Origin of the sequence: Streptococcus vicugnae (assembly GCF_016461705.1) — a bacterium.
Taxonomy (GTDB): domain Bacteria; phylum Bacillota; class Bacilli; order Lactobacillales; family Streptococcaceae; genus Streptococcus; species Streptococcus vicugnae.
In genome coordinates, this window is sequence record NZ_JAEMHW010000007.1 from 1 (window position 1) to 53,103 (window position 53,103).

General features: G+C 35.6%; 48 protein-coding genes. 36 read left to right on the top strand and 12 right to left on the bottom strand.

Annotated features, from left to right (window positions below; genetic code table 11):
• The coding region (locus JG537_RS08880) for a class C sortase (RefSeq protein WP_199545002.1) at nucleotides 1–548 on the top strand (548 nt) is incomplete at its 5' end.
• Between the two features lie 289 nt (nucleotides 549–837).
• Here JG537_RS08880 and treR read toward each other — a convergent pair.
• Nucleotides 838–1,551: a trehalose operon repressor gene (gene treR, locus JG537_RS08885; protein ID WP_199545004.1), complete on the bottom strand. Its 714-nt coding sequence runs from the start codon at nucleotides 1,549–1,551 to the stop codon at nucleotides 838–840.
• Nucleotides 1,552–1,746: 195 nt separating this feature from the next.
• Between treR and treP the strand changes: the two genes are divergently transcribed.
• A complete protein-coding gene (treP, locus tag JG537_RS08890) occupies nucleotides 1,747–3,723 on the top strand; it encodes a PTS system trehalose-specific EIIBC component (protein WP_199545011.1) in 1,977 nt (658 codons plus the stop codon).
• Between the two features lie 11 nt (nucleotides 3,724–3,734).
• The gene (treC, locus tag JG537_RS08895) at nucleotides 3,735–5,387 is read left to right on the top strand and encodes an alpha,alpha-phosphotrehalase (RefSeq protein ID WP_199545013.1); all 1,653 of its coding nucleotides are present in this window, start codon (nucleotides 3,735–3,737) and stop codon (nucleotides 5,385–5,387) included.
• Here the strand turns inward: treC and JG537_RS08900 are convergent.
• From JG537_RS08900 to JG537_RS08925, 6 genes are all read right to left on the bottom strand, one after another.
• Nucleotides 5,361–5,687: a hypothetical protein gene (locus tag JG537_RS08900; protein WP_199545015.1), complete on the bottom strand. Its 327-nt coding sequence runs from the start codon at nucleotides 5,685–5,687 to the stop codon at nucleotides 5,361–5,363. The genes treC and JG537_RS08900 overlap by 27 nt on opposite strands.
• A gap of 230 nt (nucleotides 5,688–5,917) precedes the next feature.
• Nucleotides 5,918–7,183, bottom strand: coding sequence for a tyrosine-type recombinase/integrase (locus tag JG537_RS08905; protein ID WP_199545017.1), 1,266 nt, complete (start codon nucleotides 7,181–7,183; stop codon nucleotides 5,918–5,920).
• A gap of 92 nt (nucleotides 7,184–7,275) precedes the next feature.
• Complete coding sequence (locus tag JG537_RS08910) at nucleotides 7,276–7,536, bottom strand: MerR family transcriptional regulator (RefSeq protein WP_199545019.1); 261 nt, start codon at nucleotides 7,534–7,536, stop codon at nucleotides 7,276–7,278.
• A gap of 69 nt (nucleotides 7,537–7,605) precedes the next feature.
• Nucleotides 7,606–8,640 (bottom strand): replication initiation factor domain-containing protein, encoded by a 1,035-nt coding sequence (locus tag JG537_RS08915; RefSeq protein WP_199545021.1) that lies wholly within the window; start codon nucleotides 8,638–8,640, stop codon nucleotides 7,606–7,608.
• Between the two features lie 4 nt (nucleotides 8,641–8,644).
• Nucleotides 8,645–9,058, bottom strand: a complete 414-nt coding sequence (locus JG537_RS08920) for a hypothetical protein (RefSeq protein WP_199545023.1) — start codon at nucleotides 9,056–9,058, stop codon at nucleotides 8,645–8,647.
• 286 nt (nucleotides 9,059–9,344) lie between these two features.
• Nucleotides 9,345–9,788, bottom strand: a complete 444-nt coding sequence (locus JG537_RS08925; RefSeq protein WP_199545025.1) for a hypothetical protein — start codon at nucleotides 9,786–9,788, stop codon at nucleotides 9,345–9,347.
• Nucleotides 9,789–9,970: 182 nt separating this feature from the next.
• On the opposite strand from JG537_RS08925, the gene JG537_RS08930 reads away from it, so the two are divergent.
• The 6 genes from JG537_RS08930 (at nucleotide 9,971) to JG537_RS08955 (ending at nucleotide 17,041) form a co-directional block, all read left to right on the top strand.
• Nucleotides 9,971–10,891, top strand: a complete 921-nt coding sequence (locus JG537_RS08930) for a helix-turn-helix domain-containing protein (protein ID WP_199545027.1) — start codon at nucleotides 9,971–9,973, stop codon at nucleotides 10,889–10,891.
• A gap of 38 nt (nucleotides 10,892–10,929) precedes the next feature.
• Nucleotides 10,930–12,435 (top strand): glycosyltransferase family 39 protein, encoded by a 1,506-nt coding sequence (locus tag JG537_RS08935; protein WP_199545029.1) that lies wholly within the window; start codon nucleotides 10,930–10,932, stop codon nucleotides 12,433–12,435.
• A 317-nt stretch (nucleotides 12,436–12,752) separates the two neighbouring features.
• Nucleotides 12,753–14,030, top strand: a complete 1,278-nt coding sequence (locus tag JG537_RS08940; RefSeq protein WP_199545031.1) for a hypothetical protein — start codon at nucleotides 12,753–12,755, stop codon at nucleotides 14,028–14,030.
• Between the two features lie 10 nt (nucleotides 14,031–14,040).
• Nucleotides 14,041–14,631, top strand: a complete 591-nt coding sequence (locus JG537_RS08945; protein ID WP_199545033.1) for a hypothetical protein — start codon at nucleotides 14,041–14,043, stop codon at nucleotides 14,629–14,631.
• A 30-nt stretch (nucleotides 14,632–14,661) separates the two neighbouring features.
• Nucleotides 14,662–16,788 (top strand): peptidase domain-containing ABC transporter, encoded by a 2,127-nt coding sequence (locus JG537_RS08950; RefSeq protein ID WP_199545035.1) that lies wholly within the window; start codon nucleotides 14,662–14,664, stop codon nucleotides 16,786–16,788.
• A gap of 70 nt (nucleotides 16,789–16,858) precedes the next feature.
• Complete coding sequence (locus tag JG537_RS08955) at nucleotides 16,859–17,041, top strand: hypothetical protein (protein WP_199545037.1); 183 nt, start codon at nucleotides 16,859–16,861, stop codon at nucleotides 17,039–17,041.
• Nucleotides 17,042–17,340: 299 nt separating this feature from the next.
• Here JG537_RS08955 and rpmG read toward each other — a convergent pair whose 3' ends face one another.
• Both rpmG and rpmF read right to left on the bottom strand, forming a co-directional pair.
• Nucleotides 17,341–17,490: a 50S ribosomal protein L33 gene (rpmG, locus tag JG537_RS08960; RefSeq protein WP_002262412.1), complete on the bottom strand. Its 150-nt coding sequence runs from the start codon at nucleotides 17,488–17,490 to the stop codon at nucleotides 17,341–17,343.
• Nucleotides 17,491–17,506: 16 nt separating this feature from the next.
• On the bottom strand, nucleotides 17,507–17,683 hold the full coding sequence (gene rpmF / locus JG537_RS08965; RefSeq protein ID WP_003066947.1) for a 50S ribosomal protein L32: 177 nt from the start codon (nucleotides 17,681–17,683) through the stop codon (nucleotides 17,507–17,509).
• A 289-nt stretch (nucleotides 17,684–17,972) separates the two neighbouring features.
• Here rpmF and hisS point away from each other — a divergent pair, with 289 nt between their 5' ends.
• The 5 genes from hisS (at nucleotide 17,973) to JG537_RS08990 (ending at nucleotide 24,524) form a co-directional block, all read left to right on the top strand.
• A complete protein-coding gene (gene hisS / locus JG537_RS08970) occupies nucleotides 17,973–19,250 on the top strand; it encodes a histidine--tRNA ligase (RefSeq protein WP_199545039.1) in 1,278 nt (425 codons plus the stop codon).
• Nucleotides 19,251–19,405: 155 nt separating this feature from the next.
• On the top strand, nucleotides 19,406–21,154 hold the full coding sequence (gene aspS, locus JG537_RS08975; RefSeq protein ID WP_199545040.1) for an aspartate--tRNA ligase: 1,749 nt from the start codon (nucleotides 19,406–19,408) through the stop codon (nucleotides 21,152–21,154).
• On the top strand, nucleotides 21,147–22,085 hold the full coding sequence (locus JG537_RS08980; protein WP_199545041.1) for a YitT family protein: 939 nt from the start codon (nucleotides 21,147–21,149) through the stop codon (nucleotides 22,083–22,085). Before aspS ends, JG537_RS08980 begins: the two co-directional genes overlap by 8 nt.
• Nucleotides 22,086–22,132: 47 nt before the next feature.
• Nucleotides 22,133–22,999, top strand: a complete 867-nt coding sequence (locus JG537_RS08985; RefSeq protein ID WP_199545042.1) for a YitT family protein — start codon at nucleotides 22,133–22,135, stop codon at nucleotides 22,997–22,999.
• Between the two features lie 103 nt (nucleotides 23,000–23,102).
• The gene (locus JG537_RS08990) at nucleotides 23,103–24,524 is read left to right on the top strand and encodes a carboxylesterase family protein (RefSeq protein ID WP_199545043.1); all 1,422 of its coding nucleotides are present in this window, start codon (nucleotides 23,103–23,105) and stop codon (nucleotides 24,522–24,524) included.
• Between the two features lie 29 nt (nucleotides 24,525–24,553).
• Here the strand turns inward: JG537_RS08990 and JG537_RS08995 are convergent, their stop codons facing one another.
• Together JG537_RS08995 and argS are read right to left on the bottom strand one after the other, a co-directional pair.
• Nucleotides 24,554–24,847: a bacteriocin immunity protein gene (locus JG537_RS08995; RefSeq protein WP_132869075.1), complete on the bottom strand. Its 294-nt coding sequence runs from the start codon at nucleotides 24,845–24,847 to the stop codon at nucleotides 24,554–24,556.
• A gap of 111 nt (nucleotides 24,848–24,958) precedes the next feature.
• Complete coding sequence (gene argS, locus JG537_RS09000) at nucleotides 24,959–26,650, bottom strand: arginine--tRNA ligase (RefSeq protein WP_199545044.1); 1,692 nt, start codon at nucleotides 26,648–26,650, stop codon at nucleotides 24,959–24,961.
• Nucleotides 26,651–26,839: 189 nt separating this feature from the next.
• Between argS and argR the strand changes: the two genes are divergently transcribed.
• The 18 genes from argR (at nucleotide 26,840) to nrdG (ending at nucleotide 44,812) form a co-directional block, all read left to right on the top strand.
• Nucleotides 26,840–27,277, top strand: a complete 438-nt coding sequence (argR, locus tag JG537_RS09005; RefSeq protein ID WP_199545046.1) for an arginine repressor — start codon at nucleotides 26,840–26,842, stop codon at nucleotides 27,275–27,277.
• The gene (locus JG537_RS09010) at nucleotides 27,274–27,627 is read left to right on the top strand and encodes a YlbF family regulator (protein WP_199545058.1); all 354 of its coding nucleotides are present in this window, start codon (nucleotides 27,274–27,276) and stop codon (nucleotides 27,625–27,627) included. Before argR ends, JG537_RS09010 begins: the two co-directional genes overlap by 4 nt.
• Nucleotides 27,614–30,190, top strand: coding sequence for a DNA mismatch repair protein MutS (mutS, locus tag JG537_RS09015; protein WP_199545060.1), 2,577 nt, complete (start codon nucleotides 27,614–27,616; stop codon nucleotides 30,188–30,190). The genes JG537_RS09010 and mutS overlap by 14 nt, the downstream gene beginning before the upstream one ends.
• Nucleotides 30,191–30,310: 120 nt before the next feature.
• Nucleotides 30,311–32,254 (top strand): DNA mismatch repair endonuclease MutL, encoded by a 1,944-nt coding sequence (mutL, locus tag JG537_RS09020; RefSeq protein ID WP_199545062.1) that lies wholly within the window; start codon nucleotides 30,311–30,313, stop codon nucleotides 32,252–32,254.
• 1 nt (nucleotide 32,255) lies between these two features.
• On the top strand, nucleotides 32,256–32,849 hold the full coding sequence (gene ruvA, locus JG537_RS09025) for a Holliday junction branch migration protein RuvA (protein ID WP_074482326.1): 594 nt from the start codon (nucleotides 32,256–32,258) through the stop codon (nucleotides 32,847–32,849).
• Between the two features lie 29 nt (nucleotides 32,850–32,878).
• The gene (locus JG537_RS09030) at nucleotides 32,879–33,430 is read left to right on the top strand and encodes a DNA-3-methyladenine glycosylase I (RefSeq protein WP_165941978.1); all 552 of its coding nucleotides are present in this window, start codon (nucleotides 32,879–32,881) and stop codon (nucleotides 33,428–33,430) included.
• 182 nt (nucleotides 33,431–33,612) lie between these two features.
• Entirely contained in the window at nucleotides 33,613–34,815 is a 1,203-nt protein-coding gene (locus JG537_RS09035; protein WP_281402515.1) for an MFS transporter, read from the top strand.
• A 97-nt stretch (nucleotides 34,816–34,912) separates the two neighbouring features.
• Entirely contained in the window at nucleotides 34,913–36,172 is a 1,260-nt protein-coding gene (locus JG537_RS09040) for a competence/damage-inducible protein A (RefSeq protein ID WP_199545066.1), read from the top strand.
• A 49-nt stretch (nucleotides 36,173–36,221) separates the two neighbouring features.
• On the top strand, nucleotides 36,222–37,376 hold the full coding sequence (gene recA / locus JG537_RS09045) for a recombinase RecA (RefSeq protein ID WP_074482330.1): 1,155 nt from the start codon (nucleotides 36,222–36,224) through the stop codon (nucleotides 37,374–37,376).
• Nucleotides 37,377–37,535: 159 nt separating this feature from the next.
• On the top strand, nucleotides 37,536–37,934 hold the full coding sequence (gene spx / locus JG537_RS09050; RefSeq protein WP_004233512.1) for a transcriptional regulator Spx: 399 nt from the start codon (nucleotides 37,536–37,538) through the stop codon (nucleotides 37,932–37,934).
• Between the two features lie 238 nt (nucleotides 37,935–38,172).
• Nucleotides 38,173–38,442, top strand: a complete 270-nt coding sequence (locus JG537_RS09055; protein WP_003066890.1) for an IreB family regulatory phosphoprotein — start codon at nucleotides 38,173–38,175, stop codon at nucleotides 38,440–38,442.
• The gene (gene ruvX, locus JG537_RS09060) at nucleotides 38,439–38,858 is read left to right on the top strand and encodes a Holliday junction resolvase RuvX (protein ID WP_132869863.1); all 420 of its coding nucleotides are present in this window, start codon (nucleotides 38,439–38,441) and stop codon (nucleotides 38,856–38,858) included. Before JG537_RS09055 ends, ruvX begins: the two co-directional genes overlap by 4 nt.
• Before the next feature lie 32 nt (nucleotides 38,859–38,890).
• On the top strand, nucleotides 38,891–39,208 hold the full coding sequence (locus tag JG537_RS09065) for a DUF1292 domain-containing protein (protein WP_199545068.1): 318 nt from the start codon (nucleotides 38,891–38,893) through the stop codon (nucleotides 39,206–39,208).
• A 295-nt stretch (nucleotides 39,209–39,503) separates the two neighbouring features.
• A complete protein-coding gene (locus tag JG537_RS09070; protein ID WP_199545070.1) occupies nucleotides 39,504–41,078 on the top strand; it encodes a glycosyltransferase family protein in 1,575 nt (524 codons plus the stop codon).
• Between the two features lie 100 nt (nucleotides 41,079–41,178).
• Entirely contained in the window at nucleotides 41,179–43,404 is a 2,226-nt protein-coding gene (gene nrdD, locus JG537_RS09075) for an anaerobic ribonucleoside-triphosphate reductase (RefSeq protein WP_199545071.1), read from the top strand.
• A gap of 99 nt (nucleotides 43,405–43,503) precedes the next feature.
• Nucleotides 43,504–43,650: a hypothetical protein gene (locus tag JG537_RS09080; RefSeq protein WP_165941999.1), complete on the top strand. Its 147-nt coding sequence runs from the start codon at nucleotides 43,504–43,506 to the stop codon at nucleotides 43,648–43,650.
• An 11-nt stretch (nucleotides 43,651–43,661) separates the two neighbouring features.
• Nucleotides 43,662–44,165: a GNAT family N-acetyltransferase gene (locus tag JG537_RS09085; RefSeq protein WP_132869759.1), complete on the top strand. Its 504-nt coding sequence runs from the start codon at nucleotides 43,662–43,664 to the stop codon at nucleotides 44,163–44,165.
• Between the two features lie 32 nt (nucleotides 44,166–44,197).
• Nucleotides 44,198–44,812 (top strand): anaerobic ribonucleoside-triphosphate reductase activating protein, encoded by a 615-nt coding sequence (gene nrdG, locus JG537_RS09090; protein WP_199545073.1) that lies wholly within the window; start codon nucleotides 44,198–44,200, stop codon nucleotides 44,810–44,812.
• 674 nt (nucleotides 44,813–45,486) lie between these two features.
• On the opposite strand, the gene JG537_RS09095 is transcribed toward nrdG, so the two are convergent.
• The gene (locus JG537_RS09095) at nucleotides 45,487–46,098 is read right to left on the bottom strand and encodes a TetR/AcrR family transcriptional regulator (RefSeq protein WP_199545075.1); all 612 of its coding nucleotides are present in this window, start codon (nucleotides 46,096–46,098) and stop codon (nucleotides 45,487–45,489) included.
• 409 nt (nucleotides 46,099–46,507) lie between these two features.
• Here JG537_RS09095 and JG537_RS09100 point away from each other — a divergent pair, with 409 nt between their 5' ends.
• From JG537_RS09100 to JG537_RS09115, 4 genes are all read left to right on the top strand, one after another.
• The gene (locus tag JG537_RS09100; RefSeq protein WP_132869591.1) at nucleotides 46,508–46,786 is read left to right on the top strand and encodes a DNA repair protein; all 279 of its coding nucleotides are present in this window, start codon (nucleotides 46,508–46,510) and stop codon (nucleotides 46,784–46,786) included.
• A gap of 18 nt (nucleotides 46,787–46,804) precedes the next feature.
• On the top strand, nucleotides 46,805–47,419 hold the full coding sequence (gene lepB, locus JG537_RS09105) for a signal peptidase I (protein ID WP_132869592.1): 615 nt from the start codon (nucleotides 46,805–46,807) through the stop codon (nucleotides 47,417–47,419).
• Nucleotides 47,420–47,453: 34 nt separating this feature from the next.
• A complete protein-coding gene (locus JG537_RS09110; protein WP_199545083.1) occupies nucleotides 47,454–51,920 on the top strand; it encodes a SpaA isopeptide-forming pilin-related protein in 4,467 nt (1,488 codons plus the stop codon).
• Between the two features lie 112 nt (nucleotides 51,921–52,032).
• Nucleotides 52,033–53,103 (top strand): isopeptide-forming domain-containing fimbrial protein (locus tag JG537_RS09115; RefSeq protein WP_199545090.1); only part of this gene is annotated, 1,071 nt, incomplete at its 3' end.

A 53,103-nucleotide genomic window follows, 5' to 3' on the forward strand; every position in this document is an offset into this window, starting at 1 on the left:
TTGATGTGACTGGTACGGGGATTATGGCTTATGTTGAAATTCCTAAGTTGAATACGACTTTGCCGATTTACCATGGTACGGACGATAGTGTCTTGCAGGTGGCTATTGGGCATATCCCAGGGACATCACTTCCTGTGGGTGGTAAGGGAACGCACGCTGTGATTTCAGGTCACCGTGGCTTGCCGTCTGCAAAGTTGTTTACGGATATTGACCGCTTGGTTGAGGGCGATACGTTTATCATTCAGGTTTTGGACGAGACCTTGACTTATGAAGTGGACCAAATTTTGACGGTAACGCCAGATGACGTGTCGGCGTTAGCAGTCGACCCCAATCAAGACTATGTGACTTTGGTGACTTGTACGCCGTATGGAGTCAATACTCACCGCCTTTTGGTACGCGGTCATCGTATCGCTAATCAGGAAAATGCTGCGCGTGTGACATCTGAAGCCAGTCAGGTGAAACCATTGATGGTTGCGCCATTCCTTGGAATATTTATTTTAATCGTGCTTTTATTGGTAGTAAATGTTTACCGCAGATTACGACATTAATGCAAAATCAGCTGGACATTTTGTGTCCAGCTGCTTTTTTGGTTGAAGAAAATTTTTGATGTTTGCTTTAATTTCCTTGCTTTTCAATTTTTAGCTCAAACTGTTTGAACGGCGGTAGGTACCGTTTTTGTGCTTGCTTTGCTCGCAAGTATTTCTGAAATTGAACAGCAACAGTCATTATTATTTCCTTAGTTATTGTGGGTGGTAGGGCTGACAGTTCGGCAGGAAATCCAAGGCATTTCAAAGTTTTTAAGATGTGGGAGAGACTGCGTTTTTCTAGTTGAAAAGGTTACTGTGGGTTTCGGGTTGCGAAGTCAACGAAGCGGAATTTTTCGAGTTTGTGTCTGCTTTCGGTGAATTGGAATTGGTGTTTGTTGGCGAGGTAAACTTTTGATTTGACAGAGACGACATGGTGCTCAGCACCGATGTCAAGGAGTAGTTTATCACGGTCATTGAGTTGGTCAATGGTGATTTCTTTTTGGGCATAAGCAATAATCAAGTGAAGTTGTTTTTCAAGATAGTAATAAATAGATTGCTCAGCTATTTCTCGTGTCATATCTGGCACGATTTTTTTATCTAGGTAATCAATATCAAGGACAGAAGCTGTGCCATCAACTACTCGTTGACGAATCACGCGCCAAACTAAACTATTCTTTTTAAAACCAGTCAGCGCAGCTAATTTTTCATCGACAATCAGTTTGTCAATTGAAATGACATTGGTTTTAGAATCAATGCCGTAATTATCGACGAGTTCTTTATAACTGGTCAATTGAGAAACTGGAAAATCAATGGTTTCATGTTTGATAACCTGTGAACCAGAGCCATGTATTTTTTGAATGAGGCCTGCTTCGGCTAACAATTTCAAGGCTTTTCGAATAGTATCGCGGCTCATTTGATAAGTTTGAGTGAGTTCGTTTTCAGTAGGGAGGAAATCTCCAGCCTGATAAACACCTGATGTAATATCTTGTTCAATTTTTTTAAAAACTTGTTCGTATTTTTTCATGATATTTTTTGAAAATCTCTGTAATTTTTAAAGTTGTTTTTAAAATACCATACAACTTGAGAAAATTCAAGAAAATTTAGGGGGATTTTATACAAACAACTTGCCTACAAAATAGAAACCGATTACAATGTTTGGTGTAAATAAAGCTAGCGACTATTTATAGATTAACGAAGGAGTCGGTTTAACCGAAGACATATGGGAAAATTTGAAAAAGATGCCCGTGAAATGCTTGAAGCTATTGGCGGGAAAGAAAATATTGCAGCAGTAACTCACTGTGCAACGCGGATGCGTTTTGTATTAAATGATGACAGTAAAGCAGATATTAAGCGTCTGGAAGCTATTCCTGCTGTTAAAGGAACATTTACAAATGCAGGACAGTTCCAAGCTATCATCGGAAACGATGTTCCTATCTTTTACAATGATTTCACAGCGATTTCTGGCATTGAAGGTGTATCAAAAGAAGCTGCTAAATCAGCTGCGCAGAAGAATCAGAATTGGCTTCAACGTGCTTTGTCAATGCTGGCTGAAATTTTTACTCCAATTATTCCAGCCATTATCGTTGGTGGTTTGATTCTTGGATTTCGTAACATCTTAGAGGGTGTGGAATGGTCAGCTTTGAATGGGAAAACTATTGTTGAAGTTTCTCAATTTTGGGCTGGAGTGAATTCCTTCTTATGGTTGCCGGGTGAGGCAATCTTCCATTACTTGCCAGTTGGAATTGTTTGGTCAGTGACACGTAAAATGGGAACTAGTCAAATTCTGGGGATTGTTCTGGGAATTTGTTTGGTTTCACCAAATCAATTACTAAATGCTTATAGCGTAGCAAGTACTTCAGCAGCTGACATTGCAGCTGACTGGACTTGGGATTTTGGTTATTTTGCTGTTCAAAAGATTGGTTACCAAGCTCAAGTTATTCCAGCGCTCTTAGCTGGTTTATCTCTGGCTTACTTAGAACGTTTCTGGCGTAAACACATTCCAGAAGTGATTTCAATGATTTTTGTACCATTTCTGTCGTTGATTCCGGCTTTGATTCTAGCACACACAGTTCTTGGTCCAATTGGGTGGACAATTGGTAAAGGAATCTCAGCAGTTGTTCTTGCTGGTTTGACAGGTCCAGTAAAATGGCTTTTCGGAGCAATCTTTGGTGCACTTTATGCCCCACTGGTTATCACAGGATTGCATCACATGACCAATGCGATTGATACACAATTGATCGCTGATGCTGGTGGTACTGGCTTATGGCCGATGATTGCTTTGTCAAATATCGCTCAAGGTTCAGCCGTTTTAGCTTTCTACATTATGAATCGACATGATGAGCGTGAGGCACAAATTTCGTTGCCAGCGGCTATCTCAGCTTATCTAGGGGTTACAGAACCAGCTCTTTTTGGGATTAACTTGAAGTACGTTTACCCATTTGTAGCTGGAATGATTGGTTCAGGTCTTGCAGGTCTTTTCTGTACAAGCTTTAATATTACAGCTAATGCAATTGGTATTGGAGGGCTTCCAGGAATCCTTTCTATTCAAGCAAAATATATGGGTCTCTTTGCCATCAATATGTTGATTGCCATCGCTGTACCATTTGCCTTGACTTTTATGTTCCGCAAAATTGGTTTCTTAACAAAAGCAGAAGATGATGCTAAAAAAGGAGATCAGTCACAAGTACAAGCAGTAGTTGAAGCTAAGAAGGATGCTGAAGCACCTGCTGGTACGGTTGTCGCTATTCAAAGTCCCCTTCTTGGGCATGCTAAAAATTTGAGCCAAGCCCCTGACCCTGTTTTTGCACAAGGAGTTATGGGACAAGGACTTGTGATTGAACCAGTCGAAGGTGAGTTAGTGGCACCGGTTGATGGTGTTGTATCAGCAATTTTTCCAACAAAACATGCCATCGGTTTAATCTCACAAGAAGGCGTAGAATTATTGATGCATATTGGAATGGACACAGTAAATCTTGACGGTAAAGGCTTTACAGCTCATGTCAAGCAAGGTGATAAAGTGAGTGTTGGTGATGCCTTGATTAGCTTTGATATTGAGATGATTAAGGCTGCCGGATATTCGGTTGACACTCCTGTCATTGTAACCAATCAAAATGATTTCCAAACAGATATGACAAGACAATTACCATGTGACATTAAACGTGGCGAAACTATTTTTACAGCTAGCAAATTGTCCTAAAGGAGTAAAAAGTGACATTTGATAAAAGAAAAGTTGTTTATCAGATTTATCCAAAATCTTATAAAGACACAACTGGAAATGGTGTTGGTGATTTACGAGGTATTATTGAAAAATTACCCTATTTGGAAGAATTAGGTGTTGATATCATCTGGCTCAACCCCTTCTACCCAAGTCCTCAACGTGATAATGGATATGATATCTCGGATTACACAGCTATCAACCCTTTATTTGGAAGTATGGCTGATTTTGAAGAATTGGTTCAAGCAGCTAAGGAGCATGGTATCGAGTTGATGCTTGATATGGTTTTAAATCACTGTTCAACCGAGCATGAGTGGTTCCAAAAAGCCTTAGCGGGCGATAAGTATTATCAAGATTTCTTTATTTTACGTGATCAGCCAACGAACTGGGTGTCAAAATTTGGCGGAAATGCTTGGGCGCCATTTGGAGATACGGGAAAATATTATTTACACCTTTTTGATATCAGTCAAGCTGATTTGAATTGGCGTAATCCACATGTTCGTAAAGAGTTATTCAAAGTAGTTAACTTCTGGCGTTCTAAGGGAGTTAAGGGATTTCGTTTTGATGTGATTAATTTAATCGGAAAAGACGAAGAACTCAAGGATAATGATGCCTTTGATGGCAAACCCGAATACACAGATCGTCCGATTGCTCATGACTATCTTAAAGAGTTAAATCAAGCAACATATGGTCAAGATGAAGATGGCATGACAGTTGGTGAGATGAGTTTCACAGACATTCCAAATTGCATTCAGTACAGCCATCCAGACAGTCATGAGTTGGATATGGTTTTCAATTTTCATCATCTTAAAGTTGATTATGAAAACGGCCAAAAATGGACCCTAAAACCCTTTGATTTTGAGGAATTAAAACACCTCTTTCATACTTGGGGTCAAGAGATGAGTGAGGCAAATGGCTGGTCAGCTCTCTTTTGGAACAATCACGACCAACCACGCGCCCTTAATCGCTTTGTGGATATCAAAAAATTCCGCAAGGAAGGAGCAACTATGCTTGCAGCAGCCATTCATTTATCGCGTGGCACACCATACATCTACATGGGTGAGGAAATTGGCATGCTTGACCCTGATTATGACACGATGTCTGATTATGTTGATGTTGAATCTTTGAATGCCTATCAAGAACTGCTAACATCAGGTAAGACAGAAGCGGAAGCCTTTGCCATTATTCAAGCAAAATCACGTGATAACAGTCGAATCCCAATGCAATGGAATGGCTCAGAAAATGCCGGCTTTTCAAAGGGGACACCATGGTTAAAAGTCGGTAAAACTTACCGTGAAATTAATGTTGAAAATGAAAAAAGCGGACCAATCTTCACTTTCTATCAACAATTGATTAGACTGCGAAAAGCCATGCCAATCATTGCTGAAGGAAGTTATCAGTCAGCTTATCAAGATCATCCTAATGTTTATGCTTTTGAACGTCATTTGGGTGATGAGGGATTATTAGTTTTAAATAACTTTTTTGCTAAAGAGATTGATATTGATTTGCCAGAATCTTACCAATCTGGGAAAATTCTGCTTAGTAATTACCCAGAAATGGCACTCTCAGAAAAAATCACTTTAAAACCTTATCAAACTCTAGCGATTTATCAAGAAAAATCAGATAGCAAAGATAATTGCCAGTAAACTAGCGATAATGATGATAATAGCAAGAGCGATAATAAATTTGCCTGCTACACTTTTAGGATTGATGGATGCACCAAGTGTTCTTAAGCGCGTGATGTCATCTGTGTTGGAAATTTTTTCACACTCATACCGATACCCAGCAATAATCATACCAAGAATAGTAAGGCAAATACCACATAAGATGATTTTTAGACCAAAAGGTGATAAAACTTTCCTGAGTACCGCAACAATCAGAAAGAGAAAAATAAATAACACTAAAAAAATGAGAACAGGTCCTCTTTTATTCTGATTTGTTTTCATAAAACCTCTCCAAAACAATCTTTTTCCTCATTGTAGCACTTTTTAGTTTAGACAGTAGAAAAAAACACTTTAGCAAAATGCTAAAGTGTTTTCTGTATTCAATTATTTTACTTCAGTAAAGATAAAGCAATCTATTTTTAACCCTAGAATAAATGTTGATGTATCAATATTTATAGAGATATTTACCTTTCGGATAAAGGAAAGGCAGAGAAAAAGGTAGAGATTATATATCAACTTGTTAACTCTGCTATTTTGTTTAAATATAAATCAACAGCTTCATATTTTTTATGAGGGGCAAGTTCTGCATATAAGTCCATAGTTGTCGAAATTGATTTATGTCCCATTCTTTCTTGTAGCTCTTTCCAATTCGCCCCTGCATTGAGCATAAGCGAAGCATGAGTGTGACGAAATAAGTGAAAGCCATAATCCGGTAAACCTAGTTCAGTTAGGCGTTTTTTTAATGTGGCTCGTTCATTTCTATCACACATATAATTTCCATAGATTGTGGGAAAAATCAAATCTGATTTTGGAAGCCCATGTTGCTCAAAATAAGTATTCATTTCATCATGAAATTCTTTTAGGTGCATTAAAGTTGGAAGTGGCACAGGAGTTCTACGATAACCAGAATCTGTTTTTGGAGTCATTTTACAAATAACTTTTCCCTTTATTCCTAATTTTTTATTAGCATTTTTCCATATTAATGTTTTAGAGACGATAATGTCATTTGTACTAAAGTCTAAATCCTGTATATCAAGAGCTAGAAGTTCATTAATACGTAGAGCAGAAGCTAATAATGTATCGCAAATAATTATAAAACGTCGATTAGCTCTCGTATTAGGTAAGGTTTTAAGATAGTTTATCCATTTAGTTAGTTCTTTATCATGTAGAACCATGATACGTTTTTTATTCGCCTTAGGCTTTGGTGGAATAGTGATGGTTTTTGCTGGATTTGTAGTTAATCCAAAATGTGTTATTCCAAAATCAAAAATATCACTTAGTTTATGGATAATTGCACCATATTCTTTGGAGCTTCCTTTTGGTGCGCGCTTGTTTCCTTTAGCGATAGATTGCTGTGACTTTATAGCAAGTTCATTTACCCACAATTGAATATCAGTAGATTCAATTTTATCAGGTTTATAGTCGCCAAATTGTGGATTGATATAAGTATCAATATAACCTTTTACACGGTTAACTGTATTTTGAGATGATACCCAAGTTTGAAAGTTACTAAACCAAATATCAACTAGGTCACTAAAACGATTAATTACTACGACTTTTTGCTTAGTATTAGCATTTTTTTCAAAATTAAGTTTAGCTTGGAGTAACTTTCTATCAAGTGCTTTTAAAGTCTTGGCAGTAATAGTAGTTGTAACTTGCTTTCCAGTTTTATTATCTATTCCTAAATAAGCACCTTTAAGTGAGTAGGAAATGTCACCATTATTTTTTATCTTTTTAATAATTTTTTTGTTGTGATGTTCAATTATTTCAGTTTTCATAATAGCCCTTTCGTATCGGATAATCACGAATGAGGCTAAAAATAGACTTTCTCCCTTTCCTTTTAGGATAAGTCTATTTTAGCATATTTTAATTAATGAGTTAAGAATTGTAAAACACTACTTAATTGATAGTAAACTGTCCGAGTTCCTTCAATGGGAGGTTCTAAACGTTGTAAGCCTTTATTCTCCCATGTTTTAAGAGTGTTAGGCGAAATATGCAATTGTTTTAATAGCTCTTTTTGAGTGATAATGTCTAATTTTGGAGAGTTGCTATTATATTGTGTTGTAACTTCTAGAAGTACATTTAATAGTTCTTCAATTTTCTGTAATTTTACTAGTTCTAATCCACTCAACTGTGATTATCCTTTCTCTTTTTATAGTTTCATGTTATAATATTAGTAGTTATTTTTATGTAAGGCGATTTACTTTTCGGGTAAGTCGTCTTTTTTAATCCCCCAATTATCAGAATTATGCTGTTCACGGATATACTGTTCAATCTCCTTTTCGTCCAGTTCTGATATTTTCTCCATGCCTATTTTTAATAAGTTTTGGATAAACGTTTCAGCTTTCTCTTGGCTATAAGCTTCATATTTGGCGATATAAAGTTTAGCTAATGTTTTTGAGACTTGCTTTTCTGTCCAAACCTCTGACTGTTTTAAGGTCGGTTTATCCCTTTTGATACTCAAAATAGTTTTTTTCTCTGTTTGAACATACTCTTGCCACCACTTAACATTTTTTCTTCGGCGCTTATTCTTATCTTTAGCATTAGGGGTCACAAAGCGATAATGTCCATTAATAGCCTCAAAGTAAATGGCAACTAAGGGCTTTCTTGACTGAATTTGAGTTGCTATAATATTAGCTTTTTCTTGCCAACATCTTAGTTCAGCTCTAATCCATGTTTCTTTATCTGTGATAATTTTCCCTTTACCAATTTGTTCCATAAGTTTATTGTAAACACACCATTGTTGATTTCCGCGAGCCCCAATAACAACAGTTTCACCGACACGTTCTCCCGTCTCTAATTCACCTTTTTCATAATAATCATAATGTCGTGCTCTAGTTACACATAATTTTCGACGACAATAATCATAAATGGTAGGAATAGATAAGCTATCATCATAAATATCATTAGCAATATCAATTCTGGTGAAATTTACTTGATACTGGTATAACCGATTGACTAAGGTAACCCAATTATTTTCATTGCCATTGAGGAATTCTTCATATTGTCGGCAACCTTGACCTTTTAGCTCTACATAAACCCCCATATTGCTTAGCTTTTGATTAAAATAAACCTTAATTTCAGAGCAGGCATAATGAAATTGGTATTTATTATGCCCCCAAGGAAGAAGAGCGAAGTTTTCAAGGGGCATTAATAAAATATCTTTTAATACTTTCTCTGGTGAAGTTTCTTTAACCGTGACAGCGAAATAATCAATTTTTACGCTATTTTGCATGCTATTATCCAAGAACTTTAAGGTCATCTGTGACTAATTTCACTCCAGACCAACTACTTCTTGACATGTTCCATAGCAATCGAACTTGTGGGTTAATGAGTTCAACGGTTTTATCTAATAAACCGTCATTTTCAGCTAATTTTGTCATTTTATCTAAATTGTCATAAATTTCAAGTGTCACCGCTTTTAAGTCTTCAATGGCAATGTTCATCTCTTTTAGAACTTTTACTTTGTCTGCATCTTGCACGTTACAAACAATCTTAGTGATTTCATCACTTTTGACTTTTTCACCATTAACTTCATAATACTTATAGACTATACGAGCATTAAGAATAACGACTTTTTTAGGAAGGTTAAACTGGGCTTTATCCAAGTTCAATTCTCCAATTTTAAACGTCGTATCTGTTAAATTTAACATAGAATGTCTCCTTTTTATTCTTAAAATAATTATAGTGTTTTTTTAAAACGTACATAGAATTGGTATTAATTCTTACGCCCTCAAAGGTTTTTAGCAATTAGTTCTACTAATTGCCTTCAACCCCCAATGTATCAAGGGTTTAACCCTACTTTCGTGTACGTTTGTACCCCCTATTAGTAATTGGGGTACTAATGTAGGGGAAGTTTCGCCCGTCCAAGCACGACACGCCATTATGGGCTACCGTGTTTCCCCACACTCGCCCATGGCGTTATGCTTCTAACCGTGCTCACTTCCCAAACAACTTTTTCTTCCTTGATTTCTCCAAATCTTCAATCTGTTCACTTAACTGTTCCATACGAATAGCTAATGCTTGTTCCTGTTGTGTTAAGTCGGTTACTCTTTGACTTAATTTCTTTAGTTGAAACGTTAAGCGATTAATTTTTTGGCTAATGGATAAAGGGGAAGCTCTACTTGGGGCATAAGCTTTTAGGATTGCCTTATCAAGTCCAAGCCTTCCTTTGGTATCTGCAATTTGTTGGAGCTTTTCAATATCGTCAGCGGTAAAGAGGAAAACTTTGCTATAAGAACGTTTTCCTGTTCGTATCCTATCTTCTTGAAAGGTATGTCCTGTTAACTGTTCAATCTTTAAACGCCATTTTTTCAGTGTAGAGACTGAATTCAAACCAGAGACCCGTTCAATCGTTTGGGCATAATTATAAGAATTTGCCATTTTTCTCCTTTCTCAGCCTTTGATATACGATATTATATACGTTTGATATAAAATTTTTTTGAGTTCTTAACTCGTTATTATCATATACTATTTCATATACGATGTCAAGCATTTCCCTCAAAAAAATATACGAAATTATAACCTTTTGTGATATAATTAAGAAAAAAGTCAAGGAGAAAACGATGTTTGAGGTATTGAAGCCTGATAAAAAAGCAGTAGGTATGCGGTTAAGGCAGGTTAAAGATGACCTAGGACTCTCTTTTTCGGAATTTGGTCGACGACTAGATTTAAAGAAACCCACTATCAATGCCTACGTTAGGGGAGATAACTTAGCCCCTTTAGAAGTTTTGGAAAAAGTCTCTAGACTGTATGGAAAGCCAGTTGATTGGTTTTATTATGGCGAGCTTACTGATTATATTGCTAGTTATATTGAGAAAATCGGATATGGTATCTTTTTAAAAGAGCACCCCAATCTTCCTCAACAAATCGAAGAAGAGCTTTTTAGATTGAAAAATAATCCTAAACGAGTTATTAAAGAACAAGGTGGCTTAATCAGAGAGAGGATAGAGATAAGTTGGAAAAGTGAAACAGGTTATCCAGATGAAGGTTACCTTGAGAATGTTTTTTTTGATTTTTTTGAAAAGCTTAGTAGACAGGATATAAAACAGAGGGCAGAAGATTATTTAGCTACTCATACCAACTTTTCAGAAGCACAGCTAATGGAAGCCGTAAATTATGTAACCAATACTATCTATACAACATATCAATTAGTGAGAGATTTAAAGGACTTGACTAGTGAAACTATCGCTAGTGAGGTTCAGAATATTAGCGAGGAGCTTATCAAAAGAGATGTTCCAGCTGGTAGCAGCCCAGTTCATTATGATGACAGCTTTCTTTTGGGAAAGTTAATTAATATCTTGGAGGATAGTCAGGAAACACGGCAACTATTATCTAATCTGTCACTTGAATTAACCAACATGCCTTTTTCACAATTTCATTATGGCTATGAGTTAGTTGATGCTATGCAGTCTTTACGCCCAAAGTTGATTGAATTATATAATCAAACAAATTATGATGATTGGATTAACTGGGCTGAAAAGTGATATATTTGAAAGGAATTTTGAAGGAGGGAGAGAGAATTATGAATAGACTACGTGATTTATTTTTTTATAGCATTACAAGAATTAATTATGTCATTTTTATATTTGCTATTTTAATTTCAATTGGATTTTTTGGGTGGTTTTCATTAATTGGGCTATCAATTTCAGGAGTGATATTTTTCTTTTTTAGGAAAAAAATATTATCTTGGTTAGAATGGACTTATATAAAGATTATTCATAAAAAAAAAGCTATTGTATTATTAGCTATCATTTTCCAATTAGTTGTTTTAATATCAGCTAAACTTCTAATACGACGTGATGCAGCAGTAGTATTTACAGGTGCTTTTCACTATATTTCAGAAAGTTCAATTGCTGAGTACCTAACTAGGAATCCAAATAATCTTTCTCTCTTTTTATATGAAAGACTATTTTTTAATATATTTGGTGCTAATGGGCTTTGGATTATGATGTTTTTGAATATGATTTACATTAACACTTCTGCTTGTATTAGTTATCATTTTACTAAAAAATATTTTAATCAAGAAGTAGCCAACCTCTGTTTTTTATTTTACATGGTGTTGATTATGTTTTCTCCTCTCTTTTTAACTATGTATACAGATGTTTTATCTTTACCACTCCTATCAATTCAAGTTGGTTTAGCTCTCTCCTTACTTAAGGTTGATAATTTTTATGAAGTGATTAGAAAAATGAGTTTTTTAGGAATAATAACAGGAATAGCTTATTTTTTTCGCCCGACTAGCTTAATCTTAATAATTGCATTTATGATATGTCTATTTTTTCATAAAAGATTTAAAAAAATGTTTTTATCAATTTTAGTTTTCATACTCTCCTTTGGAGTGATTTTTTCAGGTGGGAATTTTATTAAAAAGAATCAAACAGAAGTTCAACTGGTAGAAGGTGAAGGGTTAGCAAAAACAGCTTTAGTATTTGTTGATTTAGGTTTAACTTTTACAGGGACGGATCAGGAGGATATGAAAGATGGATTGCTTCAATATATTGATGAAAGTGAGCATGATAACTATAACAATGGCATGTTTGCCACTGAAAATGTCATTAAAGATATTAAGAGACGTATAGCTAATTATAACATCTTTACATTTAGTGCGCATATTTTAGTAAAACTTGGAGCAACGGTTATGGACGGTAGCTTGGGGTGGACATATTTTGAGGATCTTCAAAAGGAAAAAACGCCCTATATTTCCCCGCTATACGATAAAATAAAAGATAATAAATTTCTAACAATAGTTCGTCACACAGTCATTACAAAAGATACACCAAATTATCAAATAATATTTACTATTGAGCAACTCACATGGCTTGTATTATTATGTGGTCTAGTCTTAAGTATAAAAAAAACAGATAAGAAAGCAATTGAAATAAATTTTTTACATTTAACGATTTTTGGAGGCTTGCTCTTCTTAATGATTTTTGAAGGAGGGAAAACACGTTATCTTATTCAATTCTTACCACAGATAATTTTATTAGCAAGCTTAGGGTGGCATAGTAAAAGTATTGGTATAAAATAAAAAGAGTAAAAGTGAGCTGCCCCAAAAGTTAGACATAAAATCTAACGATTGGGGTGTTTTTTTATGAAACTAAGTTATGAAAATAAACTAAAGATATTGTATGCGTTTTTATTCAATGATAAAATATATAGTATAAAGAAATTGGGAGGCAAGGAGATATGAACCTTAGAGTCAAATTTATAAAGTCACATAAAATGATATTATTTTATCAGTTCCTAATTAGCTTGCTAATATTTACTGGTATATTTTTTACGTTAAATATATTAGTTGGATTAAGCTTATTTTATTTTAATGGACCTAGTTCATTAAGAGATGTAGTGAGTTTAGAAGTTAACTTAGGTGAAATAGAGTCTGATAGTACCCCTGATACTTATAATATAAGTGATGTAAATTTAGTAAAGAAATCTGTATTAAATGAGCTGAGTAAAAATAAAGATTTTGTAGAAAAGGCAGATATTTTTTTATCCGAAGAGTTGTATACTCCTTCAATTCAAAGTGTAGATTTAATAAATACTCCAAACATAGGTGTTTTCAATATAAGAGGGACAAGTAATAATTATCTATTTGATGAGTATCTGGGAAGCATAAATGTTTATAAAGGAATCTCACCTAATGCAGAAGAGTTTTATGATACTCCAAATGCTGCAATAGTTAGTAGATACGTAGCTGAAAAAAATCATTTTCATATTGGAGATCATATTGAACTAGTTGCTTATACTGATATAGGATCCTCATCAGAAAAAACATTTTCTTATAATATAGAAATAGTGGGCTTATATGATTTTTATCCAAGTGAAACTCTGACTTCTTTAATAGCTAATGAGTATCAAGAGGACGACCATGAACATGAGGAAAAACTGAAATTTTATGATTCTCTTTTAGAAAATAAAGCACAAATTTTAAATTATAGATTCAATGTAATATATATGTCTAATGATTCGGTTTTAGATTATATCTATTCATATTCTGAAAACTCTGATATTTTATCAGATACTCCTGTTTATCAAGCTACATTCAAACTTCATAATTCAAATTTAGATACGCAGTTTTCTAAATTTGCTAATAAAAAACTACCTAAATATTTTAAAATAGAGTCCATGAGTAGTGAATTTCAAAAACATTTTTTTCCTGTTAAGTATACTATCACTTTACTAGGGGGTGTAATATTTATTTTGGTTATGTTGTTAGTTTTTTCTTATAAATTACCTCTTAAACTTGGAAATATACGAAAAGAGATATTATTTTTAGTTAGTCATGGATTGCGACACAATCAACTTCTCATAGAAATTAATAAAATAATGATACCCACAAATATAATAAGTTTATTAGTTGGACTTATTGCTGGTACTTATGGTGTAAAATTTATTTCTAATGAAAATATTGAGAGTATTTTAAATATTTTTTCTGATGAATTTGAGGGTACTGGTACTAATTTGGAATATCTAAATATAGATTTAATTCCTACAACCCCTAATTTTGAAATCTATTTAGGTTATAGTAGTCAATACATTATCATTTCAATAATTTTAGTCACTATTATTGCAATAATAACTATTTTATCATTACAACGCTATGTGAAAAAGTTAATCGGATAAAGGAGAGAATATGCTAAGATTTAATAATGTGCCTTTAGGAGAAAAACGTATTGTTAATTTTTCGTATACATTTGAAAATGGAGCTATGTACATTGTTTATTCAAATGAGGTTGACTTACTAATATCATTATCCGAATCTCTATCTTTTTATAATAATCTTGATTATGGCGAAATTATTTTTTCAGAAACAGGTATAAATAAGTTTAGAGAAAACAACTGGAAGGAAATAATTACAAACATTGATGATTCACAAAACCCATTTTCCTTTTTAACGCCTATGGACTACTTTAGAATCTTTTTTGAAGATACTAAAGAGTGTTTAGAAGTATTACTTTCATTAGGCTTTGATGTGGATAAAGTAAACCTCAATATAAATGATTTACAGGAAGTTGAAAAAAAGCAACTTCAACTTGTTGAGGCTTATACTAGAAAGACGGAAATAATCTTATTAGATAGATTTTTAGATAATGTCTCAGGAGAAGAGCAGAATATATTACTCCTTAACATTAAGACACTATTTCAGTTCACCAAAAGTATAGTAATTATCATTTCTGGAAGTGATGAGTGGAATCTATCTGGGTTTACGGTAGTAAATATTTAAAGATGTTTTATTATATGAGGAGATAAGCTTATGAGATTTAAAGGTACTTTACAATATAATCCTGAGGATTGTGGGGCTGCTTGTCTAGTATCTATTTTAAAGTATTATGAAGTAAATATACCTATAAGTCAAATTAGGAATGAATTATCTTATGGGAAAGAGGGAGCAAGTTTATTAGGAATAGTAAATGTAGCCGAAAAATATGGATTACAAGCAACTTCATATTATGCTAATTATGATGAACTTGTTACAGGAGTGATGAATTCGGAAGTAATATACCCTTTTATAGCGCATTTTGAATTAAGTAATGGGGATGGTCATTATGTTGTGGTTCTGAAAATGGATAAACTAAAAGTAAAAATATTTGATCCAGCAGAGGGATTTAAGAAGATATCTATTAATCAATTTCACCAACTATGGACTGGATATATTGTTAACTTTGAATCTATGGAAGGTCTCTCTAGGATAAATTTTTCTGAAAGTGACTATAAGCTTCTAAAATTCTTTTTGAAAAATAATAAAGTATATTTTCTTAAAATATTTTTATTATCAATATTAGCCACTATAATATCCTATGCTGGCGCAATATTTACAAGATATGTTGTTGATAGTTATATTCTAAATTCAGGTTATTCTTCAAGTAATTTTAATATAATTTTCTTGAGATTAGGCTTTTTAGTTTCTCTTTTTATATTTTTATATTTTCTTCAAGTAATATTTAATTTTGAGAAAGGAAAAACAGTAGCATTATTAGCTAAGAAATTTAATATTGAACTCTCTAAAAAATTTTATAAGAAAATATTAACTGTACCAGATAGTATATTAAATAGAATTGAGAGGGGTGAAATACTGTCTAGATTTCAAAGTATTTTAGAACTACAACAAGTATTCCTAGGTTCAGTATTTATAATAATGATTAATTCTTTTATTTCTATTATTGGAGGAATAGTACTTTTTAGTATAAGCAAAGAGTTGTTTGCTTTGGTGATAGTGATGTTAATTTTATATGGAGGCGTTATTACATATTTTCTTCCTAAAATAAGAGTATTAAACAAAAAGTTTTATACAGAATACTCCAAAGAATTAACTGATTTTTCACAATCATTAAATGGAGTATCTAGTATTAAGAGTACAAATTCAGAAAGTTGGTTTAAACAAAAATTCGAATTTTCTGTGAGAGGAACTGCTGACTCTCAATATAAATTAGGAAAAATGGGATATTTTATAGATTCTATAACAACGTTTATTGAGTTAGTTGGTATGTTATTAATATTGGTTACAGGAGCAGTCTTAGTAAAAAATAATCATTTTACAATGGGAACATTAATTGAGTTTCAGACAATGATGACATTTTTTATTGAGCCTTTTAGAGAGCTTGTATTATTACAAGATGATATTCAAAATTTTAAAATTACATTTAGTAGACTGAATGACATAGTTTTAGAAATACAAGAAAGTACATTATATAGAAATCGCTCATCTATAAAGATAAAAAAATATGATATTGAACTCTTGGATATTTCTTACTCAACAGGATTTACTAAACCAATTATAGAGAATATTAACTTAAAGATAAAACAAGGTGAACATGTAGGCATAGTCGGAAAAAGTGGTAGTGGAAAATCAACACTTTTAAAACTTATAGCAACTATAAATACTCCAACGAGCGGAGAAATATTAATCGGAGGTTATAATTATAGTTATCTATCTTTAGAAGACATCAGGTCAAATATATCATATGTAGAGCAAGAACCTCACCTTTTTTCTGGCAGCGTAATGGATAATTTAACATTAGGTAGGGATTATTTAATTGATAATGAATTCCTTTTTGAAGTGTGTGAAGCCTGTGGGATTTTTAATATAAATGGCTTGGGTCATAGTGTATTTCAACTAATTTTAATGGAGAGCGCAAAAAATTTATCAGGAGGTCAAAAGCAACAAATTGCTTTAGCTAGAGCTATATTACAAAGACCTAAAATTTTAATTTTAGATGAGGCGACAGGTAATATTGATAGCTACACAGAGCATAAAATTCACGATTACTTCAATGAACATTGTCAAGAGATGACAATAATAAGTGTATCACATAGTGATACTTTAAAGGATTATTCTCAAAAGATTTTTCAAATTCATGACAGAAAATTAAAAAAATTATAAGATTATTATTGTAATCGCTTGCATCGTATGATATAATTAATCTGTAGAAATTAGAAGGAGGAAAAGTATCATGAAAAAGCTTCAAAAAGATGAAATGATGCAAGTGCATGGTGGCGCTGGTTGGTTTTGGAGATGTGGAAAATGTAAATATAAGAGTGCATGGCATGCGCTAAAGTCAACGGCTCAAGCTAATGCTGATGCCCACACTTCTATTTATGGTAGTTCACATAAAACGGCGGTTTACTACGGTTAGATTGCCCTACCAAGTTTATTTTCTTAACTCACTCTTTCCTAGAGTGAGTTTTTTTATGTTATATTTTCTAGAGCGAGTTAGGGAAAGTAGTAGTTTCTTATCGGAAGTTATAAAGCTTTTGAAGTGAAAAAAACCACCCATAATTAAGGGGTGGCTAATTATCCGATTCAATTTTCTTCCTAAAAGGTAGAGAAAAAGGTAGAGATTCAATTGATTTTTAATGCAATATACTGAAATTCAAAAAATTAATAATCACATAAAATCAAGGTTTTAAACGTCAACTGACGTGTATTGAATGTCTATTTTACTTCAGTAAAGATTACGTGTTTACGCAATTTTGGTGAGTATTTTTTCAATTGAAGACGGTCTGGAGTGTTACGTTTGTTTTTTGAAGTAAGGTACAAGCGTTCACCAGATTCTTTGTGTTCAAGTGTAATATTTACGCGCATGGTATCTCCCTTCTAATTATTTAGCTGCTTTAGCGATTTTACGTCCTTTGTAGTATCCTTTAAGTGATACACGGTGAGAACGTGAGTAATCTCCAGTAGTTTCGTCAAATTTAACTGATGGAGCAGTCAATTTGTAGTGTGTACGACGTTTGTTTTTCTTCGCTTTTGAAGTGTGACGTGCAGGTACTGCCATGTTTTATTTCCTCCGATAATATTTTTAATTTGTTCTTGATTTTGAATCAACTTTAATATAATAACATATCTTTTTTGTAAAGTAAAGTTACTTGACAAAAAAATTGAAAAAGTTGTTAATTTAACGTTTTCAGGTTAAAAGAGAGTGAAATAAAATGCGAAAAATGGATGGTCTCTCCTTCTTTACCTGCCCTTTTTATGATAAAATAAAGAGTGATTGAATAGCTACTATAGTAGAAAGGAATTAATGGGCTGAATTTGTAAAAATTTGGTGCCGGTATATTTTATTTATGAAATTACAAAAACCTAAAGGAACACAGGATATTTTACCTAGCGAAAGTGCTAAGTGGCAATACGTTGAAGCTGTTGCGCGTGAAACTTTCAAAAAATACAACTACAGCGAAATTCGTACACCAATGTTTGAACATTACGAAGTTATCAGTCGTTCTGTTGGTGACACAACTGATATCGTGACAAAAGAAATGTATGATTTCCACGATAAAGGTGACCGCCATATCACTTTGCGTCCAGAAGGTACAGCTCCTGTTGTGCGTTCTTTTGTGGAAAATAAATTATTTGCACCAGAAGTTCAAAAACCAGTTAAAATGTACTACATTGGCTCAATGTTCCGTTACGAACGTCCTCAAGCTGGTCGTTTACGTGAATTCCACCAAGTCGGTGTTGAGTGCTTTGGTTCAGCAAATCCAGCTACAGACGTTGAAACAATTGCGATGGCTTACCAATTGTTCCAAACATTGGGTATTAAAGATGTGACTCTTCACTTGAATACATTGGGAAGTGCAGCTAGCCGTGCAGCATACCGTCAAGCTTTGATTGACTACCTTACTCCAATGCGTGAGCAATTGTCAAAAGATAGCCAACGTCGCTTGGATGAAAACCCACTTCGTGTTCTTGACTCAAAAGAAAAAGAAGATAAAGTAGCTGTTGAAAATGCACCATCAATTCTTGATTATCTTGATGAAGAAAGCCAAGCTCATTTTGATGCTGTGCGTAGCATGCTTGATACCCTCAACATTCCATATGTGATTGATACAAACATGGTTCGTGGACTTGATTATTACAACCACACAATCTTTGAATTCATCACAACTGTTGATAAATCAGATTTGACAATCTGTGCTGGTGGACGTTATGACAGCCTCGTTGAATACTTTGATGGACCAGAAACACCAGGATTTGGTTTTGGACTTGGTCTTGAACGCTTGCTTCTTATCTTGGAAAAACAAGGTATTGAATTGCCAGTTGAAAAAGAAATGGATGTTTACATCGCGGTTTTGGGACAAGGTGCAAATATCAAAGCTTTGGAATTGGTGCAAGCAATCCGTAACCAAGGTTTCTCAGCTGAACGTGATTACCTTGGACGTAAAATCAAAGCACAATTCAAATCTGCAGATGCTTTCAATGCTAAAACAATCATTACTTTAGGTGAAAGTGAAATTGAAGCAGGTCAAGTAGCTGTTAAGAACAATAAAACACGTGAAGAAGTGACTGTAAGCTTTGATGACATTACAAACAACTTCGCTGACATTTTAGCTAAATTAAGCTAAGAAAGCAATCTTTGCAAAAAGTTATGAGCTCTTTGCTAATGAAAAGGCTTAATGAGAAAAGAATTTGAAAAACTCCCCCACATGGGTGGGGTTTTTCTTTGCTTTTTGCTATAATAGATGGGAATGAATAAATTTAAAACGGAGAATCATATCAAATGAAACGTACAATGTATGCTGGTCGTGTTCGCAGCGAACACATTGGCCAAGAAATTACTCTAAAAGGTTGGGTCGGACGTCGTCGTGACCTCGGTGGACTTATTTTCATCGATCTTCGTGACCGCGAAGGTATCATGCAATTAGTCATCAACCCAGAGAAAGTTTCAAGTGATGTTATGGCAACCGCAGAAAGCCTTCGTAACGAATTCGTTATCGAAGTAACTGGTGTCGTTGCTCAACGTGAACAAGAAAACACTAACTTGCCAACTGGTGCTGTTGAATTGAAAGTATCAGCATTGACAGTTTTGAACACCGCTAAAACAACACCATTTGAAATCAAAGATGATGTGGAAGTTAGCGATGATAACCGTCTTCGTTACCGTTACTTGGATCTTCGTCGTCCAAAAATGCTTAACAACTTCAAATTGCGTGCCAAAGTAACTCATTCAATCCGTAACTACTTGGATGGTTTAGAGTTTATCGATGTTGAAACACCAATGTTGACAAAATCAACTCCAGAAGGTGCGCGTGACTACTTGGTACCAAGTCGTGTGAACCAAGGTCATTTCTACGCTTTGCCACAAAGTCCACAAATTACAAAACAATTATTGATGAACGCTGGTTTTGACCGCTACTACCAAATCGTTAAATGTTTCCGTGATGAAGACTTGCGTGGTGACCGTCAACCTGAGTTTACACAGGTTGATATGGAAACTTCATTCTTGTCAGACAAAGATATCCAAGATATCACTGAAGGAATGATTGCTAAAGTCATGAAAGACACTAAAGGAATCGACGTTACATTGCCATTCCCACGTATGTCTTATGACGATGCAATGAACAACTACGGTTCAGATAAACCTGATACACGTTTTGAAATGCTTTTACAAGACTTGACAGACCTTGTCAAGGATGTTGACTTCAAAGTCTTCTCACAAGCTCCAGTCGTAAAAGCAATCGTTGTTAAAGGAAATGCGGATAAATACTCACGTAAAAGCATTGATAAATTAACAGAATTCGCAAAACAATTTGGTGCCAAAGGTCTTGCTTGGGTTAAATTTACTGATGGTTCTCTTAATGGACCAGTTGCTAAATTCTTGACAGATATTGAAGACAAGTTGACAGAATGTTTACAACTTGAAGAAAATGATTTGGTACTTTTCGTAGCTGATACACTTGAAGTTGCTAACAACACACTTGGTGCACTTCGTACTCGTATCGCTAAAGAACTTGATATGGTTGATAATTCTAAATTCAACTTCCTTTGGGTTGTTGATTGGCCAATGTTTGAATGGTCTGAAGAAGAAGGACGCTACATGTCTGCTCACCACCCATTCACATTACCAACTGAAGAATCAGCTCACGAATTAGAAGGTGACCTTGCTAAAGTACGTGCTGTCGCTTATGATATCGTTCTTAATGGTTATGAACTTGGTGGTGGTAGTCTTCGTATCAACCAAAAAGAATTGCAAGAACGTATGTTTAAAGCTCTTGGTTTCACTGCTGAAGAAGCAAATGACCAATTTGGTTTCTTGCTAGAAGCTATGAACTATGGATTCCCACCACACGGTGGACTTGCTATCGGTCTTGACCGTTTCGTAATGCTTCTTGCTGGTGAAGATAACATTCGTGAAGTTATCGCATTCCCTAAAAATAACAAAGCATCAGACCCAATGACACAAGCACCAAGTCTTGTATCAGACAAACAATTAGAAGAATTGGCTTTAGCAACTAAAACTAATGATTAAAAAAGCATCCCTTAAAAAGAAAACAAAATATATTGTTAGCCGCTGGGCTAAGAAATATGGTCTTTTAAAAACGATGCAAAGCATTTCAAGAGAGAAGTACGCGGAAAAAATTTCCGCTTCTCTTTTTTATGGTTTGCTTTCTGCTATCGCTGTTAATTTCTTTTTCCAACCAGGTCACGTTTATTCAAGCGGAGCAACTGGTTTGGCACAGGTCTTATCAGCTATTAGCGAGCGTTTGATTGGATTTAGATTACCGATTTCTTTGGTTTTTTATGCCATTAACTTGCCGCTTTTAATCCTAGCTTGGTATAAAATCGGGCATAAATTCACAGTTTTTACCCTCATTACAGTTTCGATGAGTTCTTTCTTCATCCAAATTGTTCCTGAGATTACCTTAACGACGGACCCTTTGGTTAACGCCATTTTTGGTGGTCTGGTTATGGGGACTGGAGTAGGATTTAGTTTAAAATCACGTATTTCAAGTGGTGGTACAGATATTGTTAGCCTGACCATCCGTAAAAAAACGGGACGTGATGTTGGAAGCATTTCTCTCACGGTAAATGGTATTATTATGGTATTTGCCGGAATTTTGTTCGGTTGGCAGTACGCCCTTTACTCAATGGTGACGATTTTTGTCTCTAGCCGAGTAACAAATGCTATTTTCACCAAACAAAAGAAAATGCAAGCAATGATTGTGACAAGTTATCCTGAGAAAGTTATCGCTATGATTCATACCAAACTTCATCGTGGTGTGACACAGATAAACGATGCGGAGGGAACTTATAATCACGAAAAGAAAGCAGTTCTATTAGCTATTATTACTCGAGAAGAGTACAATGATTTCAGATATTTAATGAGGAAAACAGATCCAAAGGCTTTTGTTTCAGTTGCCGAAAATGTTCATATTATTGGACGTTTTGTCGACGATTAGTCTTTTGATGTCAGCTTTCTTATAATCAATTTAGGAGGGGTGTCACTATGGCTCAAAAACTTAGACAAATTCGAAGTTTACTATTGATTGCTCTAGGTGTAGCGATTTATACGTTTGGCTTTGTTAAATTTAATATGGCAAACGCTCTTGCTGAAGGTGGTGTTGCTGGGGTAACTTTGATTATTCATGCTCTTTATGGCATCAACCCGGCTTACACTTCCCTTATTTTAAACATTCCCCTATTTATCTTAGGGGCACGTATTTTGGGTAAAAAATCGCTGGCTCTGACTATTTATGGAACAGTTCTATTGTCATTCTTTATTTGGTTCTGGCAACAGATACCAGTGAAGATTGTTCTCCAAAATGATATGATGTTGGTTGCGGTTGTTGCTGGTTTATTTGCTGGTGCCGGCAGTGGACTTGTTTTCCGTTATGGGGCAACGACAGGTGGTACAGATATCATTGGTCGAGTAATTGAAGAAAAATTTGGCTTCAAATTGGGTCAAACCCTTCTCTTTGTTGATGCACTTGTCCTTTTAGCTTCTCTTGTGTACATTGACTTGCAACACATGCTTTATACTTTGGTAGCAAGTTTTGTTTATAGTCAAGTGTTGACAATCGTGCAAAATGGTGGGTACACTGTACGTGGTATGATTATCATAACGCAAAAATCAGAGGAAGCAGCTGCGGCAATTCTTAATGAAATTAATCGTGGTGTGACTTACCTAAATGGACAAGGTGCTTACTCAGGAAATGAAAAGAATATCTTATATGTTGTTTTGAATCCGAGTGAAGTTCGTGATGTCAAAGCAATTATGGCTGGTTTAGATCCTGATGCTTTTATCTCTATTATTGATGTAGATGAAGTAGTGTCATCTGATTTTAAAATTAGACGAAAAAATTATGATAAATGATAAAAAGACGTGGTGTATTGCACCCGTTTTTTTTAATTGACATCAGAAACAAAAATTCATAAACTATAGGAAAACGATTTCAAAGTTTAGGAAGTGATTTGATATGTCAAAAAGAATAGATGTGGCAATTGCTAAAGTTTCAATGATTATTAAAGGTTATGAATGTGGGCCTGGCGTCCCAAGACTACTTGTGCACCTAACACATAAAGTATCAGAGGTTGTATCTGATAAGCTTACAGTAACGACTGCAGGTAAAGAACGCCAGATTAGTCGAGCCTACTTAGCAGATGATAAAGGACAAGAAGTTACTGGTAATAGTGATTATCTAGTCATTCAAATGCCTGTAACTTTTGATAGTCAGAAAAATGCTGCTATAGCCTGTCCATTTTATTATAATCTAGAAACTTTGCATAATACTTGGCTAGAACATTATCCAGTTATTCTAAATGCTTTAGGTGTGAGGGTTGATGGCGACTTAGTCGAATTATCTGGTAGTTATGATATTATCAACAATCGCCTCTCACCCGATACGGAAGTTTTCAATAAGCGTGGTTTTTATTCTGGCACTTACCTTAATCCCTTAACAAAGCAAAAAGAAAAAATCACCCTTCAATATGTATCGTATGAGCCCAAAGCCCAAAAGGCAGAAGAAGGCTTTCCTTTGTTAATTTGGCTTCATGGTCAAGGTGAAGGAGGAACAGATACTGATATTACCTTGTTAGGAAATGAGGTGGTAGCTCTAGCTAAGCCCGCTATTCAATCCCGTTTTACAGCTGGTAAGCAAACAGGTGCCTATGTTTTAGCTATTCAAACCCCAACTTATTGGATGGATGAAGGTGATGGGACAAATGGAGCTGGTGCTGGTGACTCGTGCTATACAGAGGTTTTGATGGATACGATTAAGACTTATGTTGCGAATACTCCCGCTATTAATAAGAAACGAATTTATTTAGCAGGGTGTTCAAATGGTGGTTACATGACCTTGAATTTGGCGATTCGTAACCCTGGGTACTTTGCTGCCCTTGTTCCACAAGCTGCCGCTTATTCTTATTATCAATATGAGCGTAATAGCGATGGCACCTACGTAATAGCTTTTAGTGATACACCTGCATTTGTTAAGACAGATAAGGTTTATTTTGATAAGGATAAGATTGCTGCTCTCAAGGATACTCCAATTTGGTTCATTCACGCAGCAAATGACACAATTGTTAATCCAAAGGATTACGCACTACCTATTTATAAGGCTTTGCTTGATAGCGGAGCTGAGAACAAGTGGTTTTCTTACTTTGAAAGTGTCGAGGGAACAGACATGCAAGGTGTCTCTTACATTGGGCATTTGTCTTGGATTTATTTCTTTAAAGACCAAGTGTCAGGGGTGCAGGATGTCTCTGCTATCAAAAGTGCGAAAGACTTATCAGGCTTTTCTCCAAGTAATAAAGGAAAAGGCGGCACAAGCACAACTAAAGTCTCAGGGAAAACCTACCACAATATCTTTGATTGGTTAAATGACCAGAAGAAAGCATAAAAAAAAGACCGTTAAAACGGTCTTTTTGACTATGGATGAAAGAGGCTGCCTAACATAATAGCAGTAGCGGCATGACCTTTATATTTTTCAGGGCTGTCAGCAATTTCTTTGTAAAGTGCTGTAATTTCAGGTGATGTCTTGAGTTTATGCGTTAGCAAATACATAGAAATGGCATGAGCCAATTTGGTACGTGCTAGTTGATCGTGTTCGTCTTTTTCTAAATCTTTAGCGAGTGCAAAGATGTCTGCTTTTAGAGGCTCATCATCAGGTAAACTAGCATAAGCTTTACTGAGTAATTCCATGAGTTGATTTTCCTTTACCATAATAGAAATCTCCTTTATGATTATGGCAACAGTTTAATATTTTGCTTGAAAAAGGTCAAGAAAAAAGCTGAAACACTGTCTCAGCTTTTTTATCTATATTATCAGAAATGATTACATTTCGTTTGGTGCTTCAACACCAAGAAGACGAAGAGCTTCTTTAAGAACCGTTGCAGTAGCGTAGCTTAATGCTAGGCGGCTGTCACGTTCTGGGCTTTCATCAAGGATACGTGTGTGTGCGTAGTATTTGTTGAAGCTTTGTGCAAGGCTAATAGCAAATTTTGCAATGATTGATGGTTCAAAGTTGTCAGCTGCACGTTTGATAATACGTGGGAAATCTTGGATAAGTTTTACAATTTCCCAGCTTTCAACATCATCAAGGCTGTAAACGTCGTTTACAGATGGTGTAAACTCAGCTTTACGAAGGATTGATTGGATACGAGCGTGAGCGTATTGCACGTAAGGTCCAGTTTCACCTTCAAATGATACCATAGCGTCAAGGTCGAAGTCGTAACCGTTCAAGCGGTCTGTTTTTAAATCGTAGAATTTGATAGCGCCGACACCGACAGCATGAGCAACAGCTTCTTTATCAGCAAGGTTAGGGTTTTTAGCGTTGATTTGATCTTCAGCTCGTTTAACAGCTTCAGCGATTGTTGGTTCAAGAAGGATAACGTTACCTTTACGAGTTGAAAGTTTTTTACCTTCTTTAGTAACAAGACCAAATGGCACGTGAGTGATGTCTTCATTCCATTCAAAGTCCATTTCGTTAAGAACGGCTTTCAATTGTTTGAAGTGAGCTGATTGTTCGTTACCAACAACGTAAATAGCTTTTGCAAAGTCGTAAGTACGTTTACGGTAAAGAGCGGCAGCTAAATCACGTGTGATGTAAAGTGTCGCACCGTCAGATTTTTTGATAAGGGCTGGGTGTTCGATACCATATTTTTCAAGATTAACGACTTGGGCACCTTGAGATTCTTCAAGAAGTCCTTTTTCTGTCAAGATATCGACAACTTCGTCCATTTTATCGTTGTAGAATGCTTCACCGTTAAAGCTATCAAATGAAACATCAAGTTCGTTGTAAAGACGGTTAAATTCAACAAGACTTTCGTCACGGAACCATTGCCATAGTGAGATAGCTTCTTCGTCACCAGCTTCCAATTTACGGAACCACTCACGAGCTTCTTCATCAAGTTCTGGTTTAGTTTCAGCTTCAGCGTTGATACGAACATAAAGTTTCAATAGTTCGTCGATTGGATGAGCTTTAACAGCTTCTTCGTCACCCCATTTTTTGTAAGCGACGATCAACATACCGAATTGTTTACCCCAGTCACCAAGGTGGTTGATTTTAACAGCTTTATAGCCAAGCTTTTCAAAAATGTTAGCCAAGCTATCACCAATAACAGTTGAACGAAGGTGTCCAATTGAGAATGGTTTTGCGATGTTTGGACTAGACATATCGATAGCAACATTGCGACCGTGTCCTAGATCTTGACTAGCGTAGTCGCTTCCGTTAGCGATAACTTGTCCTAGGACATCAGCAGAGATGCTTTTTTTGTCAAGGAAGAAGTTAATGTATGGGCCAACAGCTTCGATTTTTTCAAAACCTGTTGTATCCATTTTTTCAGCAATATCTGCTGCAATCATTTGTGGTGCTTTACGAAGGATTCGAGCCAATGAGAATGCTGGAAAGGCAAGATCCCCCATATCAGAATTTTTTGGCACTTCAAGCAGATTAACAATTTGTTCTTGGTCTAATTCTGGAACAATAGTTTGAATGCGTTCTGCAATTGTACGTTTAGTATCCATGATTTTCTCCTAAATTAGTTAGTCATATTATTTTAACATAAAAATAAGAAATAAACGAGGTTAGTGACAAGAAAACGTTTGAAGGAGTAAAAATTAGGAGGTTATAGGAAAGATGGGCGATGGAAAGGTGAAAAAATTTCATTTTTTTGGTATAATTTTAAGGATAAATATACACAAAGGGAAAGTTAAATGAATAAAATAGAACGTCAAAATCGAATCAAACGTTTGATTCAGTCAGGCCATATTGGCACACAAGAGGAAATCAAGCGACATTTGCAAGAAGAAGGCATTAATGTTACGCAAGCCACTTTGTCACGAGACCTCCGTGAGATTGGACTTTTGAAATTGCGTGATGCTTCAGGAAAACTTTACTACAGCTTGTCTGAGACTGCAGAAACAACATTTGGAGCTAATATCCGTTCGTATATTTTAAAAGTAGCTCGTGCTGGTTTTATGTTGGTATTGCACACTAATCTCGGTGAAGCAGATGTTTTAGCAAACTTGATTGATAGCAGTGATATTTTTGAAATTCTTGGAACTGTGGCTGGTGCTGATACATTGTTAGTGATTTGTAAAGATGAAGAAACTGCTCAAGCATTTGAGCGCGATTTATCAACAGGACTATGAGCAATTACGATCAAGCCGTTGAAAAACTACTACAAGCTATTAAAATGCATGACAGTGTGGTTGACTTTCAAAAGGTTGAAGAAAAAATGAAAGACTTTCCAGAACTAGAAGAATTGGTCCAGGATATGAAAGCTTACCAGCAGGAAGCTGTACTTTTTCACAAGATAGATAAGTCTTGTGCTGAGAAGAAAGCTGGCGAGCAAGCTGACCAATTGCGAGAAGAATTATCAGATCTTCCAATTGTTAAGGATTATCGTGCTAAAATGCAAGATGCAAGTGATCTAGTTCAATATATTACAAATAGCTTGGAAACTAAAATTAACGAGGAGTTAAATAATGGCAAAAGATAAAATTTCTCCAGGCATGCAACAGTATTTGGACGTCAAAAAAGACTATCCAGATGCTTTTTTACTTTTCCGCATGGGAGACTTTTACGAATTATTTTATGATGATGCAGTTAAGGCTGCTCAAATTTTAGAGATTAGTTTAACTAGTCGTAATAAAAATGCTGACAATCCTATTCCAATGGCAGGAGTACCTTATCACTCAGCTCAACAATACATTGATGTGTTAGTTGAGATGGGATATAAGGTAGCCATTGCCGAGCAGATGGAAGATCCTAAACAGGCTGTTGGTGTGGTTAAGCGTGAAGTTGTCCAAGTGATTACACCAGGAACTGCTGTTGATTCCTCTAAACCTGACAATGCCAACAATTTCTTAGTAGCTATTGATTCTGATGGCAAAAACTTTGGTTTGGCTTATATGGATGTCTCAACAGGTGAATTTTATGCTACAAGCCTCTCAGACTTTACTAGTCTAAAAAGTGAAATTTTAAACCTTAAAGCTCGTGAGATTGTAGTCGGATATGAGCTTTCAGAAGATGAACAACATAGCTTAGTTAAACAACTCAATTTATTACTTTCGTTTGAGCAAGAGCGTTATGAAGATGTGCATTTGATTGATCCTAATTTAACAGCTTTAGAGATTTCTGCTGCTGAAAAATTACTTCAATACGTTCATACAACGCAGAAACGTGAATTGAGTCACTTGCAAAAGCTTGTTCACTATGAAATTAAGGATTATTTGCAAATGTCTTATACGACAAAATCTAGTCTTGATTTGCTAGAAAATGCTCGAACTAGCAAAAAACACGGTAGTCTTTACTGGTTACTAGATGAAACCAAGACGGCTATGGGGATGCGTCTGTTGCGTAACTGGATTGATCGTCCTTTAGTTAATCAAGAACAAATTGAAGAACGCCAAAATATTGTTCAAGTGTTCTTGGATAATTTCTTTGAACGTAGCGATTTGACAGATAGTCTTAAAGGTGTTTACGATATTGAGCGCTTGGCTAGTCGTGTGTCATTTGGAAAAGCTAACCCAAAAGATTTATTACAACTCGGTCATACTTTGGCACAAGTGCCAACGATTAAGGTGATTTTGGAATCGTTTGATAGTCCTCACCTTGACAAGCTTGTCAACAGCATTGACACTTTGCCAGAACTAGAATCTTTGATTAGCTCTGCTATTGATCCAGATGCTCAGGCAGTGATTACAGAAGGAAGTATTATCAAAACTGGCTTTGATGAAACTTTGGATAAATATCGCAAAGTCATGCGTGAAGGCACAAGTTGGATTGCTGAAATTGAAGCTAAAGAACGTGCAGCTAGTGGGATTACAAACTTAAAAATTGATTACAATAAAAAAGATGGTTACTATTTTCATGTGACAAATTCAAATCTTTCTTTGGTGCCAGATTACTTCTTCCGTAAAGCAACTTTGAAGAATTCAGAGCGTTTTGGTACGGCAGAATTAGCTAAAATCGAAGGCGAAATGTTAGAAGCGCGTGAGCAATCAGCGAGTCTGGAATACGATATTTTCATGCGCGTTCGCGCACAGGTGGAACGTTATATTTCACGTCTTCAAGATTTGGCAAAAGCTATTTCTACAGTCGATGTTTTGCAAAGTTTGGCAGTGGTTGCGGAAAACAACCATTATGTTCGTCCAAGCTTTAATGATAGCCATGAAATTAAGATTGAAAAAGGACGTCATGCGGTTGTTGAAAAAGTGATGGGCACACAGGAATACATCCCAAATACCATTACTTTTGGTAGAAACACTAATATTCAGTTAATTACTGGTCCTAATATGAGTGGTAAGTCAACTTATATGCGTCAGTTAGCTTTGACGGTTATCATGGCTCAGATGGGGTCATACGTTGCTGCTGAGAGTGTCAGTCTTCTCGTTTTTGATGCGATTTTCACACGTATCGGTGCGGCGGATGATTTGATTTCAGGTCAATCAACCTTTATGGTGGAAATGATGGAAGCTAATCAAGCTATCAAACGAGCAAGCGAGCAATCACTTATTTTGTTTGATGAATTGGGACGTGGCACTGCAACTTACGATGGTATGGCCTTGGCGCAATCAATTATTGAGTACATTCATGATCATATTGGCGCTAAGACAATGTTTGCAACCCACTATCATGAGTTGACATCTCTGTCAACTACCTTGACACATCTTGTCAATGTGCATGTTGCAACTTTAGAACGTAATGGTGACGTCACTTTCCTCCACAAAATTGCAGAAGGACCTGCGGATAAATCTTATGGTATTCATGTGGCAAAAATTGCAGGTTTGCCAGAAGATTTATTGCAACGAGCAGATAGCATTTTAACGAATCTAGAATCAGGTGCTGCTCAACTTCATTTGACAGCAGATGCAGTAGATGTTGAAGAAGAGACTCAAGTGAAGAATGAGGTTGAAGAACCTGTTGCAGAACAATTGAGCTTGTTTGCAGATGAATCAAATAACCAAGAGATAATTGAAGCTCTTAAAAAAGTAGATTTGATGAATCTAACTCCGATGCAAGCCATGAATGTTATTTATGAGCTAAAAAATATGTTATAAAATTAAGAGGTAATCTGAAAGCAGATTGCCTTTTTACTTTGTGTTATAATTAAAGGTAAACAGTCGTGAATGAAAGGAAAGGGAATGCTAGCTTAAAACAGCATTTCTATCAGATAAATTATGAGTAAAATTATTGAGTTGCCAGAAGTTTTGGCCAACCAAATTGCTGCTGGTGAAGTTATCGAACGACCAGCCAGTGTTGTGAAAGAATTGGTAGAAAATTCGATTGATGCTGCCAGTAGTCAAATTACCATTGAAATCGAAGAATCTGGTCTCAAGAAGATTCAAGTGACTGATAATGGTGAAGGAATTGCTCAAGAAGATGTGGCTCTTAGTTTACATCGCCATGCTACCAGCAAGATTAAAAGTCAAGCTGATCTTTTTCGAATTAGAACTTTGGGATTTCGTGGTGAAGCCATTCCCTCAATTGCTTCTATTAGCCACTTTACGGTAAAAACAGCGACGGCTGATGAAAATTATGGAACTCTCTTGGTGGCTAAAGGTGGCGAAATCGAAACACAAGAACCGATTTCAACACCGGTCGGAACAAAAATTACGGTTGAAAATCTTTTTTACAACACACCTGCTCGTCTTAAATACATGAAGAGTCTTCAATCAGAGTTAGCTCATATTGTGGATGTGGTTAATCGTTTGAGTTTAGCACACCCAGAAATTGCCTTTACTTTGATTAATGATGGCCGTCAAATGACAACAACTTCTGGTACAGGAGATTTGCGCCAAGCCATTGCAGGGATTTATGGCTTGAATACGGCTAAGAAAATGATTGAGATTTCGAATGCTGATCTTGATTTTGAAGTCTCTGGATACATCAGTTTGCCAGAATTGACACGAGCTAATCGTAATTACATTACAATTTTGATTAATGGTCGTTACATTAAAAACTTTTTGCTTAATCGTGCTATTTTAGATGGCTACGGTTCAAAATTGATGGTTGGACGTTTTCCGATTGCTGTCATTGACATCCAGATTGACCCTTACCTTGCCGATGTCAATGTTCACCCGACGAAACAAGAAGTCCGTATCTCAAAAGAAAAAGAGTTGATGAGCTTAATCAGCTCTGCAATTGCAGAGAGTTTGCGTGAGCAAGATTTGATACCAGATGCACTGGAAAATCTAGCTAAGTCAAGCACTCGTGGTTTGCCAAAACCAGAGCAAACGAGCTTGCCGTTGAAACAAACTGATCTTTACTATGATAAAGAACGTCATGATTTCTTTGTAAAATCAGATACGGTTGAAGAGCAACCTGTACAGCTGTTTAATGAGGTTGACACTCCTGTCAAGGAAGTTGACAATCAGTCATCGGTGAAATTTGCACAGCGCTCAACTGTAGAACACCAGGGTGCAGATGAACACGATGAGCTTGATTTTAAAAATAAAAGCAAGCTCAATAAGATGATTGAAAACCTAGATAGTGAAGAAGCATCGACATTCCCAGAATTAGAATATTTTGGTCAAATGCATGGGACTTATCTGTTTGCACAAGGAAATGGTGGCCTTTATATTATTGATCAGCATGCGGCGCAAGAACGTGTTAAATATGAGTATTATCGCGATAAAATTGGAGAAGTTGATGACTCTCTTCAACAACTCCTGATGCCATATTTATTTGAATTTTCAGGAGCTGATTTTATTAAGCTACAAGAAAAAATGGAGCTGTTGAATCAAGTTGGGATTAATTTGGAACCATATGGTAACAATACTTTTATTCTCCGTGAGCATCCTATTTGGATGAAAGAAGAGGAAATTGAGACAGCTGTTTATGAAATGTGTGACATGTTGCTGTTGACAAATGAAGTATCAGTGAAAAAATACCGTGCCGAATTAGCCATTATGATGTCATGTAAACGATCAATCAAGGCTAATCACATACTGGATGATTATTCAGCACGTCAGTTGATAGTGCAATTATCTCACTGTAAAAATCCTTATAACTGTCCACACGGACGCCCAGTACTTGTCAACTTTACCAAGTCAGACATGGAAAAAATGTTCCGTCGCATTCAGGAAAATCACACAAGTTTAAGAGAGTTAGGAAAATACTAAAATGTACGATTATATCAAAGGAAAACTAACCAAAATTACCGCTAAATACATCGTTGTCGAAGCAGGTGGTTTAGGCTATATTATCAACGTTGCCAACCCTTATAGCTTTTCAGATTTGATGAACCAAGAGGTGCAAGTTTATCTTCACCAAGTGGTGCGTGAAGATGCTCAATTGTTATTTGGGTTTCACACAGAAGATGAAAAAGCAGTCTTTCTCAATTTGATTTCAGTTTCTGGGATTGGTCCGACAACTGCGCTAGCCATCATTGCGGTAGATGATAATGAGGGCTTGGTCAATGCCATTGATACAAGTGATATCAAGTATTTGATGAAATTCCCAAAAATTGGTAAAAAAACTGCTCAACAAATGATTTTGGATTTGGCTGGAAAATTTGTCGATGTTTCTGTGGAAAATGGCAAAGCTTCTCAGACAAAAACAGTTGCCAACGAGCAACTTGAAGAAGCCATGGAAGCTCTTTTGGCACTTGGCTATAAAGCTGCAGAGCTCAAGAAAATTCGTAAGTTCTTTGAAGGAACAAATGAAACAGCAGAACAATACATCAAATCAAGCCTTAAAATGTTGATGAAAGGCTAAGAATCAAGGAATTTTAGGAGATGTTTCACATGAAACGTTGTAGTTGGGTGAAGGAAAGTAATCCTTTATATGTCGCATATCACGATGACGAGTGGGGCAAACCACTTCACGATGATTGTAAACTATTTGAGCTTTTATGTCTTGAAACCTATCAAGCTGGTCTATCGTGGGAGATTGTACTTAATAAACGACAGGCTTTTAACGAGGCTTTTCATCATTATGATATTCAAAAAGTTGCTCAGATGACTGATGATGAACTTGATGGTTTACTTACAAATTCAGCTATTGTGAGAAATCGTCGTAAGATTTATGCGACTAGGGCAAATGCTCAGGCTTTTATCAAGGTTCAGGAAGAATTTGGTTCATTTGATCGCTACCTATGGGAGTGGGTTGATTTTACGCCTCTTGTTAATGAGGTGGAGGATTATGCGACCTTTCCAGCTAGCACGCCTTTGTCTGAAAGACTTTCTAAAGATTTAAAAAAGCGTGGGTTCAAATTTGTTGGGCCAGTATGCGCATATTCCTATCTTCAAGCGGCTGGTTTAGTAAACGATCATGAAATTGATTGTGATTTTAGATAGTTAATGGTCATCTGGAAAGTTATTTCCAGATGATTTTTTGTTAAATAAGAAAAGTTGACAGACTGTGAAAAGAATGAACGTGTAATGCTGATGAAATATAGCAAATAGCACTTGACATTGCTTGTAAATTAGAGTATTTTGGAAGGAAAAAATAAGCAAGGGCAGGTGGGATTATGAAGAAAATGACTAGAAATACTTTTGTCTATTTTTTATCGAATTTTTTAGTAACGGTGGCTTATTCTATGCCGCACTCGATTTTAACGGTTATTTTACTAGCCAAAGGGGTGACCTTGTCACAAATCTTGCTGATTCAATCAGCTTATAGCATTGCGATTGTCTTGTTTGAATTTCCAAGTGGCTTGTTAGCAGATAATTATTCTCGGAAAAATCTTTATAGTCTATCAAAGGTCTTCTTGATAGTCATGTTTTTGATTGTGCTTTTTAGTAGTAATTTTTATCTGATTTTTTTAGCATGGTTTTGTTATGGAATAGCTGCTGCTTTGGATAGTGGGACTCTTGATGCTTACATTATTAATCAATTGAAGTTAGCTGGTCGTGAAAATGAGCTTCAAAGATTTTTAGCCCTTAGCAATCGTTTAGAAATTGTTGGATTACTTCTTGGGAGTAGTTTAGGTGGCATTCTTTATCAGTTTATTGGCATCAACATTTATGTGTTAGGAACTGTTTTCTTAGTAGCTTCAACCTTGATTAGCTTTTTTTTATTTAGAGAAAAGACAAAATCTGCTGGTTTACAAGAGAGTCATGTTAGTGTACTAAAAAATCAGATTAGGGACAGCTTTAAGGAACTGCGCAAGCAACCACGCTTGAGCTTAATTCTGATTTTTGATTTCTTAAGTCAGATTTTCTTTCAAACACATTTTCAATTATGGCAGTCATTTTTCTTAAGCAAGGGGATTAGTAGCCATTATTTCCCTGCCTTTTATATTGCTTTTCAAGTGATTACACTATTTTCTTATTCAATTAATATTGAGGGTATTAAGAAATATAAAGGAATTATTAAATTGAGTCCTTTAATTATTTTTCTCCCTTTGACTTTCTTTTCAAGTCACTTAGGTATCTTTTTATCAGCTTATTTTATCTTTATTTTTGTTTTTTACGTTATTGAGTTTATCTTAAATTATCAGTTTAATAAGATGGTGTCGATTGAGAATATTTCATCATTGGTTTCATTTAAATCAACAGTCAGTCGAATCGGCAGTATTCTTTTGTTATGTGTCTTGAGTTTTATGGTGAAAATAACAGCAGTCGAGATGGTTATGGCTATTAATTTCATGACTTCCTTACTTTTATTATCAGTTTTAGCTGTATTTTTCATGAAAAAAGCAAAGGTTGACACTTCTGTAAAGAAAGTTGACAATAAATGATATGGGGAAACGGATGCTTTATCGCAAAAAGTCATTCATTTTCCATATTTTTTGATAGAATAAAATTAAATTACGAATAGATAAGTAGGTGGCAAATATGAAAGCTGAGATTATTGCTGTTGGGACAGAAATCTTAACAGGACAAATCACAAATACTAATGCACAGTTCTTATCAGAAGAATTTGCAAAACTTGGTATTGATGTCTTTTTCCAAACAGCTGTTGGAGATAATGAAGAACGTCTTTTGTCAATTATTGATTTGGCAAGTAAACGTAGTGATTTAGTTGTTTTGTGCGGTGGCTTAGGACCAACTGAGGATGATTTAACAAAACAAACTTTGGCAAAATATTTAGGGCGTAACTTGGTTTTTGATGAAAAAGCAAGTAAACGTCTAGATGAGTTCTTTGCCACACGTCCACAATTTACGAGAACAGCTAACAATGAACGTCAAGCCCAATTGATTGAAGGATCTACACCTTTACAAAATAGTACAGGTTTAGCTGTTGGTGGTGTGATAGAAGTTAACGGTGTTACTTATGTTGTTCTTCCTGGACCACCAAGTGAACTTAAACCAATGGTTTGGGATTATTTAGTACCTTTGTTATCTAGTGATCACAAGCAGCTTTACTCTCGTGTTTTGCGATTCTTTGGGATTGGTGAAAGTCAGCTAGTGACCGTTTTGTCAGATTTGATTGATAATCAAACAGATCCAACCATTGCTCCTTATGCTAAGACAGGGGAGGTAACCCTTCGTTTGTCAACAAAAGCAGACGATATTGAGTCAGCTAAAGCGAAACTAGATGACCTAGAGCATAAAATTCTTGCAAAGAAAACCTTAAATAGTATTCCACTTGAAAATCTTCTTTACGGTTACGGCGATGATAACAGCATGGCGCGTGTTGTTTTTGACTTACTTAAGCAAAAACATAAGACTATCACAGCTGCAGAAAGTTTAACAGCAGGGTTATTTCAATCAAGTATTGCTGACTTTTCAGGCTCTTCAGCAGTCTTTAACGGCGGTTTTGTGACTTACAGTATTGAAGAAAAAGCCAAAATGCTTCAGATTCCACTCGAAGATTTGCAAGAACATGGTGTTGTTAGTCACTTTACAGCTGAAAAAATGGCAGAGCAATCACGATTATTAACAGATGCTGATTTTGGTATTGGTTTAACAGGGGTCGCTGGTCCAGATAGCTTAGAAGGTCAACCAGCAGGTACAGTTTTCATAGGTATTGCTACTAGAAAAAAAGTTCATTCTATTCGTGTTGTTATAGGTGGACGAAGTCGTTCAGATGTCCGTCATATTGCATGCTTGTATGCTTTTAACTTAGTACGTCAAGCTTTATTACAAGATTAAATTTTGCTATAATAGAGCTAGTATCTCGAACAAACAGAAAGGGAAAAATTTGGCTAAAAAGACAAAGAAAACAGAAGCTATCACGAAGAAATTCGGTGATGAGCGTAAAAAAGCACTTGATGATGCTTTGAAATTAATTGAAAAGGATTTTGGTAAGGGAGCTGTTATGCGCCTGGGTGAACGCGCTGAACAAAAAGTTCAAGTGATGAGTTCAGGTAGCTTGGCTCTTGATATTGCTCTTGGAGCAGGTGGTTATCCTAAAGGACGTATCATTGAAATCTATGGTCCTGAAAGTTCAGGTAAAACAACTGTAGCTCTTCATGCTGTAGCACAAGCTCAAAAAGAAGGCGGTATCGCAGCCTTTATCGATGCTGAACATGCCCTTGACCCAGCTTATGCAGCAGCCCTTGGTGTCAATATTGATGAATTGCTTTTGTCACAACCAGACTCAGGTGAACAAGGTCTTGAAATCGCTGGAAAATTGATTGATTCAGGAGCTGTTGATCTTGTTGTTGTCGACTCTGTTGCAGCTCTTGTTCCACGTGCCGAAATTGATGGTGATATTGGTGATAACCACGTTGGTTTACAAGCTCGTATGATGAGTCAAGCCATGCGTAAACTTTCAGCATCTATCAATAAAACAAAAACAATTGCTATCTTTATTAACCAATTGCGTGAAAAAGTTGGGGTTATGTTCGGTAACCCAGAAACAACACCTGGTGGTCGTGCCCTTAAATTCTATTCTTCAGTTCGTCTTGACGTGCGAGGAAACACACAAATTAAAGGTACTGGTGACCAAAAAGATAGCAACATTGGTAAAGAAACTAAAATCAAAGTGGTTAAAAACAAAGTTGCTCCACCATTTAAAACTGCTGAAGTGGAAATTATGTATGGTGAAGGTATTTCACGTACAGGTGAATTGATTAAAATCGCTAGTGATTTGGACATCATTAAAAAAGCTGGAGCTTGGTTCTCTTACAATGGTGAAAAAATTGGTCAAGGTTCTGAAAATGCTAAGAAATATTTAGCTGATCATCCAGAAATTTTTGATGAAATTGATCACAAAGTTCGTGTTCACTACGGATTGGTTGAAGAAACTGAAGATGAAAAAGCTGCAAATCTTGCTGATGAAAAAGCCGCAGCGACTGAAAAAGTAGATGAAGTTGTCCTTGATTTGGATGATGCTATCGAAATCGAAGAATAAAAGTGAAAATATAAAAGGAAGCTGTATCAGCTTCTTTTTTCTTACAAAAAAGCAATCTTTTTAATTGACTTTTTAGAAAAATAGGTCTTAGGTCCCATGTGTTCCACAGTGTATGTGTGCTATAATACAACTATCATGGGATAGAAAGTGAGAGTGCACATGATTAAAATTTACACAATTTCAAGTTGTACAAGCTGTAAGAAAGCCAAAACATGGCTCAACGCTCATCAGCTCCCTTATAAAGAACAGAATTTAGGAAAAGAACCACTATCACGAGAAGAAATCTTAGCGATATTAACGAAAACAGAAAACGGTATTGAAAGCATTGTTTCATCTAAAAACCGTTATGCAAAAGCACTTGACTGCGATATTGAAGAATTAAGCCTAAGTGAGGTTATTGATCTCATTCAAGCTAATCCACGTATCTTAAAGAGCCCAATTTTGATTGATGATAAACGTCTTCAGGTTGGGTATAAAGAAGATGATATCCGTGCTTTCTTGCCACGCTCTATTCGTAACGTGGAAAATGCAGAAGCTCGTTTGCGCGCAGCTTTATAAATGTGATTTATATAGTAGAAAAAGGCTCGTTTGGGCCTTTTTTATCTTCCTATTTACGGATAATATAGTGAAAATTTGAAAAAGGTTACATGCTATTTGTGTCAGCTTTTATAACAATTTTTTCTGAAATGGATTTGAAATCAAAATAAACTTTGGTTAAATAAAGTCAGATTCTTGTGAAATCTTAGTGAATAAGCTATAATAATTGGTGACAGCTATTTAGAAAGAAGGTGTAAGTATGGGATTTACAGATGAAACTGTACGCTTTAATTTAGACGATAGCAACAAGAAAGAAATTAGTGAAACTTTAACAACGGTTTATCGCTCTCTTGATGAAAAAGGTTATAATCCAATCAATCAGATTGTAGGATATGTCCTAAGTGGTGACCCTGCTTATGTGCCTCGTTACAATGATGCCAGAAATCAAATTCGTAAATACGAACGTGACGAAATTGTTGAAGAGCTTGTCCGCTATTATCTCAAAGGAAATGGAATTGACTTGAAATGAGAATCATGGGACTAGATGTCGGCTCAAAGACTGTTGGTGTGGCAATTAGCGACCCACTTGGTTTTACAGCGCAAGGTGTAGAAATTATCAAAATTGATGAAGAAGCTGGCGAATTTGGCTTTGAAAGACTTGGAGAGTTAGTTAAACAGTATAAAGTTGATAAGTTTGTGGTTGGTCTACCTAAAAACATGAACAATACTGAAGGACCTCGTGTAGAAGCAAGTAAGGCCTACGGTGACCAAATCGCAGAACTTTTCAATATTCCAGTAGATTATCAAGATGAACGTTTAACAACTGTTCAAGCAGAACGTATGTTAGTAGAACAGGCTGACGTTAGTCGTGGTAAGCGTAAAAAAGTTATCGACAAATTAGCTGCACAGCTTATTTTGCAAAATTATTTAGATAGAATGTTTTAATCTAATCATTAATTCATTTAAAGGAGACAATTATGGCACATAACCATAACCACGATCATAACCATGATCACGAGCATGAAGTTATTACACTTGTAGATGAGCAAGGTAATGAAACACTTTTTGAAATTCTTTTGACAATTGATGGTCGCGAAGAATTCGGTAAAAACTATGTTCTTTTGGTACCAGCTGGTGCTGAAGAAGACGAACAAGGTCAAATTGATATTCAAGCTTACTCATTCACAGAAAATGAAGATGGTACTGAAGGTGACCTTCAACCAATCCCTGAAGACTCAGATGCTGAATGGGATATGATTGAAGAAGTTTTCAACAGCTTCTTAGATGAAGACTAAGTTTGTAAGATGAGAGATTAGGAGTTATTCCTAATCTCTTTTTTCATAGATAGGATAATACTAAGGAAGTCAAAAATGCCTCCTTTTTATTTTTACGAATAGGTAAATTAAAGGGGGACATTTTATGGAGAAAAATAGTCATTTAAGCGAAGAGGAAAAGGATTTCCTAAAACGCTATCAAAACAAGCCATATCACTGTTTTAGGGAAATTTTAGCTTATTGTGTTATCCTTAACAAATTGACTAATGATTAGTTTCTGTTATACTTAGAGTAAGACAATTCAAGGAGAGAATAAGTGAATACATCAGAACAAGCAAATGTAGATCAGACTGCTGTGTCATCTTACAGCCGATCATCTCGTAAAGTAGGTGAAAGTAGTAGTCATCTAGAACCTTCTAGACGAACAAAAGTACCGCAACCTCATAAACTTTATATTTTATTATTGAGTGTTGTAGTAAGCTGTTTATCAGTAGCTGTACCTATGTTTACCGATATGGCAAATAGCCTACAATCACAAAATCTTTATATTGGATTAATGTTTGCCCAAGGGCATCTTCCATTTACCGATATGTTTGCAACAGGTGGTTTCCTTTATTATGCAGTGATTGCCTTGGCTTACACTCTAGGATCTACTCTTTGGTTAGTTCCAATTCAAATTGTAACTTTCTATTTATCAGGAATTTATTTCTATAAATTAGTTAACTATTTTACAGATAGTCAACGTGTAGCAGTTGCTTTTAGCGGAGCTTTCTATCTGCTTAATGTTGCTCTTGGCTTCGGTGGCTTATATCCTATTCAATTTGCAATGCCTTTTGTTATGGTGTCATTGTGGTTCTTAACAAAATATTTTGCCGATATTATTAAAGATGAAGCCTTTATTTTGTATGGATTTGCTGGCGCGGCAGCAATGCTTTTAGAGCCTCGTACTTTAGTGTTCTGGGCGCTTTCTTTCCTAACAATTATTATATTTAACTTAAAACAAAAACATTTTGCGCGTGGTTTCTACCAACTATTGTGTATCATTTTTGGGACTATTTTGGTATTTTACACAGCTGGTTACTTTATTTTAAATGCTCAAGTATTGTTACCATATATTACGCAAGCTATTGTTTATCAATTTACTTATTTTGCGACAAGTGATGGTAACTTGATTTTGACTTTATTGTTCCAACTTGTTTTGGCCTTAGCGTCTGGAATTTTATTAGGAGCTTTGTCATTTGGTAAAGTACTCAAGGGTGAGGACAAAGTATCTAAATGGCTCATTTTCATAGTATTTTTGATCTTTTTTGTGATTGATTTATTCACACAAAGTTATCAATTTTATAATTTGTTGGCAGCATTGCCATTTGGATTATTGTTGACGGCTGTACTTTTGGGTGAACAATATAAACGTAGTTTGATAAAAACATCACATCGTCGTAGAAAAGCTTCTGATAATGCTGGAAGTTTTGGTTTGTATCTCAGACGTCATTTCTATTTACCAATTTTGGTACTTGTATTTGGTGTTGGACAACCTTTGGTGCAAACTGTTTTAGCAGCTAATACAAATAGTGAACGTACAACCATTGCAAATTATCTTGCTAGAGAAGCATCAAAAGAAGATACGATCTATGTTTGGGATGATTCATCTAAAATTGGGATTGATAGTCAATTGGCAAGTAGTTCACAATTTACATCGCCAGTAGTTAACACAACTAAATCTGCTAATAAGAAAGTTTTAGAAGATGAATTACTACAAAATCTAGGGTCATATATTGTGGTTAATAAGGACCAAAAAATTTCTGATTCACTTAAAAATAATTTTTCTACTAACTACGAAGAGCTCCAAATCGGCGGTATTACAGGCTTTACCGTCTATCATACAAAATAAACAAAAACGCAATATCTTGTGGTCATCAAAAAAAGTGACCACAAGATATTGATTTTTTTTTGTCCCGTGTTATAATAGACGAGTAAGAAGGAGTGTTCATATGATTACATTAGAAAAAGAAAAATTTGCTGCACAACCTACTGTAAAAGTTATCAAACGCGATGGACGTTCTGTAAACTTTGATTCAGATAAAATTTATAATGCCTTGGTCAAAGCAAGCAATAATGTGACAAAAATGTCACCAGTTGTTGAAGCAAAATTGGAAACTATTTCAGATAATATCATTGCTGAAATTTTTGATCGCTTCAAAGACAATGTTAAAATTTATGAGATTCAAAATATCGTTGAGCATGAACTTTTAGAAGCTAATGAATATGCAATTGCTCAAGAATATATTAATTATCGTACAAAACGTGATTTTGCACGCTCTCAAGCGACAGATATCAACTTTTCGATTGATAAACTTTTGAATAAGGATCAAACTGTCGTTAATGAAAACGCTAACAAGGATAGTGAAGTCTTCAATACACAACGTGACTTGACTGCTGGTATTGTTGGTAAGTCAATCGGTCTTAAAATGTTGCCAGCTCACGTTGCCAATGCCCACCAAAAAGGTGACATTCATTTCCATGACCTTGATTACAGTCCATATACTCCAATGACAAACTGCTGTTTGATTGATTTCAAAGGTATGTTGGGTAACGGTTTTAAGATTGGTAATGCTGAAGTTGAGAGTCCAAAATCTATTCAAACAGCAACAGCACAAATTTCACAAATCATTGCAAATGTTGCTTCAAGTCAATATGGTGGTTGTACAGCTGACCGTATCGATGAATTCTTGGCACCATATGCTGAACTTAACTATAAAAAACACTTGAAAGATGCTGAAGAATGGGTTGCTGAAGATCGTCGCGAAGATTACGCACGTAAAAAAACTAAAAAAGATATTTACGATGCGATGCAAAGTCTTGAATATGAAATCAATACTTTGTTTACATCAAACGGTCAAACACCATTTACATCACTTGGATTTGGACTTGGTACAAATTGGTTTGAACGTGAAATCCAAAAAGCTATCCTTGAAATCCGTATTAAAGGTTTAGGTAGTGAGCATCGTACAGCTATCTTCCCTAAACTTATCTTTACTTTGAAGAGTGGTCTTAACCTTGAAGAAGGTACACCAAACTATGACATCAAACAATTAGCTTTGGAATGTGCCACAAAACGTATGTATCCAGATGTTCTTTCATACGATAAAATTGTTGAGTTGACTGGTTCATTTAAAGCCCCAATGGGATGTCGTTCATTCCTTCAAGGTTGGAAAGATGAAAATGGTGTCGAAGTTAACTCAGGTCGTATGAACCTAGGTGTTGTTACTGTTAATCTTCCTCGTATTGCCATGGAATCAAATGGTGATATGGATAAATTCTGGGAAATTTTCAACGAACGTATGGGAATTTGTAAAGATGCGCTTGTTTACCGTGTTGAACGTGTGAAAGAAGCTACTCCAGCAAATGCTCCAATCCTTTACCAATATGGTGCTTTTGGTAAACGTCTTGGTAAATACGATAACGTTGACGAACTTTTCCGTCACCGTCGTGCGACAGTATCACTTGGTTATATTGGACTTTATGAAGTCGGAACAGTCTTCTTTGGACCAGAATGGGAAACAAATCCTGAAGCAAAAGAATTCACAGTTGATATCATCCGTAAAATGAAAGATTACTGTGTTGAATGGTCAGATGAATATGATTATCACTTCTCAATCTATTCAACACCATCTGAAAGCTTGACTGACCGCTTCTGCCGTCTTGATACTAAGAAATTTGGTATTGTTAAAGATATCACTGATAAAGAATACTATACAAACTCATTCCACTATGATGTGCGTAAAAACCCAACACCGTTTGAAAAACTTGATTTTGAAAAAGTTTACCCTGAAGCTGGTGCTACTGGTGGATTCATTCACTATTGCGAATACCCAGTCCTTCAACAAAATCCAAAAGCTCTAGAAGCTGTTTGGGACTACGCTTACACACGTGTTGGATATCTTGGTACAAATACACCAATCGACCGTTGTTATAAATGTGGATTTGAAGGAGACTTCACACCAACAGAACGCGGTTTCGTTTGTCCAAACTGTGGTAACAGTGATCCAAAATCAGTAGACGTTGTTAAACGTACTTGTGGATACCTTGGCAATCCTCAAGCTCGTCCAATGGTTAATGGTCGTCACAAAGAAATTTCTGCTCGTGTTAAACACATGAATGGATCAACCATTAAAAACCCAGGTGACTATCATATGCACAAAGATAAAAGCTGTTAATAATTTTAGTTTAGACAGTTTCATGACATATTGAAGCTGGAGACATTTGTCCCAGCTTCTTTATTATATTGATAAAAAAGTTGAAGAAAGGAAAAAATCGTGGGGAAATACCAATTAGATTATAAAGGCATGCAACAAGTTGAACGTTTTCACGAAAAAAATTCAAATGTGAAATCTGACAAAAAAGCGCGTGTTAATCAATTAAAAGCACAATTTTTAGAAAAAGCTAAGAAGAAAAGTAAATAAGAGGTAAGCTTATGCAATTACGAAGACCTGAATTATCGGATAAAGAAGCTGTTATTGACATGATGAAAGAGTTTGAAGTGAGCCAGTCTGCTCACGACGGCGGCTTTTGGGATGTGGATAACTTTGATTATGAGGATTGGATTGAGAATAACCACTTGAGCGAAATGGGCATTAATGTGCCAGAAACATTTGTTCCGGCAGTCCAATTTGTCTCTTTTTCTGATGATGGCAGAGCTTTGGGATTTTTGCATTTACGTTTACGCTTAAATGAAAATCTTTTAAAACAAGGTGGACATATCGGGTATTCTATTCGTCCATCTGAACGCTGTAAGGGATATGCCAAGGAGCAGTTGCGATTAGGTTTGTTAGAAGCTAAGAAGAAAAATATCCAAACTGCTTTAGTGACATGCCATGAAGACAATCCTGCTAGTCGTAAGGTAATATTAGCAAACGGTGGAAAACTAGAAGATATTCAAAATACTGTTGAACGCTATTGGATAACTCTAAATGAGTAATCAAGGGAAATTAGGACAGAAAGAAGGTTAGTATGGAAGAAAAAAACTGGAATACTCCTAAGCCCTGTGAGTGGAAATCAGAAGAACTAAGCCAAGGTCGTGTCATTGACTACAAAGCTTTTAATTTTGTTGATGGTGAAGGGGTTCGTAACTCGCTTTATGTGTCAGGATGTATGTTTCATTGTAAAGGATGTTACAATGCTGCCACATGGTCATTTAAAGCAGGGCAACCTTATACACAAGAGTTAGAAGAACAAATTATGGCTGATTTGGCGCAACCATATGTTCAAGGACTAACGCTTCTTGGTGGAGAACCCTTCTTAAATACAGGTTTTCTCTTACCATTAATTAAGCGCGTGCGTCGAGAACTTCCTGAGAAGGATATTTGGTCTTGGACTGGATATACTTGGGAAGAAATGATGCAAGAAACGCCAGATAAGTTAGAAATGCTTAGCTTAATCGATATTTTAGTAGATGGTCGTTTTGATATTACTAAGAAAAACTTGATGTTGCAATTTCGTGGATCAAGTAACCAACGCATCATTGATGTTCAGAAGTCATTGAAGGCTGGCGAAGTCATCATTTGGGATAAATTAAATGATGGTGATCAAAAATTTGAACAGGTTAGCCGCGATGATTTACTATAAATGTGGAAAAAAGTAGCTGATTTTCAAGAATCAGCTACTTTTTTGAGGAAAATTTTGCTAAAAATGGAAGTTATTAACAGCTGTTTTTTTTAAAATGTGGATAGCTCTTAAAACTTGGTATAAAGGGATTTATAGCTAGATTATACACAAGTTATCCCCAGTCTATAACCACACTTATCCACAAGTTGTGAATAACTGTTACCAAATTGTGTAAAAATGGGAGAATTTTCATGCTATTTTATCTTTTTTTATAAAAAATGCGTGATTGATTTGAAAGTTTCATGCAAAAAAGTCAGTAAGACAATAGTTTTACCGACTTTTTATCTATTTAAGGTCATTGAGACCTACTTTTACGGGAACACAAGAAAAAATACATAGAGCAGGTTTGCTTAACTGAACGATTAAGTTGACTTTAGGGCTTATTGATTAATATTTTTTGTGGATAACTTACTAATCCTTACAGTTAACTGTGATTAATAAGTGTCAAAAAACTGTCAATTAAAATATCAATGTGTCAACTTATAGCAAAATGGAAACGGTAAATCTGTCAATGTTAGCGGTTTTCTTGTCAACTTTATGAAAGAAAGTGTCAAGAAAGGAAATAAAGCAACAGGATTTAGAGACATGGGAGTATGTCATTAAATCATTACAAAAAATTTTAAAAATAAATACCCCTATCTTTTGTTTCTTATCTTTGTTTGTTCTTCTGAGGGAGCATTGAAGTAACTAGGAATAGAATAAAAAAGAAGGGATAGATTTTTTGCAATAAGTTCGGGTTCTTCAGGCTCATCTTTAGTTAACCAAAATTGTAGGATGTTAAGATAGGCACCAAATAAACCTTTTGAGATGTAATCAATGTTGCTATCTACAGTATCATCAACACACCAGGGGAGATTGATGGTTTTGTAGATTTGTGCAGATTTTTGATTGAATTTTTCTGTTAGTAATGAAAAGTGGCCACTTTCAACAAGTGATGAAATAAAAGCTTTATTCGAATACATAAAATTCAAAGTGACTAAGAAAACGTCCTCTACACTCTCCGCTAAGATAAAATTATCTCGCTGTAGATAATAACCTTTAACAAAGTTATCTAAACAGAAATCCATTAAATCGGCTTTGTCATCAAAGTAGCGATAAAATGTGCGTCGTGAAATAGCAGCTTTGTCAAGGATATGATAGATAGTGATTTTGTCATAATGTCGTTCAGTAATCAGTAGATAAAGGGCTTTTGATAAACGGTGTTTAGTCTCTAAGACTTGTTGTTGTTTTTTTGATAAATTTTTCATAAATAATCCCCTACTTGAATGATGTAATATTTCTGAAAAGACAAAAAATTATACCTAATCAATTTAGCATTGTAACATAAATCTAAAAATTAAGCTACATCAATCCTACGATTATGATAACGTTTTACTTAACAAAGTTATCATTGTTAGCTTTTCTAACAGTGATAGAGGACAAAATATTAAGAAAATTAGAACTAGGATACAAAAGTTAAAAAAAAGTATCACTTACACAAAATCCCTTTTCAAAATCGCAAAAAAATATTATAATATTCTCCAAAACACCTAGATATATAAAACGACAAAATGAAAAAATGTTTATTTTATCTTTATTTTTTCAGAATGAGAATAAATATACATTAAGATTTATGTGAGCTTTATGTGAAGAGGAATACTAAGAGGAGGTCCTAAAGTGCTTGATGCTAAACAATTAAGAAAATTACGTCGTTCAGATTTATTTGAGCTGCTTGTAGAACAAGCTAAAGAAATTGAAGAACTTCAAGATCAAGTAAAAAAACTTGAAGGTAAGCTTGAGCGTCGTGAGCTGCAAGTTTCAGATGCTGGCTCAATTGCTGAAGCTGCCCTTGCTATCAGTAAAGTTTTTGAAGAAGCACAGGCAGCAGCGGATACGTATCTTTATAACGTTAAGCGTATGGCAGATGCCAAAAAGAATGTAGATGATGAAGCGTAAGAGGCTGAAATTTTTAACATGAAACCATTAGTTGAAAAAAAATCACAGAAAATTAATTCATCCGATTTACCAAAAGCCGAGGAGCTTTCAAAAGAACTAGGAAAAATTAAATATCGTGAACGCTATATTCGAACTCTACGCAGCACAGTTTTTACCTTAGTGACAGTAGCAGCTTTGGCTGTACTTGTTGCGACAATTTGGTTACCTGTTTTACAAATCTACGGAAATTCAATGACTCCGACTTTGAAGGCTGGAGATATGGTAGTTTCTGTTAGCAAGAAACATTTGAAACAGGGTGATGTTGTGGCATTTTATTATAATAACAAAGTTTTGGTAAAGCGTGTTATTGCAACATCAGGCCAATGGGTCAACATTGACAAAAAAGGTAATGTCTATGTTGACGGAAAGAAAATCAAAGAGCCTTATTTACAAAAAGGTGAAAAAGATTACGGAGAAACCAATATCGACTTACCTTATCAAGTACCAGATGGCAAGTACTTCGTGATGGGAGATCACCGAAAAGTTTCTATCGACTCACGTAATAAAGCTGTTGGTGTGGTAGACGAAGAACAGTTAGTTGGGAAACTAAGTTTTAGGATTTGGCCCCTTCCTCGTATGGGGACAATCGATTAAAGAGCTAACAAATTATGTTTAGAAAGGAGTTCCAATGTTAAAGCTATGGGTAAGGTTAGCAATTTTAGTAAAAAAGCGGGTCCACGATAGTATCATTGCAAAGATTGCTTTGGCACTATCACTGGTAGTTGTTTTCTGTACCACCTATTTACTGATATTACCAGCCCTAACAATTAGTACAGATAGCAGTTCTTCTGTTATTCAGTCAGTAAGTAGTTCGGAAGAAACAACTACTGAAGCTTTGCAAGAAGAAAGCAGTCAAGCAGAAAGTTCAAAGGTAACAGATAGTAGCACAACGACATCAGAAACAGCGACAGAAACGTCAGATTCTGTCGCTGCAGGAAGTTTAAGTGCTGAAACATCAGATGTTACGGTGACGGTAACGTATGAGGATGATACGTTTTCAGAACCTGTTACGTTAAAAGTCAGCTCAGTATCAGATACGAGCACTATTAATGACAAGCTGACATCTGTTTTGAGTGAAACAAAGCAAACTTTGGCACAAGCTTACACATATGATATTTCGTTTGTCACAGCAAGTGGTGAAGAAGTTGAACCAAGTAAGGATGTCAATGTCTCAATCGCCTTTAAGAATGCCGTTTCAAGTTCTGAACTTGGAGGTAACTGGAAACTTTATCACTTTGTGGACAATGATGTCAATAAGGTGGAGGACCTCACAGGACAGACTGATACAACGATTAACCAAGACAGTTCAGAAAATGTCACAAGCGTTGATTTTAAGTCAGATAGTTTTTCAAACTATACTGTCGCAGATGTCACATATGCTGACTTTTCAGATTACTTAAGTGGTGATTATACAGTGACACCTTCTTCTCTAGATTTGGCAACTGGGATTGTATCAACAAATTTGAGCTTAAGCTTTTCGGGTATTAATGGGGATACTTTGGCATCTAATACCAATTACTATCTTGAAATGCCTGAAGGTGTGACTGTTCAAACAGGGGCGACCTATAATGCTCTGGATAGAAATGGTAATACAGCTGCTACTTTTGAGTTTGTACAAGATGCAGACGGCAAGTATTATATGCTTATTCACTTTTCAGATAGTTATGTAGCACGGCTTGCCTCGGATTCAACTGTTGAAGGTAGTTTCCAATATGATATGGAAATGAGTGAAAGTAATAAACAAGATAATGGAGACTACGTTGCTGACTTTTCAGACAAAGTAACTGTTACCATAAGTGAGGAGAATATCTCTAAAAATTATGATATTACAACAGAGAAGTCAGGTTTCGTTTCATATGATGGTGACATACCTTATATTACTTATACAGTAACTGTGAATTCTTTAAATGGAACACCTGGAAATATTACTGTAACAGATGCTTTGACAGCCTCTGGCGTTTCTATTGATTCTGTTGATAGTGTTTCTGTTACAGAATCGACTTATACAGGTAGTACAAGTAATGTTACTAGTACGGAGACGGTGTCTGCAAGTCCTACTTTCGATACGGCTAGTGGTACTTGGTCAATGACTTTGCCACAATTGGCATCTGGAGGTCTAGACTCGAGTGGCAATAGAATTGGACATTTTTATACAATTACTTATCGTTATAAGGTGACAGGCTTAACTGTTAGTGATGGTACTGTGGCAGTAAATAATACTGTTAGCTCAACTTCTACTGATGGTGAAGATACTGTTACAGACGATGGAAGCTCGTGGAATAGTTTGTCAATTGTCTCTTCTATCAGTAAAACAGGTTCTTATGATAGCCAGACAGGTCTAATTACATGGACTATAACAGTTAATAATAGTAAAAATGATTTATCAGGTTCCTTATTAACTGATGATATGTTTGGAGATATTACGGGTAATGTTTCAGTATCACCTAATTCAGGTTATAGTTTTCAATATTCTAATGGTAAAATTACAGGAATTAAATTTGATGCTGTAACCTCAGATGGCAAGAATACAAATACTTATACTATTACCTACACTACAGAAGCACCAGAGAGTAGCTTTTCAAGTCAGACAGTAAACAATAAAGCAATTATTGATAAAGACGGCGATAATAGTACAACTAATGATCAGTCAAGTTCAACAGGAACCGTTACGATACCAGGAACTGGTGGAGTGTCGAAGTCTTATGTGAATTCGGAAGATACAAGTGATGACAATGTGAAGATAGCGACTTGGTCAACGACAATTTCAAAACCAACGAATGGTATACTTCAAAGTGGAACAACTATTTATGATAGTTTGACAGCTTCGTATAGCGAAAATAACAGTAAGCACTGGTATACAGCTTCTCAGCTAGCTGATGTTTACAATACGATGGTTGGTATTTTTGGTGCCGATGGTTTTACTATGACCGTTTCTAAAAATAATGGCAATCAAATTAGTTATAGTAGCATTGATTCATCTGATACTTATACTCGTTATACTGTCACTCTAAAGAAAGACTACCAAATGAGTGCTGATATCAGTTATACCTATAAATCAACTTTAGATATTTCAACTGTTTCAAGTCAGACACAGTTTAGAAATACCGTGAATATTGATGGCGTTACTAGTGATGCAAGTTATCCTGCTAAAAAAGTAACAAAAACAGATGGTAATGGTAATGAAGGAAGTTCAGTAATTACTAGTCCTGATGGATCCTTAACATGGATTATTAAGGTAATATTAGATGATAATGCCACAAGTATGACTGTAATAGACACATTACCAGATGATGTAAGTCTGGCCTCTCTAACTTACGGTACACAGTATGGTCCAGTAACCGCAACAATTAACGGGGATACGATTACTGCAGGTGCAAATACTTATAATACTAAAGATTTGAGCTTGACAGGTAATATTTCGGATAATGTTATTACTTTAGATTTTACAGCACCTGAGGGTGGAACTTTAAAATCAGCCATTAATAATGAATCAACGTTTTATGTTACTGTTAAAGCTCAGTATGATATGACTAAGGTTGAATCAGGGGCGACAGCAACAGTACTGTTAACGAATAGTGTATCTGTAACGAGTGATGGTAAGGATATTGGTTCCGATAATCAAACTCAAGAAGTTACTGTCGGAACAACAACTACCTCAGGTGAAGATGATAGTGTTGTCACTAAGACACAGACTGGGTCTACAGCAAATATGATTTATGATAGTTCCGGTAATGGTACAGTTAATACTAATCAAGTCGGATATACTCATGTGTTAAATTACTCAATTGATATTAACCCTGATGCAGAAGATTTAGCTAGTGGTTCAAATACGTTAACCTTAACTGATACGCTCCAGTACTATAAAGATCAGGTAACCTACACTTTGATTCAGGGTTCTGTAGCTTTGTATGATGATGAAGGAAACGCCGTTCCTTCTAGTGATTGGTCATGGACTTACGAAGATGTTGCAGTCAATGAAGCCTATCCAAATCAGTATCGTCGGGGAATTATAACTGTTACCCTACCAGATTCCAATCACTATGTACTAAAATATAATTATCAAATTAGTGATGCGACTGAGGGCTCTTGGTATACTGTTACTAATACTTCAACACTTGAGGGGGTCAATAATGGCTCAGATTCGACAAGTACTAATTATCAATATATGCATCAGTCAGGTGGAGGTAGTATTTATGCAACAGGGACTTATACTTTAAATAAGGTTGATGCATCTAACTATGGTGTTACATTACCTGGTGCAACCTTTACGGTTTATAAGTATGATGGCGATGATGACGATTCAAATGATGAAGAAATAACAAGCTATACTACTGATAGTAGTGGGGTTGCACGTATTACTAATTCAAGTAGTAATCCTACATATGATTATGATACGCTCTATTATGCTGTTGAAACGAGCGCCCCTGCTGGTTATGAATTGCCAGAAAGTCCTACTAAGTATTACTTCGCTTATACTAAGGAATTGACTCTGGCTCTTATTGCACCATTAGCTTTGCAAAATCAAGTGACCGATTTGAGTAACACTACTGGTGTTGCTTACGTTGAAAACGAAAAGATTAAGACGATTGACTTAACCGTCAATAAGAAATGGTTCACGGCTGATGGTGATGAGACAAGTCGTTCTGATGGTTCTATCACTTATGATGTGATTCAGGTTGCAACGGCAGAGGACGGAACGTCTACCGAATCAACTTATAAGTCTGGGGAAACATTAAGTCATGATGATGACTGGACGAAAACTTATACAGAACTACCTGTTTCGGGTACGGATTCGTCTGGAAATGCGGTCACTTATACTTACTATGTAAAAGAGAATGCTGTTTCTGGTTATGATACTAGCTACACTAATAGTAATAATGATGTTCCTACTGAGGCAGCAGCTGATATGGCGATTGCTTCGGATTCTGCAACGATTACCATTAGGAATACAGCTCAGAAGCAATATGATTTGCCTGAGACTGGTGGTAATGGTACGCAATGGCATTACTTAGCTGGTGCGGCATTATCATTACTTGCTATTGGCTTATTAATCTTTAAAGTCTATAAACGTTATCAGATAGGAGGTCACCTATGATGATTAGTTTATATATTGGTAAAGGCGGTGTTGCCTAGTTGATAGATGCCAAGCCTTAGATTATATTTTTACTCTACTCACACTAAATTAAAAAGAAAGAAAAGGAATTATTATGAAAAAGCTTAAATTAATTTTTGCTACATTGTTAGCAGCTTTTCTTGCCTTTACTGGTGGGAAAGCACTAGCGTACGATATCACTGTTGACGGTGGTAATGGTACTTATGAATCTTACCAAATCTTTACTGGTACTTTATCAGAAGATGGTAAAACTCTTTCAAATATTGAATGGGGTAATGGTATTACTGAAGCTGGTCAAACAGCTCTTCAAACAAAATATGGTGTAAGCTCTGCAGCTGAACTTGCAGAAGTATTGGGAGCAGAAGATTTTACTGCTAGCCAAGCAGAAGAGTTTGCTAAAGCGGCAGGTCAATACCTCCGAAATGCTGGTGGTTTAACAGGTCTCGCAGCTGGTTACTACCTTGTCCAAAACGCTAGTGTTGGTGACAACGAAGCTTATACAAACTACATTTTACAAGTTGTTAATAACGTTACTGTAGAACCTAAAACAAGTGTTCCTTCTGTTGAGAAAAAAGTAAAAGATACTAACGATACAGATGGTACAACTACTGATTGGCAAGATTCTGCTGACTACGATATTAACGATTCAGTCCCTTTCCAATTGACTGCTACATTGCCAGATAACATTGATTCTTATGATCACTACTATGTTGAGTTTTCAGATACTTTGTCTAAAGGCTTGACATTTAATGAAGTTACAAGTGTAAAAGTTGGTGATACAACTCTTACTTCTGATCAATACACAGTAACAACAACTACGAATTCAGAGGGAGAAACAGCACTTTCTATTGTGATTACTGATGTGAAAGGTGTTGGTGCTACTGTTACTTCATCAACAAAAGTAGTTGTTGAATACAATGCTACTCTTAATTCTGATGCTGTTATTGGTTCAGAAGGCAACCCAAATACTGTAAAACTTATCTATTCAAACAACCCAAATAATACTGGTGATGGTACATCTAAACCAGACGATACTACTGAAACTCCAGAAGATACTGTTATCGTCTTTACTTACAAAGTTGTTGTAAATAAAGTTGACCAAAATGGTGCTGCTTTGCCAGGTGCTGGATTCACTCTTTACAAAAAAGATTCAGACGGTAACTGG

Bases quoted from the DNA above. Each gene is read 5' to 3' on its own strand.
- treR (WP_199545004.1), bottom strand. From the start codon at position 1,551: ATGAAAAAATACGAACAAGTTTTTAAAAAAATTGAACAAGATATTACA.
- treP (WP_199545011.1), top strand. From the start codon at position 1,747: ATGGGAAAATTTGAAAAAGATGCCCGTGAAATGCTTGAAGCTATTGGC.
- JG537_RS08900 (WP_199545015.1), bottom strand. From the start codon at position 5,687: ATGAAAACAAATCAGAATAAAAGAGGACCTGTTCTCATTTTTTTAGTG.
- JG537_RS08905 (WP_199545017.1), bottom strand. From the start codon at position 7,183: ATGAAAACTGAAATAATTGAACATCACAACAAAAAAATTATTAAAAAG.
- JG537_RS08915 (WP_199545021.1), bottom strand. From the start codon at position 8,640: ATGCAAAATAGCGTAAAAATTGATTATTTCGCTGTCACGGTTAAAGAA.
- JG537_RS08920 (WP_199545023.1), bottom strand. From the start codon at position 9,058: ATGTTAAATTTAACAGATACGACGTTTAAAATTGGAGAATTGAACTTG.
- JG537_RS08925 (WP_199545025.1), bottom strand. From the start codon at position 9,788: ATGGCAAATTCTTATAATTATGCCCAAACGATTGAACGGGTCTCTGGT.
- JG537_RS08930 (WP_199545027.1), top strand. From the start codon at position 9,971: ATGTTTGAGGTATTGAAGCCTGATAAAAAAGCAGTAGGTATGCGGTTA.
- JG537_RS08935 (WP_199545029.1), top strand. From the start codon at position 10,930: ATGAATAGACTACGTGATTTATTTTTTTATAGCATTACAAGAATTAAT.
- JG537_RS08945 (WP_199545033.1), top strand. From the start codon at position 14,041: ATGCTAAGATTTAATAATGTGCCTTTAGGAGAAAAACGTATTGTTAAT.
- JG537_RS08950 (WP_199545035.1), top strand. From the start codon at position 14,662: ATGAGATTTAAAGGTACTTTACAATATAATCCTGAGGATTGTGGGGCT.
- JG537_RS08955 (WP_199545037.1), top strand. From the start codon at position 16,859: ATGAAAAAGCTTCAAAAAGATGAAATGATGCAAGTGCATGGTGGCGCT.
- rpmG (WP_002262412.1), bottom strand. From the start codon at position 17,490: ATGCGCGTAAATATTACACTTGAACACAAAGAATCTGGTGAACGCTTG.
- rpmF (WP_003066947.1), bottom strand. From the start codon at position 17,683: ATGGCAGTACCTGCACGTCACACTTCAAAAGCGAAGAAAAACAAACGT.
- hisS (WP_199545039.1), top strand. From the start codon at position 17,973: ATGAAATTACAAAAACCTAAAGGAACACAGGATATTTTACCTAGCGAA.
- aspS (WP_199545040.1), top strand. From the start codon at position 19,406: ATGAAACGTACAATGTATGCTGGTCGTGTTCGCAGCGAACACATTGGC.
- JG537_RS08980 (WP_199545041.1), top strand. From the start codon at position 21,147: ATGATTAAAAAAGCATCCCTTAAAAAGAAAACAAAATATATTGTTAGC.
- JG537_RS08985 (WP_199545042.1), top strand. From the start codon at position 22,133: ATGGCTCAAAAACTTAGACAAATTCGAAGTTTACTATTGATTGCTCTA.
- JG537_RS08990 (WP_199545043.1), top strand. From the start codon at position 23,103: ATGTCAAAAAGAATAGATGTGGCAATTGCTAAAGTTTCAATGATTATT.
- JG537_RS08995 (WP_132869075.1), bottom strand. From the start codon at position 24,847: ATGGTAAAGGAAAATCAACTCATGGAATTACTCAGTAAAGCTTATGCT.
- argS (WP_199545044.1), bottom strand. From the start codon at position 26,650: ATGGATACTAAACGTACAATTGCAGAACGCATTCAAACTATTGTTCCA.
- argR (WP_199545046.1), top strand. From the start codon at position 26,840: ATGAATAAAATAGAACGTCAAAATCGAATCAAACGTTTGATTCAGTCA.
- JG537_RS09010 (WP_199545058.1), top strand. From the start codon at position 27,274: ATGAGCAATTACGATCAAGCCGTTGAAAAACTACTACAAGCTATTAAA.
- mutS (WP_199545060.1), top strand. From the start codon at position 27,614: ATGGCAAAAGATAAAATTTCTCCAGGCATGCAACAGTATTTGGACGTC.
- mutL (WP_199545062.1), top strand. From the start codon at position 30,311: ATGAGTAAAATTATTGAGTTGCCAGAAGTTTTGGCCAACCAAATTGCT.
- ruvA (WP_074482326.1), top strand. From the start codon at position 32,256: ATGTACGATTATATCAAAGGAAAACTAACCAAAATTACCGCTAAATAC.
- JG537_RS09030 (WP_165941978.1), top strand. From the start codon at position 32,879: ATGAAACGTTGTAGTTGGGTGAAGGAAAGTAATCCTTTATATGTCGCA.
- JG537_RS09035 (WP_281402515.1), top strand. From the start codon at position 33,613: ATGACTAGAAATACTTTTGTCTATTTTTTATCGAATTTTTTAGTAACG.
- JG537_RS09040 (WP_199545066.1), top strand. From the start codon at position 34,913: ATGAAAGCTGAGATTATTGCTGTTGGGACAGAAATCTTAACAGGACAA.
- spx (WP_004233512.1), top strand. From the start codon at position 37,536: ATGATTAAAATTTACACAATTTCAAGTTGTACAAGCTGTAAGAAAGCC.
- JG537_RS09055 (WP_003066890.1), top strand. From the start codon at position 38,173: ATGGGATTTACAGATGAAACTGTACGCTTTAATTTAGACGATAGCAAC.
- ruvX (WP_132869863.1), top strand. From the start codon at position 38,439: ATGAGAATCATGGGACTAGATGTCGGCTCAAAGACTGTTGGTGTGGCA.
- JG537_RS09065 (WP_199545068.1), top strand. From the start codon at position 38,891: ATGGCACATAACCATAACCACGATCATAACCATGATCACGAGCATGAA.
- nrdD (WP_199545071.1), top strand. From the start codon at position 41,179: ATGATTACATTAGAAAAAGAAAAATTTGCTGCACAACCTACTGTAAAA.
- JG537_RS09085 (WP_132869759.1), top strand. From the start codon at position 43,662: ATGCAATTACGAAGACCTGAATTATCGGATAAAGAAGCTGTTATTGAC.
- nrdG (WP_199545073.1), top strand. From the start codon at position 44,198: ATGGAAGAAAAAAACTGGAATACTCCTAAGCCCTGTGAGTGGAAATCA.
- JG537_RS09095 (WP_199545075.1), bottom strand. From the start codon at position 46,098: ATGAAAAATTTATCAAAAAAACAACAACAAGTCTTAGAGACTAAACAC.
- lepB (WP_132869592.1), top strand. From the start codon at position 46,805: ATGAAACCATTAGTTGAAAAAAAATCACAGAAAATTAATTCATCCGAT.
- JG537_RS09110 (WP_199545083.1), top strand. From the start codon at position 47,454: ATGTTAAAGCTATGGGTAAGGTTAGCAATTTTAGTAAAAAAGCGGGTC.